At 67.2% G+C, this 55,885-nt stretch carries 54 protein-coding genes and 4 tRNA genes (2 of these 58 only partly in view); 56 read left to right on the plus strand and 2 right to left on the minus strand.

Translation table 11 applies throughout. The annotated features are described in order from the left end of the window. The 10 genes from ACSQ9I_RS03865 to ACSQ9I_RS03910 form a co-directional block, all read left to right on the plus strand. Positions 1–597 carry the 3' portion of a LuxR C-terminal-related transcriptional regulator gene (locus tag ACSQ9I_RS03865; RefSeq protein ID WP_436312337.1) on the plus strand. It extends 78 nt beyond the left edge of the window, so only the last 597 of its 675 coding nucleotides appear in the window; its start codon lies beyond the left edge, outside the window; it ends in the stop codon at positions 595–597. A 150-nt stretch (positions 598–747) separates the two neighbouring features. Further along, entirely contained in the window at positions 748–1,059 is a 312-nt protein-coding gene (locus ACSQ9I_RS03870) for a hypothetical protein (RefSeq protein WP_436312338.1), read from the plus strand. Positions 1,060–1,068: 9 nt separating this feature from the next. Next, positions 1,069–1,446, plus strand: coding sequence for a hypothetical protein (locus ACSQ9I_RS03875; protein WP_436312339.1), 378 nt, complete (start codon positions 1,069–1,071; stop codon positions 1,444–1,446). Then, complete coding sequence (locus tag ACSQ9I_RS03880) at positions 1,350–1,949, plus strand: hypothetical protein (protein WP_436312340.1); 600 nt, start codon at positions 1,350–1,352, stop codon at positions 1,947–1,949. The genes ACSQ9I_RS03875 and ACSQ9I_RS03880 overlap by 97 nt, the downstream gene beginning before the upstream one ends. A gap of 72 nt (positions 1,950–2,021) precedes the next feature. Further along, positions 2,022–2,219 (plus strand): hypothetical protein, encoded by a 198-nt coding sequence (locus ACSQ9I_RS03885; RefSeq protein ID WP_436312341.1) that lies wholly within the window; start codon positions 2,022–2,024, stop codon positions 2,217–2,219. 91 nt (positions 2,220–2,310) lie between these two features. Beyond that, positions 2,311–2,988: a phosphoglycolate phosphatase gene (locus ACSQ9I_RS03890; RefSeq protein WP_436312342.1), complete on the plus strand. Its 678-nt coding sequence runs from the start codon at positions 2,311–2,313 to the stop codon at positions 2,986–2,988. Positions 2,989–3,072: 84 nt separating this feature from the next. Next, positions 3,073–4,146, plus strand: a complete 1,074-nt coding sequence (locus ACSQ9I_RS03895) for an NAD/NADP octopine/nopaline dehydrogenase family protein (protein WP_436315708.1) — start codon at positions 3,073–3,075, stop codon at positions 4,144–4,146. Further along, complete coding sequence (locus ACSQ9I_RS03900) at positions 4,136–5,140, plus strand: 3-hydroxybutyryl-CoA dehydrogenase (RefSeq protein ID WP_436315709.1); 1,005 nt, start codon at positions 4,136–4,138, stop codon at positions 5,138–5,140. The genes ACSQ9I_RS03895 and ACSQ9I_RS03900 overlap by 11 nt, the downstream gene beginning before the upstream one ends. Next, positions 5,140–5,940 carry an alpha/beta fold hydrolase gene (locus ACSQ9I_RS03905; protein ID WP_436315710.1) on the plus strand — a complete coding sequence of 267 codons (801 nt, stop codon included), beginning with the start codon at positions 5,140–5,142 and terminating at the stop codon, positions 5,938–5,940. Before ACSQ9I_RS03900 ends, ACSQ9I_RS03905 begins: the two co-directional genes overlap by 1 nt. Then, positions 5,937–6,803, plus strand: coding sequence for a quinone oxidoreductase family protein (locus ACSQ9I_RS03910; RefSeq protein ID WP_436312343.1), 867 nt, complete (start codon positions 5,937–5,939; stop codon positions 6,801–6,803). Before ACSQ9I_RS03905 ends, ACSQ9I_RS03910 begins: the two co-directional genes overlap by 4 nt. 6 nt (positions 6,804–6,809) lie before the next feature. Here ACSQ9I_RS03910 and ACSQ9I_RS03915 read toward each other — a convergent pair whose 3' ends face one another. Further along, positions 6,810–7,295 carry a MarR family winged helix-turn-helix transcriptional regulator gene (locus ACSQ9I_RS03915; RefSeq protein WP_436312344.1) on the minus strand — a complete coding sequence of 162 codons (486 nt, stop codon included), beginning with the start codon at positions 7,293–7,295 and terminating at the stop codon, positions 6,810–6,812. A 137-nt stretch (positions 7,296–7,432) separates the two neighbouring features. On the opposite strand from ACSQ9I_RS03915, the gene ACSQ9I_RS03920 reads away from it, so the two are divergent. From ACSQ9I_RS03920 to ACSQ9I_RS04025, 22 genes are all read left to right on the plus strand, one after another. Then, complete coding sequence (locus ACSQ9I_RS03920) at positions 7,433–9,616, plus strand: thiamine pyrophosphate-dependent enzyme (RefSeq protein WP_436312345.1); 2,184 nt, start codon at positions 7,433–7,435, stop codon at positions 9,614–9,616. Positions 9,617–9,626: 10 nt separating this feature from the next. Continuing rightward, a complete protein-coding gene (locus tag ACSQ9I_RS03925; protein ID WP_436312346.1) occupies positions 9,627–11,126 on the plus strand; it encodes an indolepyruvate oxidoreductase subunit beta family protein in 1,500 nt (499 codons plus the stop codon). An 18-nt stretch (positions 11,127–11,144) separates the two neighbouring features. Beyond that, positions 11,145–12,128, plus strand: coding sequence for a PDR/VanB family oxidoreductase (locus tag ACSQ9I_RS03930; protein ID WP_436312347.1), 984 nt, complete (start codon positions 11,145–11,147; stop codon positions 12,126–12,128). A gap of 15 nt (positions 12,129–12,143) precedes the next feature. Then, on the plus strand, positions 12,144–13,457 hold the full coding sequence (locus tag ACSQ9I_RS03935) for an aromatic ring-hydroxylating dioxygenase subunit alpha (RefSeq protein WP_436302762.1): 1,314 nt from the start codon (positions 12,144–12,146) through the stop codon (positions 13,455–13,457). Then, positions 13,457–13,936 (plus strand): aromatic-ring-hydroxylating dioxygenase subunit beta, encoded by a 480-nt coding sequence (locus ACSQ9I_RS03940; RefSeq protein ID WP_436295331.1) that lies wholly within the window; start codon positions 13,457–13,459, stop codon positions 13,934–13,936. Before ACSQ9I_RS03935 ends, ACSQ9I_RS03940 begins: the two co-directional genes overlap by 1 nt. Before the next feature lie 7 nt (positions 13,937–13,943). Further along, the gene (locus tag ACSQ9I_RS03945; protein WP_436312348.1) at positions 13,944–15,566 is read left to right on the plus strand and encodes an AMP-binding protein; all 1,623 of its coding nucleotides are present in this window, start codon (positions 13,944–13,946) and stop codon (positions 15,564–15,566) included. Then, the gene (locus ACSQ9I_RS03950) at positions 15,563–16,732 is read left to right on the plus strand and encodes a thiolase family protein (RefSeq protein ID WP_436312349.1); all 1,170 of its coding nucleotides are present in this window, start codon (positions 15,563–15,565) and stop codon (positions 16,730–16,732) included. The genes ACSQ9I_RS03945 and ACSQ9I_RS03950 overlap by 4 nt, the downstream gene beginning before the upstream one ends. Continuing rightward, positions 16,729–17,979, plus strand: coding sequence for an SDR family NAD(P)-dependent oxidoreductase (locus ACSQ9I_RS03955; protein WP_436295333.1), 1,251 nt, complete (start codon positions 16,729–16,731; stop codon positions 17,977–17,979). Before ACSQ9I_RS03950 ends, ACSQ9I_RS03955 begins: the two co-directional genes overlap by 4 nt. Position 17,980: 1 nt before the next feature. Beyond that, entirely contained in the window at positions 17,981–18,793 is an 813-nt protein-coding gene (locus ACSQ9I_RS03960; protein ID WP_093110835.1) for a cyclase family protein, read from the plus strand. Beyond that, on the plus strand, positions 18,790–19,521 hold the full coding sequence (locus ACSQ9I_RS03965; protein WP_436302766.1) for an SDR family NAD(P)-dependent oxidoreductase: 732 nt from the start codon (positions 18,790–18,792) through the stop codon (positions 19,519–19,521). Before ACSQ9I_RS03960 ends, ACSQ9I_RS03965 begins: the two co-directional genes overlap by 4 nt. Before the next feature lie 133 nt (positions 19,522–19,654). Then, entirely contained in the window at positions 19,655–20,812 is a 1,158-nt protein-coding gene (locus ACSQ9I_RS03970; RefSeq protein ID WP_436312350.1) for an ABC transporter substrate-binding protein, read from the plus strand. Between the two features lies 1 nt (position 20,813). After that, positions 20,814–21,956, plus strand: coding sequence for an ABC transporter substrate-binding protein (locus ACSQ9I_RS03975; protein ID WP_436312351.1), 1,143 nt, complete (start codon positions 20,814–20,816; stop codon positions 21,954–21,956). Positions 21,957–21,963: 7 nt separating this feature from the next. Next, positions 21,964–23,280: an aromatic ring-hydroxylating dioxygenase subunit alpha gene (locus tag ACSQ9I_RS03980; RefSeq protein WP_436312352.1), complete on the plus strand. Its 1,317-nt coding sequence runs from the start codon at positions 21,964–21,966 to the stop codon at positions 23,278–23,280. Continuing rightward, positions 23,277–23,747 (plus strand): aromatic-ring-hydroxylating dioxygenase subunit beta, encoded by a 471-nt coding sequence (locus tag ACSQ9I_RS03985; RefSeq protein ID WP_436312353.1) that lies wholly within the window; start codon positions 23,277–23,279, stop codon positions 23,745–23,747. The genes ACSQ9I_RS03980 and ACSQ9I_RS03985 overlap by 4 nt, the downstream gene beginning before the upstream one ends. A 38-nt stretch (positions 23,748–23,785) precedes the next feature. Beyond that, positions 23,786–24,943, plus strand: a complete 1,158-nt coding sequence (locus ACSQ9I_RS03990; RefSeq protein WP_436295337.1) for an ABC transporter substrate-binding protein — start codon at positions 23,786–23,788, stop codon at positions 24,941–24,943. A 41-nt stretch (positions 24,944–24,984) separates the two neighbouring features. Beyond that, entirely contained in the window at positions 24,985–26,040 is a 1,056-nt protein-coding gene (locus ACSQ9I_RS03995) for a branched-chain amino acid ABC transporter permease (RefSeq protein ID WP_436312354.1), read from the plus strand. Positions 26,041–26,123: 83 nt separating this feature from the next. Continuing rightward, positions 26,124–27,908: a branched-chain amino acid ABC transporter ATP-binding protein/permease gene (locus tag ACSQ9I_RS04000; RefSeq protein WP_093110890.1), complete on the plus strand. Its 1,785-nt coding sequence runs from the start codon at positions 26,124–26,126 to the stop codon at positions 27,906–27,908. Continuing rightward, a complete protein-coding gene (locus ACSQ9I_RS04005) occupies positions 27,905–28,636 on the plus strand; it encodes an ABC transporter ATP-binding protein (protein ID WP_093110848.1) in 732 nt (243 codons plus the stop codon). Before ACSQ9I_RS04000 ends, ACSQ9I_RS04005 begins: the two co-directional genes overlap by 4 nt. Then, positions 28,623–30,230 (plus strand): ATP-dependent acyl-CoA ligase, encoded by a 1,608-nt coding sequence (locus tag ACSQ9I_RS04010; RefSeq protein WP_436302772.1) that lies wholly within the window; start codon positions 28,623–28,625, stop codon positions 30,228–30,230. Before ACSQ9I_RS04005 ends, ACSQ9I_RS04010 begins: the two co-directional genes overlap by 14 nt. Before the next feature lie 5 nt (positions 30,231–30,235). Continuing rightward, entirely contained in the window at positions 30,236–31,006 is a 771-nt protein-coding gene (locus ACSQ9I_RS04015; RefSeq protein ID WP_436312355.1) for an SDR family NAD(P)-dependent oxidoreductase, read from the plus strand. A gap of 50 nt (positions 31,007–31,056) precedes the next feature. Then, positions 31,057–31,833, plus strand: a complete 777-nt coding sequence (locus tag ACSQ9I_RS04020) for an SDR family NAD(P)-dependent oxidoreductase (protein ID WP_436312356.1) — start codon at positions 31,057–31,059, stop codon at positions 31,831–31,833. Continuing rightward, entirely contained in the window at positions 31,830–32,336 is a 507-nt protein-coding gene (locus ACSQ9I_RS04025; protein ID WP_093110856.1) for a MarR family winged helix-turn-helix transcriptional regulator, read from the plus strand. The genes ACSQ9I_RS04020 and ACSQ9I_RS04025 overlap by 4 nt, the downstream gene beginning before the upstream one ends. A 98-nt stretch (positions 32,337–32,434) precedes the next feature. Here the strand turns inward: ACSQ9I_RS04025 and ACSQ9I_RS04030 are convergent, their stop codons facing one another. Beyond that, the gene (locus ACSQ9I_RS04030; protein ID WP_436312357.1) at positions 32,435–33,025 is read right to left on the minus strand and encodes a chalcone isomerase family protein; all 591 of its coding nucleotides are present in this window, start codon (positions 33,023–33,025) and stop codon (positions 32,435–32,437) included. Positions 33,026–33,308: 283 nt separating this feature from the next. Here ACSQ9I_RS04030 and trpE point away from each other — a divergent pair, with 283 nt between their 5' ends. The 24 genes from trpE to rsmB all read left to right on the plus strand — a co-directional run. After that, positions 33,309–34,811, plus strand: coding sequence for an anthranilate synthase component I (trpE, locus tag ACSQ9I_RS04035; RefSeq protein WP_093110860.1), 1,503 nt, complete (start codon positions 33,309–33,311; stop codon positions 34,809–34,811). After that, the gene (locus ACSQ9I_RS04040; protein ID WP_093110862.1) at positions 34,811–35,200 is read left to right on the plus strand and encodes a GxxExxY protein; all 390 of its coding nucleotides are present in this window, start codon (positions 34,811–34,813) and stop codon (positions 35,198–35,200) included. Before trpE ends, ACSQ9I_RS04040 begins: the two co-directional genes overlap by 1 nt. Then, the gene (locus ACSQ9I_RS04045; protein WP_093110864.1) at positions 35,197–35,781 is read left to right on the plus strand and encodes an aminodeoxychorismate/anthranilate synthase component II; all 585 of its coding nucleotides are present in this window, start codon (positions 35,197–35,199) and stop codon (positions 35,779–35,781) included. The genes ACSQ9I_RS04040 and ACSQ9I_RS04045 overlap by 4 nt, the downstream gene beginning before the upstream one ends. A 5-nt stretch (positions 35,782–35,786) precedes the next feature. After that, entirely contained in the window at positions 35,787–36,839 is a 1,053-nt protein-coding gene (gene ltaE, locus ACSQ9I_RS04050; protein WP_436312358.1) for a low-specificity L-threonine aldolase, read from the plus strand. Beyond that, positions 36,832–37,503 (plus strand): LysE family translocator, encoded by a 672-nt coding sequence (locus tag ACSQ9I_RS04055; protein ID WP_436312359.1) that lies wholly within the window; start codon positions 36,832–36,834, stop codon positions 37,501–37,503. The genes ltaE and ACSQ9I_RS04055 overlap by 8 nt, the downstream gene beginning before the upstream one ends. A 22-nt stretch (positions 37,504–37,525) precedes the next feature. Continuing rightward, positions 37,526–38,551, plus strand: coding sequence for an anthranilate phosphoribosyltransferase (gene trpD, locus ACSQ9I_RS04060; RefSeq protein ID WP_436312360.1), 1,026 nt, complete (start codon positions 37,526–37,528; stop codon positions 38,549–38,551). 14 nt (positions 38,552–38,565) lie between these two features. Further along, entirely contained in the window at positions 38,566–39,366 is an 801-nt protein-coding gene (trpC, locus tag ACSQ9I_RS04065) for an indole-3-glycerol phosphate synthase TrpC (protein WP_436312361.1), read from the plus strand. Continuing rightward, positions 39,363–40,067 (plus strand): uracil-DNA glycosylase, encoded by a 705-nt coding sequence (locus ACSQ9I_RS04070; protein WP_436312362.1) that lies wholly within the window; start codon positions 39,363–39,365, stop codon positions 40,065–40,067. The genes trpC and ACSQ9I_RS04070 overlap by 4 nt, the downstream gene beginning before the upstream one ends. 102 nt (positions 40,068–40,169) lie before the next feature. After that, positions 40,170–40,255: transfer RNA gene (locus ACSQ9I_RS04075), tRNA-Tyr, on the plus strand. Positions 40,256–40,309: 54 nt separating this feature from the next. Then, positions 40,310–40,383, plus strand: a tRNA-Gly gene (locus tag ACSQ9I_RS04080). A 40-nt stretch (positions 40,384–40,423) separates the two neighbouring features. Then, a tRNA-Thr gene (locus tag ACSQ9I_RS04085) sits at positions 40,424–40,498 on the plus strand. Between the two features lie 76 nt (positions 40,499–40,574). Continuing rightward, complete coding sequence (gene tuf, locus ACSQ9I_RS04090) at positions 40,575–41,768, plus strand: elongation factor Tu (protein WP_436312363.1); 1,194 nt, start codon at positions 40,575–40,577, stop codon at positions 41,766–41,768. Positions 41,769–41,778: 10 nt separating this feature from the next. Then, positions 41,779–41,854: transfer RNA gene (locus ACSQ9I_RS04095), tRNA-Trp, on the plus strand. Positions 41,855–41,998: 144 nt separating this feature from the next. Further along, positions 41,999–42,382 (plus strand): preprotein translocase subunit SecE, encoded by a 384-nt coding sequence (gene secE / locus ACSQ9I_RS04100; RefSeq protein WP_436295417.1) that lies wholly within the window; start codon positions 41,999–42,001, stop codon positions 42,380–42,382. After that, positions 42,382–42,978 carry a transcription termination/antitermination protein NusG gene (nusG, locus tag ACSQ9I_RS04105; RefSeq protein ID WP_093111291.1) on the plus strand — a complete coding sequence of 199 codons (597 nt, stop codon included), beginning with the start codon at positions 42,382–42,384 and terminating at the stop codon, positions 42,976–42,978. The genes secE and nusG overlap by 1 nt, the downstream gene beginning before the upstream one ends. A 116-nt stretch (positions 42,979–43,094) precedes the next feature. Beyond that, entirely contained in the window at positions 43,095–43,526 is a 432-nt protein-coding gene (gene rplK / locus ACSQ9I_RS04110) for a 50S ribosomal protein L11 (protein ID WP_028252759.1), read from the plus strand. Beyond that, entirely contained in the window at positions 43,526–44,227 is a 702-nt protein-coding gene (rplA, locus tag ACSQ9I_RS04115; RefSeq protein WP_093111293.1) for a 50S ribosomal protein L1, read from the plus strand. The genes rplK and rplA overlap by 1 nt, the downstream gene beginning before the upstream one ends. Positions 44,228–44,234: 7 nt before the next feature. Continuing rightward, a complete protein-coding gene (locus ACSQ9I_RS04120; protein ID WP_139191792.1) occupies positions 44,235–44,468 on the plus strand; it encodes a hypothetical protein in 234 nt (77 codons plus the stop codon). 3 nt (positions 44,469–44,471) lie between these two features. After that, a complete protein-coding gene (rplJ, locus tag ACSQ9I_RS04125) occupies positions 44,472–45,005 on the plus strand; it encodes a 50S ribosomal protein L10 (RefSeq protein ID WP_093111295.1) in 534 nt (177 codons plus the stop codon). A gap of 38 nt (positions 45,006–45,043) precedes the next feature. After that, positions 45,044–45,421 (plus strand): 50S ribosomal protein L7/L12, encoded by a 378-nt coding sequence (rplL, locus tag ACSQ9I_RS04130; protein ID WP_093111297.1) that lies wholly within the window; start codon positions 45,044–45,046, stop codon positions 45,419–45,421. A 293-nt stretch (positions 45,422–45,714) separates the two neighbouring features. Continuing rightward, on the plus strand, positions 45,715–49,839 hold the full coding sequence (gene rpoB, locus ACSQ9I_RS04135; RefSeq protein ID WP_093111391.1) for a DNA-directed RNA polymerase subunit beta: 4,125 nt from the start codon (positions 45,715–45,717) through the stop codon (positions 49,837–49,839). A gap of 19 nt (positions 49,840–49,858) precedes the next feature. Then, positions 49,859–54,091, plus strand: a complete 4,233-nt coding sequence (gene rpoC, locus ACSQ9I_RS04140; protein WP_436312364.1) for a DNA-directed RNA polymerase subunit beta' — start codon at positions 49,859–49,861, stop codon at positions 54,089–54,091. Between the two features lie 72 nt (positions 54,092–54,163). Then, a complete protein-coding gene (locus ACSQ9I_RS04145; protein ID WP_436312365.1) occupies positions 54,164–54,766 on the plus strand; it encodes a lema family protein in 603 nt (200 codons plus the stop codon). Positions 54,767–54,795: 29 nt separating this feature from the next. Next, on the plus strand, positions 54,796–55,885 hold the 5' portion of the coding sequence (rsmB, locus tag ACSQ9I_RS04150) for a 16S rRNA (cytosine(967)-C(5))-methyltransferase RsmB (protein ID WP_244504094.1). 269 nt of this gene lie beyond the right edge of the window; the window shows 1,090 of its 1,359 coding nt (coding positions 1–1,090); its start codon is at positions 54,796–54,798; the stop codon falls past the right edge of the window.

The raw sequence follows: 55,885 nt of genomic DNA on the forward strand, positions 1-55,885 counted from the left end.
ATCGAGTTCGTTCTGGCGATGAGCGTCGACGAGTTGCTCGCGGGCGCCTCCGACGACATAGACTTGGCCGTGATCGACCTGAACATGCCCGGCGCCGACGGCCAGGCCCACGTGGACGAGATCCGGCGCCGCCACCCGGCCGTGCCCGTCATCGTGCTCTCGGGCTACGAAGACCCCAACATCATGCGCACTGCGCTCGAGCGCGGCGTGCTGGGTTTCATCCCGAAGGCCTACTCGCCCGAGATCATGCTGTCGGCCGTGCGGCTGGTGCTGGCCGGCGGCGTCTACGTGCCGCCGATGATGCTGTCGGCCGTGCCGCCCGGCATCGTGGCCGGCGTGCCGACCGCGGACGCCATGCAACGCGGATCGGCCGCCGCGGCGGCGCAGACCCTCGAACACCTGCGCAGCGTGCTGACCGAGCGCCAGGTCGAGGTGCTGCAGCTGCTGTCGCAGGGCAAGCCCAACAAGCTGATCGGGCGCGCGCTCGGCATCAGCGAGGGCACGGTCAAGATCCACCTGGCGGCGATCTTCCGCGCGCTCAACGTGCGCAACCGCACCGAGGCGGTGGTGGCGGCCCAGTCGCTCACCGAAGCCTGAGCCTTCGTCCGGCGGTCGCGCCGGAGTCATTCGCTGGTCATTTCCTGGTCGCTGTTTGGTCAGCGCGGCAAGGGCGCGCGTCACGCAGACTGTTTCCAGAGCGCGTTCGCGCGGCAGCTGCCCTCACGGCAAACCAACCATCGAGAGACCATGCCTTCCATCATTCCCTACGATCCGTCGCTGACGCTGGGCGCTATCGTCGACCCCGCCGCCTTCGCTACGCTGAGCGAGATCGCCGAACTCGACGCCGAGATCGACGCTGCGCAGGACATCCTGAACTCGTTCATCTCGATGAAGCGCAGCATCGACATGACGGTTCACGAGCTGATCGCCATGGAAGTCGATCCGCACGACGTCAAGGCAATGAGCGAGCAGATCAAGAAGGAAATCTCCAAGGCGGCGGCGGACTACGCCGCCATCCGGCTGGAGAACGAGGCCAAGATCCGGCCGTTGAAGGCGTAGGTGCACAGCGTGCATCAAGGCCTCGAAAGCCCCATCGACTTCGAGAAAACGACGCTCAAGATGATGGAAATTTCAACGGATTTTCTCAAGATGGAGTCGCAGTACTTCTCGTTCGAGCAGAACGACGAAGGAATGGCAGCAAGCTTGTCCGCTATCAAGGGTCTCATCGCCGGTTCGTCCAGCCATCTCGGCGTCGACGCTGCGACGGAGATGGCGACCGCCGGTGTCAGCCAGGTCGCCAAGCAGCGCAAGGAGCACAACATTGCCGGGACGCTGGTGATTACGGCTGCTTGCACGCACAAGAAGGCCAACGTTCTGGCGCCGATGGTCATCGAGCCGACAAGGCGGCCAGGATCTGGAATCAGGCATTTCCATCAGACAAGCTGAAGCTCGCCGAACCGGCCAGCATGGTGGCGGCGGCAATCTCCGAGCAAGATGGGAAGAGCAAGGTACTCAACCTGCTCACGGGCGCGACCTATGGGTCCAGCTTCGTCGGCATGGTGCATATTCTGCGGAAGGACGCGACAGATATCGGGGAGGCTGCAGGTTCGGACCTGAGCTTGACGGCAATTGCCGAGAGCATGCAGGAGAAGCTCAAGGTCGCGGCCTGGCTCGAGGGAGAGAGCCAGGCCTCGGCGTCGATCCTGGGAACAGGTTTTCCCGCGGAGAGAGCTGCCTATGCGGCCTGGCGCAGCGGTCACGTCGTCGACTCCGCCGCGTATGCGGCCTTGCAGGAGGTCTGCAGATTCCTGGCGCAGGATGCGCGCGTGGTCGAGGCCAAGCAGATCCAGGATGTTCACCTGAATCCGGTGGCCTGGAAGATCCAGCAGGCGTCCTACCTGGTGCGCCTGGGTTTTTCGGCCGGATATGTATCCAGACTGAACGCGTAAGCTGCGCTCAAGCGGCTGCAGGAGATAGCCCGCGCGCGCTACACGTCCTGGGAGGACTTCTCGCTGTCGGGGTTGATCGCCCTGGGCGTGCGCAGCCCGATCGATAGCTTCGATCTGGTTGACTGGCGCAAGATGGCGCGCAGCCACGAGGTGTTGCTTCGAGTGCAGTGCAGCACGCTCGCGCATGCCGCGCGCTGGAAGGTTTTCACCCCGGTCTCTGTGCCTTCGAACCGCTGGCTCGAACCGAGCCCGCAGCTGGCCGAGGCCTGAGGCCTGCCGTCGCCGCCGCGAGCCCTGATTGCGACGCGGCAGAATCAAGGCGATTCCGGGCTTCCCACCGCGCGCTTTGACCACCACTCGTTTGCACCTTTCAAACTTCGACGCCGCGATCATCGACCTCGACGGCACCATGGTCGACACCCTCGGCGACTTCGTCGTTGCCTTGAACTGCATGCTCGACGGGCTCGAATTGCGCCAAGTCGCGGCCGAAGCCGTCGCGACCATGGTCGGCAAGGGCTCGGAGCACCTGATCCATTCGGTGCTGCGCCACGTGCGCGACGGCCGCGCCGCCGACAACGCGCTCTTCGACGAGGCTTGGCGCCGCTACCAGCATCACTATCTCGCCATCAACGGCCGGCATTCGGATGTCTATCCCGGCGTCGTCGAGGGGTTGACGGTGCTGCGTGCTCATGGCCTGCGCCTGGCCTGCCTGACCAACAAGCCCACTGCCTTCGCACGCCCGCTGCTCGCCGCCAAGGGACTTGACGGCTACTTCGACGTGGTGTTCGGTGGCGACGCCTTCGAGCGCAAGAAGCCCGATCCGCTGCCGCTCGTCAAGACCTGCGAGGCGCTCGCCAGCGCACCGGAGCGCACTCTGATGGTGGGCGATTCGAGCAACGACGCGCGCGCGGCCCGGGCGGCGGGCTGCCCGGTGGTGCTGGTGAGCTATGGCTACAACCACGGCGAGCCGGTGCGCGGCGTGGATGCCGACGGCTTCGTCGATTCGCTGGCAGAGCTGGGTCGGGTTCTTGATAGTTGACAATTGAATGGTTGAAAAGTAATGTATCTGCGAGCCCGTTGATTTGCGGATCGGCGGCCCGTGGCCTACAACTTCTTCTCGACCATGAAAATCGCCATCCTGGGCGGCGGCCACGGCTGTTACGCCGCCGCTGCCGACCTGTCCGAAGCCGGCCACGAAGTGCGGCTCTGGCGCCGCGACGCCGATGCGCTCGCCGCCGTGCGGCTGGCCGGTTCGATCACGCTGAAGGACGCGCGCGGCGCGCGCGAAGTACCGATCGCGCTGGCGACCGCCGACATCGGCGAGGCTTTGCGTGGAGCGATTCTGATCGTGATCCCGACGCCGGCCGTGGCGCAGGAAGACATCGCCCGCGCCATGGCGCCGCATCTGGTCGATGGCCAGGTGGTGTTCCTGCCGCCCGGCACCTTCGGCAGCTTCGTGATGGCGCGCATCGCCAAGGAAGCCGGCAGCCGCGCCGATGTCGCCTGGGCCGAGACCGGCACGCTGCCTTACCTGGCGCGCAAGCACGGCGAGCGCGAGGTCAACGTCACGATTCGCGCCATTCGCCTGCCGACCGGCGTGTACCCGGCGCGCAACGCGCAGCAGGCGCTGGAAGTGATCCGCCAGGCCTATCCGAGCGTGCATGGCTGCGGCGATGCGCTGTCGGGCGCGCTGATGAACGCAGGGCCGGTCATTCATCCGCCGCTGATGGTGATGAACGCCGCGCCGCTGCAGCACTTCGAGCGTTGGGACATCCACAACGAGGGCACGCAGCGCGCGGTGCGCGACGTGACCGATCGGCTCGACCAGGAGCGCATCGCCGTGCGCGAGGCCTTCGGGCAGCCCGCGCCGCACTATCCGCTGGCCGACCACTACAACAACGACCAGTGGATGTACGGCGACGCCCACAAGCAACTGGTCAAGTCGGGCGACTGGCGCGAGAACATCGACCTCTACGCTCACCGCTACATCACCGAAGACACCGAGCTGGGCCTGGCCTTCCTCGCCTCGGCGGCGCGCTATGCAGGCGTCGATGCGCCGATCGCGCACGGCTTGCTGGCCATCGTCGGCGGCTTCCTCGGCCGCGATCTGCGCCGGGGCCCGCGCACCTTCGAGCGACTAGGCCTTGCCGTCCTCGACAAGGCCGAGCTGAAGAAGAGGCTGCATGATGGCGAATGAGACGCCGGCGCCGCGCTTTGCCGCCGTCGGCGCGGGCCGCATGGGCCGCGGCATCGCGATCGCCTTCGCCTATGCGGGCCATCGCATCGCATTGGTCGACCTGCGCCCGCGCGGCGACGAGGCCTGGCAGAAGCTGTGCGCCGAGGCGCGGGCCGAGATCGAAGCCAGCCTCTCGGGGCTCGCACAACTTGGCGTCGTCGAGGCTGCGCAGGTGAGTGCGATTGCCGACCGCGTCGAGCTCGTGAAGGCCGCCGACGCGCCGCGCGCGTTGGGCCAGGCCGAGCTGGTCTTCGAAGGCGTGCCCGAGACGCTGGAGGCCAAGCGCGAGGCCTTCGAGCAGCTCAACCGGCATTGCCGCGGCGACGCGATCCTGACCTCCACCACCAGCAGCATCCTGGTCACGCAGCTCGCGGCGCTGGTGAAGAGGCCGGAGCGCTTCCTGAACATGCACTGGCTCAATCCGGCCTACGTGATCCCTGTGGTGGAGCTGAGCTGTCACCCGGGCACCGATGCCGCGGTGCTGGCGCGCACCAAGCAACTGATGGAGCAGATCGGCAAGCTGCCGGTGGTCTGCGGCGCTTCGCCCGGCTACATCGTGCCGCGGCTGCAGGCGCTGGTGATGAACGAGGCGGCGCGGATGATCGAGGAGGGCGCGGCCACCGCCGAGGAGATCGACAAGGCCACGCGCTACGGCCTGGGCCTGCGCTTCGCGGCGCTCGGCGTGGTGGAGTTCATCGACTTCGGCGGCTGCGACATCCTGCACCATGCGAGCCGCGAGATGTCGGCATCGATCGACAAGGGGCGCTACGCCGCGCCGGCCATCGTCGATCGCATGGTGGCCGAAGGCCGGCTGGGCCTGAAGACCGGCAGCGGCTTTTACGATTACGACGGCCGCGATGTCGCGGCCTACCGGCGCGACGTGCTTGCGCGCACGCTGGGCATGCTCCGGCATGCGGGGCTTTGGCAGCCGCCGGCCGACAAGACACAGCCATGATGAAGGTCCGCCGCGCGTTCGCAGATCTGTCGGTCGGGCAGGTGCACTACGCGAGCTGCGGCGATCCGCGCGCCGAGACGGTGCTGCTGCTGCACCAGTCCCCGCGCAGCTGGGCCGAGTACCGGCACGTGCTGCCCTTGATCGGAGAGCGCTTCCGGGCAGTGGCGATGGACACCGCGGGCTTCGGCGACTCCGACGTCGGACCGGCGCCCGCGAGCATCGAGCAGTGGGCGCGCGTCGCAGTCGAGCTGCTCGATGCCCTGGGCATTGCACGCGCGCACGTGGTGGGCCACCACACGGGCGGCGTCATCGCAGTCGAGCTGGCTGCCTCCTTCGCGGACCGGGTGCATGGGCTGGTGTTGTCTTCCACGCCCTACACCGATGCGGCCTTCCGCCGCGCCCGCGCTGAGCGGCCGCCGATCGACGAGGTGGCGCCGAGCACCGACGGCAGCCATCTCGCGGCGCTGTGGCAGAAGCGGCAGTCCTTCTACCCGCCGAACCGGCCCGAGCTGCTGGAAGCCTTCGTGCGCGATGCGCTCAGGGTCGGCGAGCGGCTGGAGGAGGGGCACCGGGCCGTCGCGTCCTATCGGATGGAGGATCGCATCGCGAAGATCGCGCAGCCGACGCTGATCCTGCGCGCCACCGAGGATCCTTTCGCTGCGCCGCACGCAGCCGAACTGCAGGCGCATCTGCCGCATGCGCGCATCGTCGACATCGCCGGCGGCATGGTGCCCCTGCCCGACCAGATGCCCGAAGCCTTCGCCGCGGCGGTGCTCGATTTCCTGGAGACGCTGCCATGAAGGCCGTGCGCATCCACGGCTTCGGTGCGGCGCCGGTGCTCGAAGAGATGGAAGACCCGCAGCCCCGCGCCGGCCGCACGATCGTCCGCATGGCCGCGGCCACTGTGGGGCATATCGATCGCACGGTCTGGAGCGGCGGCTTTCTCCGGCATCCGCCGCTGCCTTACGTCCCGGGCGTCGAGGCCGCGGGGACTGTGGTGGCGAGCGAACGCTACACGGCGGGCCAGCGCGTCTGGCTGCGCGGCGCAGGCCTCGGCATCACCGCCGACGGCACCTGGTGCGAGCTGATCGATGCGCCCGATGAGGCGCTGGGCCTTCTTCCCGACGAGGTCGACATGGCCCTCGGCTCGGCCTTCTTCTCGCCCTGCACCTCGGCCTGGGTCGCGCTGCATGAGATCGCGAAGCTCCAGGCCGGCGAGCGGGTGCTGGTGACCGGTGCCTCCGGCGCGGTCGGGTCGATGGCGGTGCAGCTGGCGCGGGACGCGGGTGCCACGGTGTTGACCGCTGCCGGCGATGTGCAGGACCCGGTGGACCTGCTGCTCGATACCGTCGGTGGGCCGGTGCTCGAAGCGGCCTTGCCCCGCGTCACGCCCGGCGGCCGCGCGGTGCTGGTCGGCTACACCGCCGGCAACACGCTGGCGCTGGACATCGCGCATTTCCTCCAGCGCGACGTCGCACTGCTGCCGCTCAACATGTTCAGGTGCGAGGCCGCGGGTCGCGCCGCCGCGCCCGAACTGCTGGCGCGCCTGGGCGATGGGCGATTGAAGCTGGAGATCAAGACCTTCCGCCTCGACGAGGCCGCCACCGCGCTCGACTGGATCACCCAACGCGGACACCGAGGCCGCGCGGTCCTGGTCCCCTGAGCGCCCTTACTCCTCGGTCTCGTCCGTTTCCGTATCCAGCGGCACGCGCGCATGCAGCTCGATCATCTGCCGCAAGGTGATCTTCAGCTCCTCGGCGCGCAGCAGGCCGAAGGGCTCCAGCACCCGCAGCTCATGCTCCCTGGCGAGCTCCATCAGGTGCTCCACCGTCTTGGCGCCCTTGCGTGTGATGCGCACCAGCGTAATGCGCCGATCACTGTCATGGGGCAGGCGCTCGACCTGGCCCTTGGATTCCATGCGGTCCAGAAGGCGCGTCACCGTCGGCTGCTTGGTCACCGTGACCTGGGCCAGCTGCCCGATGCTGATCGGCTCGCCGCCCGCCAGCGAGGCCATCACCCGCCACTCGGAGACCGAGAAACCGTGCTGGCGCGCGACCACGTGGAACTCCGTAGAGATCAGCTGGCTGGCCTGCGCCAGCAGCGCCGGCAGGTAGTCGTCGACGAAGCGCAGCGGCTTAGCGGGCTTCGTCGCCATGAAGGGTCCCCGGGTCTGCGGCAGGCACGCAGCTTGCATGTCTAGGGTAATTCATGATTGTGGATACATTCAGTTGTCAACATTATATGGACTGCACGATGAGGCGGCCAATGCCGTCATGAGGAACAAGGCACATCATGGCTGAACGATCGTTCGTCGAGGAGGTCAAGAAACTCCGACTTTCGGAGGGGGAGCTGTTCCGGGGCGAAGGCATTCTGGCCGTCACCAAGGCGCTGCTCGAATCGGGTGTTTCCTATGTCGCGGGCTACCAGGGTGCACCTATTTCGCACCTGATGGACGTGCTGGCCGACGCCCAGGACATCCTGGCCGAGCAGGGCATCCGCTTCGAGAACAGCGCGAGCGAGGCCACGGCCGCCGCCACGCTGGCCGCCTCGGTCAACTACCCGCTGCGCGGCGCCGTGACCTTCAAGGCGACGGTGGGCACCAATGTGGCCTCCGACGCGCTGGCCAACCTGGCTTCGGGCGGCGTGACCGGCGGCGCGCTGGTCATCGTGGGCGAGGACTACGGCGAGGGCTCCTCGATCATGCAGGAGCGCAGCCACGCCTTCGCGATGAAGTCGCAGATCTGGCTGCTCGATCCGCGGCCCAACCTGCCCTGCATCGTCGATGCCGTGAAGAAGGGCTTCGAGCTTTCGGAGGCCAGCCACACGCCGGTGATGCTGCAGCTGCGCATCCGCGCCTGCCATGTGCACGGGCAGTTCGTGGCCGGCGCCAACCGGCGGCCCGCCTTCACGATCAAGGATGCGCTCGAGAACCCGCAGCGCGACGTCAGCCGCATCGTGCTGCCGCCGGCCAGCTTCGTGCACGAGCAAGAGAAGGTGAAGGACCGCTGGCCCGCCGCGGTGCGCTTCATCGAAGACAACGGGCTCAACGAGTTCTTCTCGGAAGACGCCGACGACATCGGCATCATCGTGCAGGGCGGCAGCTACAACACCCTCGTGCGCGCACTCGAACGCCTGGGCCTGGCCGACGTCTACGGCAACAGCCGGGTGCCGCTCTACGTGATGAACGTGGCCTACCCGGTCATCGAGAGCGAGGTGCTGCGCTTCTGCGAAGGCAAGCGCGCGGTCTTGATCGTCGAAGAGGGCCAACCCAACTTCGTCGAGCAGAACCTCGCGACCATTCTGCGCCAGGCCGGCTCGACCACGGCGCTGCACGGCAAGGACATGCTGCCGGTGGCCGGCGAATACACCGCGGCCGAACTGCTCAAGGGCGCGCGCAGCTTCGGCGAGCGCTACGGTCGGTTGCAGCCGCTGCCGGTGCCCGCGCCGGTGCGCAGGGTGATCCCGCTCATCGAGGTCGCCGACGTCGGTGTCGATGGCGCGCCCGAACCGGCCCTGCCGCTGGACGAGAACGTGCATGCACGCCCGCCGGGCTTCTGCACGGGGTGCCCTGAGCGCCCGATCTTCAGCGCAATGAAGCTGGTGGAGCGCGAGCTCGGGCCCCACCACGTCAGCGCCGACATCGGCTGCCACCTGTTCTCGATCCTGCCGCCCTTCAACATCGGCAACACCACCATGGGCTACGGCCTGGGCGGCGCCGGCGCCGCCGCGCTCAACGCGCCGGCGGGCAAGCGCGCGATCTCGATGATGGGCGACGGCGGCTTCTGGCACAACGGGCTGACCAGCGGCGTCGCCAACGCGGTCTTCAACAAGAGCGACAACCTGACCATCGTGGTCGACAACAACTACACCTCGGCCACCGGCGGCCAGGACATCCTGTCGTCCACCGCGCACAACGCGACGCGCAGCACCGGCCACGAGATCGAGCGCGCGGTGCGCGGCGTGGGCGTGAAGTGGGTGCGGACGATCCGCCGCACCTACGACGTCGCAGGCATGCGCGACGCGCTCAAGGAGGCGCTGACCACCAAGGAGAAGGGCCCCAAGGTGCTGATCGCGCAGTCCGAATGCATGCTCAACAAGCAGCGCCGCGAGAAGCCGCTGGTGCGCAAGGCGATCGCCGAGGGCAAGCGCGTGGTGCGCGACAAGTTCGGCGTCGATTCCGACACCTGCACCGGCGACCACTCGTGCATCCGGCTTTCGGGCTGCCCCTCGCTGTCGATCAAGGCCAATCCCGATCCGCTGCGCACCGATCCGGTCGCGACCGTGCTCGACAGCTGCGTCGGTTGCGGCAACTGCGGCGATGTCTCGCATGCCGCGGTGCTGTGCCCATCGTTCTACAAGGCGCAGATCGTCAGCAACCCGAACGGCTGGGACCGCTTGCGCGAACGCGTGCGCGGCGCGGTGATCGGCTGGCTCCAACGTGGCGAGGCGAAACGCCGCGCCGAGTACGCCTTCTGATGGCCACGCGATGACGCAACAACAACCTATCAAGATAGCGATCCTCGCCATGGGCGGCGAGGGCGGCGGCGTGCTGGCCGACTGGATCGTCGACATGGGCGAGGGCAACGGCTACGTCGCGCAGACCACCTCGGTGCCGGGCGTGGCCCAGCGCACCGGCGCGACCATCTACTACGTCGAGCTCTACCCCGAGGCGCAGGCCCAGGCCGACGGCGGCCGGCCGGTGCTGGCGCTGATGCCGCTGCCCGGCGACGTCGACGTGGTGCTGGCCTCGGAGTTGATGGAAGCCGGCCGCGCGGTGCAGCGCGGGCTGGTCACGCGCGAGCGCACCACGCTGGTCGCGTCGACGCACCGCGTCTATTCGATCGCCGAGAAGAGCGCGATGGGCGACGGGCGCGTCGACAGCGCGCAGCTGCTCGCGCATGCGGACAAGGCCGCCAAGCGCTTCATCCGTTTCGACATGGCGCAGGCCGCCGAAGACGCGGGCAGCGTGATCAGTGCGGTGCTGTTCGGCGCGCTGGCCGGCGCCGGCGTGCTGCCCTTCAGCCGCGCGAATTTCGAGGCCACCATCGAGCGCGGCGGCGTCGGCGTCAAGCCGAGCCTCAAGGCCTTCGGCGCTGCCTTCGTGCGTGCGCAAGGTGCAGCGGTGGAAGAGGCGCCGATGGACCTGCCCGCCGCCGCGCCGCAGCCGAAACATCCCGCCGTGCGCGCACTGGTCGAGCGCGTGCAGCGCGACTTTCCCGCCTCTGTGCACCCGGTGCTGCTGGAAGGCGTGCGCCGGCTCATCGACTACCAGGACCTGGCCTACGCAGCCCTCTACCTCGACCGCGCGGCCGCGATCGCCGCGCTGCCGAGCAACGACGATCACCGCCTGCTGCGCGAGACCGCGCGCCACCTTGCGCTGTGGATGTCCTACGAGGACACGGCCCGCGTCGCCGCGCTCAAGACCCGCTCCTCGCGCTTCGAGCGCGTGCGCGGCGAAGCCGGCGTGAAGGACGGGCAGGTGCTCGCGATCAACGAGTACATGCATCCTCGCCTGCAGGAAATCTGCGAGACGCTGCCAGCCGGCATCGGACGCTGGCTGATGAATTCGAGCCTGCCCCGCCGGCTGGTGGAAGGGCTCACGCAGAAGGGCCGTGTGATCCAGACCAGCTCGCTGCACGGCTATCTGATGCTGCGCACCGTCGCCGCGATGAAGCGCTGGCGCCGGTCCACGCTGCGCTATGCCGAGGAGAACCGCCGCATCGAGGAATGGCTGCAGCGCATCGCCGCGACCGCAGTGCGGCATCCCGAACTCGCGGTCGAAGTCGCGCAGTGCCAGCGCCTGGTCAAGGGCTACAGCGACACCCACGAACGCGGCCTGCGCAACTACGACACGGTGATGGCCGCCTTCCAGCGCGCCGGCGCAGGGCTCGCGCCGGCCACCTTGCGCGAACTGCGCGACGCCGCGCTCGCCGATGAACACGGGCACAAACTGCAAGCCGCGCTGGCGCAGCATGCGCTGGCCTGAAAAAGGGATGCGAACACCATGACCGCCACCCTCCAACTGCGCGTCGTCGAGGCGCGCGAACTGAATCCGCTGATCCGGATGCTGCGCCTGAAGGCCGACGATGGCAGCGCCTTGCCGGGCTATGCCGCCGGCGCCCACATCCGTGTCCAGGTGGCATTGCCCGACGGCACGCAGGACTGGCGCCACTACTCGCTCATCAACTTCGCGACCGCGCGCAACGCCACCAACGCGCCCGCCGAGTACCGGATCGCTGTGCGCAAGGAGGCCGATGGCCGCGGCGGCTCGCGCTTCATGCACGAGCGATTGAAAGAGGGCGATCTCCTCACCATCGAAGCGCCGAAGAACGACTTCCCGCTGCACACCGGCCCTGGCGGCACGGTGCTGGTCGCGGGTGGCATCGGCGTCACGCCGCTTGCGAGCATGGCCGCACGCCGCCGGGCCGAAGGCGCGCCAGTGCGCATGCACTACGCGGGCCGAAGCCAGGAGCTGATGGCCTTCCTGCCGGAGCTGCGGGCGTTGCTGGGCGAAGATCTTCGCGTCCACGCCGACGCCGAAGCCGGCGGACCGCTCGACATCGACGCCTTGCTCGACGACTGCCCGGCAGGCGACCGCCTCTATGTCTGCGGCCCCAAGGTGATGCTCGATGCCGTGCTGGCCCGCACCCAGGCCCGCGGCTGGGAACACGATCGCGTGCACTTCGAACTCTTCACCACCTCGGTGGCCGAGGAGGGCGACCAGGCTTTCGAGGTGGAACTGGCGCAATCGGGCCAGCGCTTTACGGTTCCGGCCGATCAGAGCATCCTCGACTGCCTGATCGAGCACGGCTGCGATCCCATGTTCGATTGCAAGCGCGGCGAATGCGGCGTGTGCACGACGGCCGTGCTCGAGGGCGAGATCGACCATCGTGACTACGTGCTGAGCGCGCGCGAAAAGGCGGAAGGCAACGTCATGCAGATCTGCATCTCGCGCGCCAAGGGGCCGCGGCTGGTGCTGGACATCTGAAGGAGCAGCAGGAACATGACTTCGTACCGAGGCAACCCCGATGCCGTGCGCGCGCTGGTCCAGGCCGACCGCGTGCACCGCGACCTGTACACCAGCCAGGAGCTGTTCGAGCTGGAGCAGGAGCACTTTTTCGCCAACACCTGGAACTACGCCGGGCACGAAAGCCAGCTTCCCAAGCCGGGCGACTGGATCAGCAACGAGATCGCCGGCCGGCCGCTGATCATCGTGCGCCACACCGACGGCTCGGTGCGCGCCATGATGAACCGCTGCGCGCACAAGGGCTCGCGGCTGGTGACGGCACCCTGCGGCAACACCGGCAAGTTCTTTCGCTGCCCCTACCACGCCTGGACCTTCAAGACCGACGGCTCGCTGCTCGCAATCCCGCTCAAGAACGGCTATGAAGGCACGCAGCTGCACGAGTGCGAATCGGCCAAGGGCCTGACCACGATCCGCAATGTGCGCAGCTACCGCGGCTTCATCTTCGTCAAGATCAACGACGTGGGGCCGGATTTCGAGGACTACTTCGGCGACTCGCTGAGCTCCATCGACAACATGGCCGACCGTTCGCCCGAGGGCGAGCTCGAGATCGCCGGCGGCTGCCTGCGTTTCATGCACCAGTGCAACTGGAAGATGTTCGTCGAGAACCTCAACGACACCATGCACCCGATGGTGGCGCACGAGTCCTCGGCCGGCACCGCCAAGCGCATGTGGGCCGACAAGCCGGCCGACGAGCCGAAGCCGATGGCCGTCGAGCAGTTCGTGCCCTTCATGTCGGACTACAAGTTCTTCGAGGACATGGGCATCCGCATCTACGACAACGGTCACAGTTTCACGGGCGTGCACTTCAGCATTCACAGCAAGTACAAGGCGATTCCCGCCTACGACGATGCGATGAAGGCGAAGTACGGCGAGGAGCGCACCGCGCAGATCCTCGGCATGGCGCGGCACAACACCGTGTACTACCCGAACCTCACGATCAAGGGCGCGATCCAGGCGATCCGCGTGGTGAAGCCGATCGCGGTCGACAAGACGCTGATCGAGAGCTGGACCTTCCGCCTGAAGGGCGCGCCGCCCGAGCTGCTCGCGCGCACCACCATGTACAACCGGCTCATCAACTCGCCCTTCTCGGTCGTCGGCCACGACGACCTGCAGGCCTACCGCGGCATCCAGGCCGGGCTGCATGCGAGCGGCAACGAGTGGGTCAGCTTGCACCGCAACTACGACCCTGCCGAGCTGGCCGGTGGCGAGATCACGACAGGCGGAACCAACGAACTGCCGATGCGCAACCAGTACAGAAGCTGGGCGCGCTACATGACGGAGACCATGTGATGGCCGTCACCCACCAGGACCTGATCGACTTCGTCGTCCACGAGTCGCGCATGCTCGACGCCAAGCGCTTCGACGAGTGGAATGCGCTCTTCACCGACGATGCCTACTACTGGGTGCCGCTGGTGCCAGACCAGGAAGACGGCATCAACCACACATCGCATCTCTACGAAGACAAGCTTCTACGCGACCTGCGCGTCGAGCGTCTCAAGAGCCCGCGTGCGTTCTCTCAGCAGCCGCCGAGCCGCTGCCATCACCTGCTGCAGACGCCCACGGTCGAGGAGTTCGACGAGGCCGGCAATCGCTATGTGCTGCGCACCGAGTTCCACTACACCGAATCGCAGGGCGACGAACTGCAGTTCTACGTCGGCACCTTCTTCCATCACCTCAGCGTGGTAGACGGCGCCTTGCGCATGACGCAGAAGCGCGTCAACCTGCTCAACTGCGACGCGGCCCTGCCGGCCGTGCAGCTCTTCATCTAGGGACGCGATGCACGTCACCGTCCACAACGTCTTCTCTGCCACCGCGGCGCGCACGCCGGAGGCCGAGTTCCTGTTCACCGAATCGGTGACCGCCAAGGCCTACGGCATCGCCGCCGGTGCCATCCGCTGGGGCGAGGCCGCGGCAGCGGTCGAACGCCTGCGCGTGGCCTATGCAGAGGCGGGCTATGGCCATGGCCACCGCGTCGGCCTGCTGCTGGAGAACCGGCCGGCCTTCCTGTTCCACTGGTTCGCGCTCAACGCACTGGGTGTGAGCGTGGTGCCGATCAACGCCGAGATGCGCTCCGCCGAGCTGGTCTACCTGATCGGCCACAGCGAGATCGGCCTGGCCGTGACCCTGCCTGAACGTGCGGCCGATCTGCGCGCCGCGGCGGCGCAGACCGGCGTCGCTTTCGCAACCATGGGGCCCGATGACGAAGTGCCGCCCGCGCGGACGGCTGCGCCGCGTGTCGACGAAGCGATCGGCCCCGAGACCGAATGCGGCCTGCTCTACACCTCGGGCACCACCGGCCGGCCCAAGGGCTGCATCCTGAGCAACGCCTACTTCCTGCGCGCCGGCGAGTGGTATGCCGCGCTCGACGGCGTGTGCGGCATCCGGCGCGATGCGGAGCGCGTCATCACGCCGCTGCCGCTCAATCACATGAACGCGATGGCCTTCTCGACCATGGTGGTGCTGGTCGCCGGTGGCTGCCTGGTGCAGCTCGATCGCTTCCATCCGAAGACCTGGCTGGCGAGCGTGCGCGAAAGCGGCGCCACCATCGCGCACTACTTGGGCGTGATGCCGGCCATGCTGCTGTCGGCACCCGCGTCGGCAGCCGACAAGGACCACGCGATTCGCTGGGGCTTCGGCGCCGGCGTCGACCGCAAGAACCACGCGCCCTTCGAGGCCCGCTTCGGTTTCCCGCTGGTCGAGGCCTGGGCCATGACCGAAACCGGCGCCGCCGCCTGCGTGATGGCGAATCGCGAGCCGCGGCTGGTGGGCACGAGCTGCTTCGGCCGGCAGGAGGAGTTCGTCGAGATTCGCCTCGTGGACGACGCAGGCCGGGATGCGATCGGCGACGCACCGGGCGAACTGCTGGTGCGCTCCGCCGGCGAAGACCCGCGGCGCTACTTCTTCTCCGGCTACCTGAAGGACGAGGAAGCCACGCGCGAGGCCTGGGCCGGCGGCTGGTTCCATACCGGCGATCTCGTGCGGCGCGATGCGGACGGCAACTTCTTCTTCGTCGATCGCAAGAAGAACGTGATCCGCCGCAGCGGCGAGAACATCTCGGCGGTCGAGGTCGAGAGCGTGCTGAACCAGCATCCGGCCGTGAAGACCTCGGCCGTCGCCGCGACGCCCGATGCGGTGCGCGGCGACGAGGTGCTGGCCTGCATCGTGGTGCGCGAGGAGGTCGACGCATCGGAGCGCGCGCAGATCGCGGCCAGCATCGTCGAGCACGCGCTGGCGCAGCTGGCCTACTACAAGGCACCGGGCTACGTGGCTTTCGTCGACGCGCTGCCGCTCACGGCTTCGCAGAAGATCCAGCGCGGGCAGTTGCGTGAACTGGCGCAGGTGCTGCCGGGGCAGGGCCATTGCATCGACACCCGCGCCATGAAAAAGAGGCAGGCATGACGCGCCGGCAGTCCTACGAAGGCGTCGCGGTGGCCGTGCCCATCACCGTGCCCTATGTGCGCTACTCGACGCGCACCGCGCACTGGTTCATCGGGCAGGCGCTCGAGGCGCTGGTGCAAGCCAGCGGCGTGCCGAAGGAGCAGATCGACGGCTTGTGCCTCAGCAGTTTCTCGCTTGCGCCGGACACGGCGGTGGGCGTGACGCAGCACCTGGGCCTCTCGCCGCGCTGGCTCGACCACATGCCGACCGGCGGCGCATCCGGTGTGATGTGCTTGCGCCGCGCGGCGCGCGCCGTGCAGGCCGGCGACGCCGACATCGTGGCCTGCGTCGGCGCCGACACCAACCACGTCGACTCTTTCCGCCAGACGCTGGGCAGCTTCAGCAACTTCGCGCGCGACGCGAGCTACCCCTACGGCTCGGGCGGGCCGAATTCCATCTTCGCGATGATCACCGCCAACTACATGCGCACCTTCGGCGCGAAGCGCGAGGACTTCGGCCGCATCGCGGTGGACCAGCGCACCAACGCACTGGGCAACCCGGATGCGATGTTCAAGAAGCCGCTCACGCTCGACGAGTACATGGCGGCGCGGCCGATTTCCGACCCGATCCACCTCTTCGACTGCGTGATGCCCTGTGCGGGCGCGGAAGCCTTTCTGGTGATGAGCGAGGAGCGTGCGCGCGACCTGGGCCTGCCGCATGCAGTGATCCGCGGCGCGATCGAGCGGCACAATGCCTTTGCCGACGATCCGGTGATGGTGCAGGGCGGCTGGCGCATGGACCGCGACGATCTCTATGCGCAGGCCGGCGTGCAACCCGCTGCGCTCGACTTCGTCCAGACCTACGACGACTATCCCGTCATCGTGATGATGCAGTTCGAGGACCTGGGTTTTTGCGAGAAGGGCGAGGGCCCCGCCTTCGTGCGCGCAAACACGATGACCTTCGACGGCAGCTTTCCCAACAACACCAGCGGCGGGCAGCTGTCGGCCGGCCAGGCAGGCGCGGCGGGAGGCTTCCTCGGCATGGTGGAAGCGATCCGCCAGCTGACCGACACGGCCGGGCCGCGCACGGTGCCCGATGCGCAGCTCGGCTTGGTCGCGGGCTTCGGCATGGTGACCTACGACCGCTGCCTTTGCACCGGCGCCGTGATCCTGGGGAGATCGGAATGACCATGCCCCTGATGCGCCCCAAGCGCAAGAACCCGGTCCTGCGCACGCGGCAGATGAACCTGCCGCCCTGGGCGCGCGGCCGCGTCGCGCTGGGCATCACGGCCGCCGCGGCCGAGGGCCGCTTCGAGCTGCAGACCTGCGAGGACTGCGGCACGGTGCAGTACCCGCCGCGCGAGGCCTGCCACAAATGCCTGTCGCCGCGCCTGCACTGGCGCGAGCAAAGCGGAGAGGGCGAACTCATCAGCAGCACCACGCTGCATCACAGCAACGACCTGTTCTTCCGCGAACGCCTGCCCTGGCGGCTGGGCCTGGTGCATCTCGATGCCGGACCGACGCTGATGGTCCACCTGCACGGCGAGGTCGGCGAGGCGCCGGCGCGCGTGCGTGTCGGCGCCCGGCTCGACCGCGCGGGGCAGGCCGTTCTCATTGGTTTTCCGAACGAAGGGAGTGCCCATATGGCCGACGACAAGATGCTGCGCGAGATGACCAGCGACCCGAAGTTCCGCAAGGCGCTGGTCACCGACGGCAAGACCGAAGTGGGGCAGGCCATCGTGCGTGCGCTGGTCAAGGCCGGTGCCGACATCGTGTGGGTCGGCCATGCCGAACCGTGGAAGAAGATGGGCGGCCTGGAAGACATCACGGCGCTGCCGCAGGTCACGCTGGTGCCGCTGGACCTGACCAACGGCCGCTCGGTGAGCGAGCTGGCCGGCGAGATCGGCGGCAAGGTCGACATCGTGATCAACAACGCCGAGGTGCATCGCAACTTCGGCATCGGCGCGCGCCGTGGTACCGACGTCGCCAAGGCCGAGATGGACATCAACTACTTCGGCCTGCTGCGGCTGGCGCAGGAGTTCGGCCCGGCGCTCAAGGGGCGCTCGGCGGACGGCGTGAGCAGTGCGACGGCCTGGGTCAACCTGCTGTCGATCTATGCGCTGTCCAACTTCCCGCCGCACGGCACCTTCAGCGCATCCAAGGCCGCGGCCTATTCGCTCGCCCAATGCCTGCGCGCCGAGATGCGGCCGGCCGGCATCCGCGTGATCAACCTGTTCCCCGGGCCGATCGACGACGAGTGGAACCAGCACATGCCGCCGCCGAAGCTGGCGCCGAGTGCGCTGGCCAATGCGATCGTCAAGGCGCTGCGCGACGGCGTCGAGGACGTCTACCCGGGCGACGTGGCGCAGGAGTGGCTGGAGCGCTGGCGCGACAACCCGAAGGTGCTCGAACGCGAACTCGCAGCTGGAGGATGAGATGACGACCACCACCGAACTGATGTCCACCGCCGAGATCCTCGGCGGCCTCGTGAGCGCGATGGCCACAGGCCGCATCCGCGTGATCGACCTCACGCAGACGCTTTCGCCCGAGTTCCCGCAGATCGCGCTGCCGCCCGAGATGGGCCAGTGCTGGCCCTTCCGCATCGAGGAGGTGTCGAAGTACGACGAGCGCGGACCCGGCTGGTACTGGAACAACTTCTCCTGCGGCGAGCACACGGGCACGCACTTCGATGCGCCGATCCACTGGATCTCGGGCCGCGACCTGCCGAACAACTCGGTCGACACGATTCCGGTGCAGCACTTCGTGGCGCCGGCCTGCGTGATCGACTGTTCCGCTCAATCGGCTACCGATCCCGATTACCTGCTGACGGTGGAAGACATCGAGCGCTACGAGGCCAAGCACGGCCGCATCCCGAAAGGCGCCTGGGCGCTGATGCGCACCGACTGGTCGAAGCGCCAGGACCCCGAGGCGTACCAGAACTTCGACGAGACCGGGCAGCACACGCCGGGTCCGAGCACCGAGGCCGTGCGCTTCCTGGTCGAGCAGCGCGACGTGCTGGGCTTCGGCTCCGAAGCCATCGGCACCGATGCCGGCCAGGGCTACCACCTGCGCCCGCCCTATCCCTGCCACTACTACATGCACGGCGCCGGGCGCTACGGGCTGCAGTGCCTCAGCAATCTCGACCTGCTGCCGCCGGCCGGCGCGGTGCTGATCTGCCCGCCGCTCAAGATCGAGAAGGGCAGCGGCAGCCCCTTGCGCGTGCTGGCGCTGGTGGGGGCGGCACCATGAATCTCACGCATCCCGTCGCCGCCGTGACCGGCGGCAGTGCCGGCATCGGCAAGGCCATCTGCGCGGACCTGCTCGCGCAGGGCTACGAGGTGGTGTCGCTGGCGCGGCGCCGCTGCGAGATCGACCATCCCAAGCTGCACAGCATCGAGGTCGACCTGATGGACCGTGCCGCCACCGCCGAAGCCGCGCGCGAGATGGCGCGTCGCTTCGAGGTGACGACCGTGGTCCACAACGCCGGCGTGATCCGGCCCGCGCTGCTCGCGGACGTGAAGCTCGATGACCTGGACGCGCTGGCCGAGTTGCATCTGGGCTGCGCGATCCAGCTGGTGCAGGCAGCCTTGCCCGCGATGCGCGCGGAACGCTTCGGCCGCGTGGTGCTGCTGTCCTCGCGCGCGGCGGTCGGCCTGGCCACGCGAACGAACTATTCGGCCACCAAGGCCGGCATGCTGGGCATGGCGCGCACCTGGGCGCTGGAGCTTGCGGCCGACGGCATCACGGTGAACGTGGTGGCGCCGGGGCCGATCCGCACCGACATGTTCTACGACGTGGTGGAGGCTGGCAGCGAGAAGGAACGCGCGCTCGCGGCCTCGGTGCCGGTGCAGCGCCTCGGCGAATCCTCCGACGTGGCACGGGCCGTGCGTTTCTTCGTCGACCCGGCCAACAGCTTCGTCACCGGCCAGGTTCTTTATGTGTGCGGCGGCACCAGTGTGGGCAGTCTCGCGCTGTAGCGGTGCATCGCGCGCCAAACGCAAAACCTCTCGTTGTCTCCCTTGTCATTGCACCATCGTCTCGCTAGTATTGTTTAGGTCTAAACATTTCATAAATCATGTTAAGGCTCAGCTCAACCCCTGGAGGATCGTCATGAAAGTTCCAAGCCCCATCCGCGCCCTGGCGGGCATCGTCCTCGGCATCGGTGCATTGAGCGCCGCGAGTGCCTGGGCTGCCGACTACAAGGTCGGCTTCATCACCTCGCTCTCGGGGCCGGTGTCTTCGCTGGGCATTCCCTACGAGAAGGGAATGAAGGCCGCGCTGGCCTACAAGTCCGAAGTGGGCGGTCGCAAGATCCAGCTGGTGCAGCTCGACGATGCGTCGGACCCGTCCACCGCGGCGCGCAATGCGCGCAAGATGATCGACGAGGACAAGGTCGACGTCATCATCGGCACGGCCGGTTCGCCCGGCGCGCTGGCCATCGCGGCCGTGGCGCGCGAAACCAAGACGCCGCTGATCTCGATCGCCAACGCCAACCTGCCCGGCGAAGAGGGCGCCTGGATGGTCACGCTGCCGCAGCCCGCGCCGTTGATGGTGAGCGCGGTGGTCGAGCGCATGAAGAAGTCGGGCGTGAAGACGGTCGGCTACATCGGCTTCTCCGACGCGTGGGGCGACCTGGTCTACGACGCGCTGACGAAGAGCGCGGAGCCGGCCGGCATCAAGGTCGTGTCGAACGAGCGCTATGCGCGCGCAGACGCCTCGGTCACCGGCCAGGTGCTGAAGATCGTCGCGCTGCGTCCCGATGCGGTGATCACCGGCACCTCGGGCACGCCGGGCGCGCTGCCCTACCTCGCGCTCTCGGAGCGCGGCTACAAGGGCCAGATCTACGGCATGCATGCGTTGATCAACCCCGACTTCGTGCGCGTGGGCGGCACCTCGGTCGAAGGGCTCCTGGCGCCCACCGGCCCGGTGATCGTGGCCGAGCAGCTGCCCGACTCCAACCCGATCCGCAAGGTCTCGATGGACTTCCGTGCGGCCTACCAGAAGGCCAACGGCGCGGCGCCGACCGATGCCTTCTCGGCCTACACCTTCGACGCCTGGCTGCTCTTCCTCGATGCGGCGCAGCGCGCCAAGGGCGAGCCCGGCACTACAGCCTATCGCGTGGCGCTGCGCGATGCCATCGTCAGCACCAAGGAGCTGGTGGGCACGCACAGCGTCTACAACTTCAAGCCCGACAACCGCTACGGCTCGGACGAGCGCTCGCGCGTGGTCGTCAAGCTCGAAAAGGGTCAATGGAAGCTGGTCCCCTGAGATGAAGAACATCGCACGTCTTGCCGGCCTCACGGCCATCGCCCTGGCTGCCGCGCATGCCGCGGCCGCCGATCTCAAGATCGGCTTCATCAGCTCGCTCTCGGGCCCGGTCTCGGCGCTCGGCATCCCCTACGAGAAGGGCATCCGCGCCGCCATCGCCGAGCATCCGATCCTGGCCGGCCGCAAGGTCGAGCTGATCGTGCTCGACGATGCGTCGGACCCCACCACCGCCGGGCGCAATGCGCGCAAGCTGGTGGTGGAGGACAAGGTCGACGTGCTGATCGGCACCTCGGGCGTGCCCAGCGCGATGGCCATCGCGGCCGTGGCGCGCGAACTCAACACGCCGCTGATCTCGCCCACGCCGGTCACCATTCCCGGTGCCGAAGGCGCGTGGACCGTGACCGTGTCGCAGCCCTTTCCGCTGATGGTGGCGGGCGTGGTCGAGCGCATGAAGAAGTCGGGCGTGAAGACGGTGGCCTTCATAGGCTTCTCCGACGCGCTGGGCGACCTGGCCTACGACTCGCTCGTGAAGAGCGCAGACGCCGCCGGCATCAAGGTGGTGGCCAACGAACGCTACGCACGCAGCGATTCGTCGGTGGCGGGCCAGGTGCTGAAGATCGTCTCGGGCCGCCCCGATGCGGTGTTCGCCGGCAACTCCGGCACGCCGGGCGCGCTGCCCTACCTCGCACTCGCCGAGCGTGGCTACAAGGGCCAGATCTACGGCACGCACGGCCTGATCAATGCCGACTTCGTGCGCGTCGGCGGCGCATCGATCGAAGGCCTGCAGGTGCCCAGCGGCCCGGTGCTGGTGGCCGACCAGCTCGCTGCGGACAACCCGATCAAGAAGGTGTCGATGAACTTCCGCAGCGCCTACCAGAAGGCGCACGGCGTGATGCCCACCGATGCCTTCTCCTCCTACACCTACGACGCCTACCTGCTGCTGGCCGACGCCGCCTCGCGCACCAAGGGCGAGCCCGGCACTACAGCCTACCGCACGGCGCTGCGCGATGCGATCGTCGGTACCAAGGAGCTGGTGGGCACGCACGGCGTCTACAACTTCAAGCCCGACAACCGCTATGGCTCCGACCAGCGCGCAGTGGTCGTGGTGCGGATGGAAAAGGGCCAGTGGAAGCTGGTTCCCTAGGACGACGATGACCAGCTACCGCGACCGGCCCGAAGCGATCCGCGCGCTCGTCCAGGACGACCGCGTGCACCGCGATCTCTACCTGAGCGAGGAGCTGTTCGCGCTCGAGCAGGAGCGCTTCTTCGCCAACACCTGGCTCTACGTCGGCCACGCGAGCCAGGTGCCGAACACCGGCGACTTCTGGTCGCTCGAACTTGCCGGCCGCCCGGTGATGATGGTGCGCCAGCCCGACGGCGCGGTGCGTGTGTTCTACAACCGCTGCGCGCACAAGGGCACTCGACTCGTGACCGACGAGAGCGGCAACACCGGCAAGTTCTTCCGCTGCCCCTACCACGCCTGGACCTACAAGCTCGACGGCGCGCCGCTCGCGATCCCGCTCAAGACCGGCTACGAAGGCACGCGATTGAAGGAATGCGAATCAGGGCAGGGCCTGACCGAGCTGAAGCACACGGTCGTCTACCGCGACTTCGTCTTCACGCGCATCGCCGATCGCGGACCGGACTTCGAGGCCTACTTCGGCGAGGTGCTGCAGGCCATCGACAACATGGTCGATCGCTCGCCCGAGGGCAAGCTCACGGCGGGCGGCGGCGTGATGCGCAACATCGTCCACTGCAACTGGAAGATGTACCTCGAGAACATCAACGACACGGTGCATCCGATGTCGACCCACGAGTCGGCCACGCAGGCGGCCGGTGCGCTGTGGCAGGGCCGTGCGCCCGACGAGCCCAAGCCGATGGCGATGGAGCAGATCCTGCCCTTCGGCTCGGGCTACGACTTCTTCGACAAGATGGGCGGGCGCGTGTTCGCCAACGGCCACAGCGTGCTGGGCGTGAACTTCAGCATCCACTCGAATTACGCGCAGCTGCCCGACTACGAGGCGGCGATGCGCGAGGCGCACGGCGCCGAGCGGGCGATGGAGATCCTGCAGCGCTCGCCGCAGAACTCGGTGTTGTTCCCCAGCCTGTCGGTCAAGGGCTCGCCGCAGGCGATCCGCGTGATCCGCCCGCTGGCCGCGAACCGCACGCTGATCGAGGCCTGGAGCTTCCGCGCCGCCGGTGCGCCGGACCTGCTGTTCGAGCGCGCGATGACCTACAACCGGCTGGTCTTCTCGCCCATGTCGGTGGTGGCGCACGACGACGTGCACCTGTTCGAAAGCATTCAGCAGGGCCTGAAGGCCGAGGGCAACGAATGGGTGAGCCTGCATCGCAACTTCGATTCCGCAGAGCTCGGGCAGGACACGATCACCACCAACGGCACCAACGAGCTGCTGATGCGCAACCAGTTCCGCGCGTGGGCGAAGTACATGGCGGAGCCCGCATCATGACCGACCCCGCAGACTTCATCGCCGCCGAGGCCGCGCTGCTCGACGCCGGCCGCTTCGACGACTGGCTCGCGCTGTTCGCCGAGGACGGCCATTACTGGGTGCCGCTGCAGGGGGCCGCGCAGGCCGATCCGCATCTGCACAACTCGCTGGCCTACGAAGACCGGCTGCTGCTGCAGCTGCGCGTGGACCGCCTGAAGAACCCGCGCGCCCACTCGCAGCATCCGAAGAGCCATTGCCAGCACGTGCTGCAGCGCTCGATCGTGGAGCGCGAGGACGAGGCCACCGGCGAAGTCGCGCTCGTCACGCCCTTCATCTACGTCGAGTCGCGCGGCGAGGAGCAATTGATGCTCGCCGGCACCTGCCGCCACCTGCTCGCGCGCGCGCCCGAGGGCTTCGCGATCCGGCAGAAGCGCATCGACCTTCTCAACGCCGGCCGCGCGCTGCCGGCCATCCAGTTGTTCATTTGAGCGAGTTGCTCACCCTTCCACCCACCAGGAGCCACGACATGAAGAGCTTGATGAAGACCTTGGCGCACAGCGCGCTGGCCACGGCCCTTGCCGCCGGATTCGCGATGACCGCGCTCGCGGCCGACCTCAAGGTCGGCCTGAGCGTGTCGCTCTCGGGCCCCAACTCCTCGCTCGGCGTGCCCTACGCCAAGGGCATGCAGGCCGCGCTGGCCTACAAGCCGGAGGTCAACGGCCGCAAGATCCAGCTGATCGTGCTCGACGACGGCTCCGACCCGACCACCGCGGGCCGCAATGCGCGCAAGCTGGTCGAGGAGGAGAAGGTCGACGTGCTGATGGGCACCTCCGGCGTGCCCGCCGCGATCGCGATGGCGCAGGTGGGGCGCGATGCCAAGGTGCCGATGATCGGGCTCACACCGATCCAGCTCGACCCGGCCGAGAACGGCTGGGTCTTCACGGTCGCGCAGCCCACGCAGCTGATGATCGACGCCGTGGTCGAGCGCATGAAGAAGGACGGCATCAAGACCGTGGGCTACATCGGCTTCTCCGATGCCTGGGGCGACCTGGTCTACAACGCCCTGATGAAGGCCGCGCCCGCGGCCGGCATCAAGGTGCTGGGCAACGAGCGCTATGCGCGCGCCGACGCCTCGGTCACCGGCCAGGTGCTGAAGCTGGTCGCGATGCGTCCGGATGCCGTGATGACGGGCGGCGCCGGCACGCCGGGCGCGCTGCCTTTCCTGGCGCTGGCCGAGCGAGGCTTCAAGGGGCCGGTGTACGGCCAGCACGGGCTCATCAACCCCGACTTCGTACGCGTCGTCGGCGCCTCGGGGCAGGGTGCGCTGATGCCGACCGGCCCGGTGATCGTGGCCGAGCAGCTGCCGGCCAACTACCCGACCAAGAAGATCGCCATGGACTTCCGTGCCGCCTTCCAGAAGGTCAACAACGCGCCGACCAGCGACGCCTACTCGGCCTATTCCTTCGACGGCTGGCTGGTGTTCGCCGATGCCGCGGCGCGCGCCAAGGGCGAGCCGGGCACGCCCGAGTTCAGGCTGTCCCTGCGCGACGCGATCGCCAGCACCAAGGAAGTGGTGGGCACGCACGGCGTCTACAACTTCAAGCCCGGCAACCTCTACGGCGTGGACGAGCGCGCGCGCGTGATCGTCAAGCTCGAGAACGGCCAGTGGAAGCTCGCCAACTGAGCCGGCACTAGCAAGAGCGAGACAAAGCGGAGGACTGTTCAATGACACCGGACGTGGCACTGATCCTGGGCATCGATGGCCTGGCGAATGGCGCTGTTTATCTTCTGGCCGGGCTGGGGCTGGTGCTGATCTTCTCGGTCACCCGCGTGGTCTTCGTGCCCTTCGGCGACGTCGCGGCCTTTGCCGCGCTGTCGCTGGCCGCATTCGAAACCGGGCGCGTGCCGCCCACCATCGGCATGGTGGTGGTGCTCACCGCGCTCGCGCTGGCGACCGAGGTCGGCAGCCTGGTGCGCCGCGGCGAAACGGCGCGCATCCCCAAGGCCCTGCTGGGCTGGGGCGTGCTGCCGCTCATTCCCTGCCTGCTGGCCTGGCTGGCAAGCCGGCCCGGCGTGCCGGCGCCGGTGCACATCGCGGTCGCGGTGCTGCTGGTGGTGCCGATCGCGCCGCTGCTCTCGCGCGTGGTGTTCCAGCCGATCGCCGATGCGTCGGTGCTGGTGCTCCTGATCGTGTCGCTCGCGCTGCACTTCCTGCTCTCGGGCCTGGGCCTGTTGTTCTTCGGCCCCGAAGGCTCGCGCACCCAGCCGCTGGCCGGCGGCTCTCTGCCCCTGGGCGACGGCTTCGCGGTGAGCGGACAGGTGATCCTGATGGTCGGCGCGGCGATCGTGCTCAGTGGCATGTTCTTCCTGGTGTTCGAGCGCACGGTGGCCGGCAAGGCGCTGCGCGCCACCGCCGTCAACCGCGTGGGCGCACGGCTGGTCGGCATCCGGCCGGCGCGCACGGCGCTGCTGGCCTATGGCTGCGCCTCGCTGCTGGCCGGGCTGATCGGCGTGCTGATCGCGCCGGTCACCACCATGTACTACGACTCGGGCTTCATCATCGGCTTGAAGGCCTTCGTGGCGGCGATCATCGGCGGGCTGGTGAGCTATCCGATGACCGCCATCGGCGCGCTGGCGGTAGGGGTGGTCGAGAGCTTCGCCTCCTTCTGGAGCGGCGCGCTGAAGGACGTGATCGTCTTCAGCCTGCTGATCCCGGTGCTGATGCTGCGGTCTTTCCTGAGCGTGCATGCGGAAGAGGAAGAAGAGGAGGTGGACCAATGAGCGCCGCGCCCACACCCGAAGTCGTGCGTCCCGTGTTCGATGAAGCCGCGGGTGCCGCGCGCAAGCCCGCAGAGAGAAGGTCGATGAACCCTGCTTCCAAGCGCCTGCTCTGGATCGGCCTCGTCGTCGTCGCGCTGGCCGTGGTGCCGCTGCTCGCCGGCAACTTCACGGTTTCGCTGTTGAACGACATCGGCATCGGCGCGCTGGTCGCGCTGGGCCTGGTGCTGCTCACCGGCATCGGCGGCGCGACCTCCTTCGGGCAGGCGGCCTTCGTCGGCATCGCCGCCTATGCCACGGCCTGGCTCAGCACCACGCAGGGGATGTCGCCCTGGCTGGGGCTGGCGTTCTCGCTGCTGCTGACCGGTCTCTCGGCGCTGGCCATCGGCCTGCTCACCTTGCGGCTGGGCGGGCACTTCCTGCCGCTGTCCACTATCGCGTGGGGCTTGTCGATCGCGATGCTCTTCGGCAACGTCGATGCGCTGGGGCGCCACACCGGTCTGTCGAACATTCCGGCGCTGACCATCGGCACCTGGTCGCTGGCCGATCCGCGCGCGATCTACTACCTGATCTGGGGGCTGGTCGGGTTGGCCTTCCTGTTCAGTCGCAACCTGCTGCAGTCGCGGCCGGGCCGCGCGATCCGCAGCCTGCGCGGCGGTGCGATCCTGCTGGCCAGCGTCGGCGCGGATGCCTATCGCGTGCGGCTCACGCTCTTCGTGACGGCTGCCCTCTTCGCCGGCCTCGCGGGCTGGCTCTATGCGCACATGAACCGCTTCGTCAGCCCCTCGCCCTTCGACGTGCGCGCCAGCATCGAGTACCTGCTGATGGCCGTGGCCGGCGGGCTTGGGCAACTGACGGGCGCGCTGGTCGGCGCGGCGCTGGTGCTCATCCTCAAGAACGGGCTGCAAGACGTGCTGCCCCTGCTGACCCAGCGCGCCGGGCAGCTCGAGGCGGTGGCCTTCGCGACGCTCTTCATCCTGCTGCTGCACTTCGCGCGCGGCGGGCTGATGGGCTTCGTGCGGCGCTGGACGCACCGGTTTTCGGGATCGCAGGCGCCTCGCGAGCCCATGCCGCTCGTTTCGCCGCTGACGCATCGCACGCTGCCCGATCGCGGCGCGCCGATCCTGTCGGTCACCGGCGCGGTCAAGCGCTTCGGCGGGCTAGTGGCCGTCAACGATGTCAGCTTCGACGTGAAGGCCGGCGAGATCATGGGCCTGATCGGCCCCAATGGCGCCGGCAAGTCGACCATGTTCAACCTGCTGACCTGCACGCTGCCGATGACGGCCGGGCAGGTGCGCTTTCTGGGCCAGGACATCGCGGGCATGCCGCAGCGCAAGGTCGCGCGACTCGGCTTGGCGCGCACCTTCCAGCACGTGAAGCTCAGGCCGCACATGAGCCTGCTGGACAACGTCGCGCTCGGCGCCCATTCGCGTACGCGTTCGGGCGTGCTGAAGGCGGGGCTGCGGCTCGACCGCACCGAGGAACGCCAGATCCTGCAGGAGGCGCAGCGGCAGCTCGACCGCATCGGCCTGGGCGACCGCGCGCACGAACTCGCGGGCAGCCTGCCGCTGGGCACGCAGCGCATCCTGGAGATCGCGCGCGCGCTCGCGGCCGACCCGGTGCTGCTGGTGCTCGACGAGCCGGCCGCCGGCTTGCGCCGCAAGGAGAAGATGGCGCTCGGCGACCTGCTGCGCAAGCTGCGCGAGGAGGGCGTGACCATCCTCATCGTCGAGCACGACATGGACTTCGTCATGAAACTGGTGGATCGCCTGGTGGTGATGAACTTCGGCTCCAAGCTGGTCGAGGGCGTGCCCTCGGCGGTGCGCGCGGACGAGCGCGTGCAGGCAGCGTATCTCGGGAGCGTCGTATGACTGCGATGCTCGAGATCGGGGACCTTCACGTTTCGTACGGCCAGGTCGATGCCGTGCGCGGCGTGTCGCTCAACCTGGAGCACGGCCAGATCATCTCGGTGATCGGCCCCAACGGCGCCGGCAAGACCACGCTGCTGGCTGCTGCGATGGGCTTGCTGCCCTGCAAGGGCTTGCTGCGCTTCGAGGGCGAAGACCTGCACGGGCTCGACGTCGAGGCGCGCGTGGAGCGCGGCCTGTGCCTGGTGCCCGAGAAGCGCGAGCTCTTCGGCGAGCTGACCGTGCTCGACAACCTGCAGCTCGGCGCCTTCGGCAGCCGGCTCCGCAGCGATGCCCTGAAGCGCCGGCTGCAGTCGGTGTACGACCGCTTCCCGCGCCTGGCCGAGCGCCGCGCGCAGCGCGCCGACACGCTCTCGGGCGGCGAGCGGCAGATGCTGGCCGTGGGCCGCGCGCTGATGTCGGCGCCGCGCCTCTTGATGCTGGACGAGCCCAGCCTCGGGCTGGCGCCGCTGATCGTGCGCGACATCCTGGCCATCGTGCGCAAGCTGCGCGAAGACGGCGTGTCGATCCTGCTGGTGGAGCAGAACGCGCGCGCCGCGCTGGAGAGTTCGGACCACGGATACGTGCTGGAGACCGGCGAGATCGCGCTCTCGGGCGCCTCGCAGGAGCTTGCCAGCGATCCGCGCGTGCAGGCCACCTACCTTGGCGGAGGTACCAATGGCGACGGATGAGCGAGCGGCGAGTCCGCTGCCTCCGGGTCAGCGTACGCTGCCCGCGATGCTGCAGCGGCAGGCGGTGCTGTTCGGCGAACGTCCATTGCTGCGCATCGCGGGGCGGTCGTGGTCGCACCGCGATGCGGCGCAGGCCGCGGGCCTTCGCGCTGCGGCATTGGCCGAGGCGGGCGTGCAGCGCGGCGACCGGGTGGCCGTGATGAGCGGCAACCGCATCGAGTTTCTCGAAGTGTTCCTCGGCTGCGGCTGGCTCGGCGCCTCGACGGTGCCGATCAACACCGCGTCGATGGGGCCGCAGATCGAGTACTTCCTTTCCAACAGTGAGGCGAAGCTGCTGGTGATCGAAGAGGCTTTCGTAGAGCGCTTGCAGGCGGCCGACCTCGCGCGCACTTCGCTGCGCGAGATCTGGGTGCTGGGCGAGGACGCCGATCGCGCTGCGTGGCCGGGCATTCGCGTGCTGCCGTATCCCGCCGCAACCGCCTCGCTCGCGCCGGCGAAGGTGCAACCCGGCGATCCGCTCGCCATCCTCTACACCTCCGGCACCACCGGCCCGGCCAAGGGCGTGGTCTGCCCGCATGCGCAGTACCACTGGTGGGGCGTCAACAGTGCCGACGTGCTGGGCGTCGAGGCGGAGGACGTGCTGTGCACCACGCTGCCGCTCTTTCACATCAACGCACTCAACACCTTCGCGCAGGCCGCGATCACGGGTTGCGAGGTGGTGTTCGAGGCGCGCTTCTCGGCCTCGGGCTTCTGGCCCACGATGCGCGCCTCGGGTGCGACGGTGGTCTACCTGCTCGGCGCGATGGTGCCGATACTGCTGGCGCAGCCCGAGGGGTCCGGCGAGCGTGAGCACCGCGTGCGCACCGGGCTCGGCCCCGGCGTGCCGGCCGCGGCGGGCCAGGCCTTCTTCGAGCGCACCGGCGTCCGGCTGCTGGAAGGCTACGGCTCCACCGAAACAAATTTCGCAATCGCCACCGCGCCCGATTCGCCGCGCGGCGGCGTGATGGGGTGGCTGCGACCCGGCTTCCAGGCGCGCGTGGCGGACGAGGACGATGTCGAACTCCCGAACGGCGAGGCAGGCGAGCTGCTGTTGCGCGCTCATGAACCCTACGCCTTCGCGAGCGGCTACCTCAACATGCCCGAGAAAACCGTCGAGGCCTGGCGCAACCTCTGGTTCCATACCGGCGACCGCGTGGTGCGCGATGCCGACGGCGCCTTCCGCTTCGTCGACCGCATCAAGGACGCGATCCGCCGGCGCGGCGAGAACATCTCCTCCTTCGAGGTCGAGCAGGTGCTGCTGAGCCACCCGGCCGTGGCGGGCTGCGCGGTCTACCCCGTGCGTTCCGAACTGGCCGAGGACGAGGTGATGGCCGCACTGGTGGCGCGTGACGGGCAGCGCATCGATCCGGTCGAGCTGCTGGCGTACTGCGAATCGCGCCTGCCTTACTTCGCGCTGCCGCGCTATGTCGACCTGCTGCCCGACCTGCCGCGCACCGAGAACGGCAAGGTGCAGAAGTACAAGCTGCGCGAGCGCGGCGTGAGCGCGATCACCTGGGACCGCGGACCCGCGGCTCGCCCGCCGGCCAAGGGCTGAATCGCATGGCTGCGCACCCGGACGCACCGCTGTTCTCGCTGGCCGGGCAGGGCGTCTTCGTGACCGGTGCAGCGCAAGGCCTGGGTGCCGCGATCGCGCGCGGCCTGGCCGAGGCGGGGGCGCGCGTCGTGCTCGCCGATGTCGACGGCGCGGTCGACGCGGCCGCGGCGGCGCTGCGCGCAGACGGCCATGACTGCATCGCCATGCAGCTCGATGTGCGCGACGAGGCTGCCTTCTGGCTGTGCTTCGATGCGGGCGTGCAGCACTTCGGCGGCATCGATGTGATGGTGAACAACGCCGCCCGCACGCTGTACTCCTCGATCTGGGACATCACAACCGAGGAGTGGGACGAGGTGCTGGCCGTGAACCTGCGCGGCAGCTTCTTCGGCTGCCGCATCGCCGGGCGCCACATGCGCGAGCGGGGCGCGGGCCGGATCATCAACCTGTCGTCGATCGCCGGGCAGCAGGCCAGCGCGGCGACCGGCGTTCACTACGCCGCGTCCAAGGCGGGCATCGTGGCGCTGACCCGTTCTTTCGCGCAGGAACTGGCGCCGCACGGCGTCACGGTGAACGCACTGGCACCGGCGGCGGTGCGCAGTCCGGTGCTCGATGCGATGAGCCGGATGCAGCAGCGCACGGTGTCGGCCGGCATTCCGCTCGGCCGCTTCGGCGAGCCGGAGGAGGTGGCCGCGGCCGTGGTCTACCTCGCATCGCCGGCCGCGGCCTTCATGACGGGCGCGACGCTGGACCTCAACGGCGGGCGGCTCATGCGCTGAGGCATGACACGGCGCGCCACTAGAATGATTCAGGACTAAACCATTCAGGCATGCAAACAAATTCACTGACCGGGCGCCATGCCCTCGTGACCGGCGCCGCGCGCGGCATCGGCGCGGAGATCGCGCGCACGCTGGCCGCCGAGGGCGCGGTGCTGACTTTGCTCGGACGCGACCGTGACGCGCTCCAGCGCGTCGTCGATTCGCTCGCGGGCAGCGGCCACGGCGTGGTCGCGGCCGACGTGGCCGATGTACAGGCCGTGCAAGGCGCGTTCGCCCAGGCGCGCGCGGCGCGGGGCCCGATCGCCATCCTCGTCAACAACGCCGGTGCGGCGGAGAGCGTGCCGTTCCTGAAAACTTCGGTCGAGCTCTGGCAGCGCATGCTGTCCGTCAACCTGACCGGAAGCTTCCTCTGCGCCCAGGCCGCGCTGCCCGACATGCTCGAGGCCGGCTGGGGCCGCATCGTCAACATCGCGAGCACGGCCGGGCAGAAGGGCTATGCCTACGTCTCGGCCTACACGGCCGCCAAGCACGGCGTGATCGGCTTGACGCGTTCGCTGGCGCTGGAGATGGCGAGGAAGGGCGTCACCGTCAATGCGGTATGCCCCGGCTACACCGACACCGACATCCTGCGCGACAGCGTGGCCAACGTGGTCCAGAAGACCGGCCGCAGCGCCGACGATGCGCTGGCCGAGTTCGCGGTCGTCAATCCGCAGCGGCGCATCGTGCAGCCTGCGGAAGTGGCCGATGCGGTGCGCTGGCTCTGCGGCGAGGGCGCGGCTTCGGTCAACGGCCAGTCCATCTCGGTGTCTGGAGGCGAAGTCACATGAAGCAGAACGACGCCTCGCACGCGCTGCTCAGCGACGCGCAGGAGCTGGGCCACGAAGCGCGGGCCGGCACCGGCGACCATGCGGTGCTCAAGCTCTGGCTGCGAATGCTGGCCAGCACCACCCAGATCGAGGCCGAGATCCGCAAGCGGCTGCGCGAGCGCTTCGACATCTCGCTGGCCCGCTTCGACTACATGGCGCAGCTCTACCGCTACCGCGACGGTCTCAAGATGCGCGTGCTCTCGCGCTACCTGATGGTGACCGGCGGCAACGTCACCGGCCTGACCGACGAGCTGGAGCGCGAAGGCGTGGTGCAGCGCTCGGCCAGCCCGGAAGACCGCAGGGCCTGGATCGTGAGCCTGACGCCGAAGGGCCGCCGCAGCTTCGAGGCCATGGCCAAGGAGCACGAGGAATGGCTGCTCGAGATGTTCTCGGGCCTGGACGCGAAAGCGGTGCAGCAGCTGTACGCGCAGCTGGGGGCGCTGCGCGTGCACCTTGTGCGCTAGCCGGCGAGGCGAGCCTTTCGACAAGCTCAGGGCGAATGGGAGGTAACGAGGACCACGGACCCCCACCCCGTTCGGGCTGAGCCTGTCGAAGCCGCCCCCTAGCCCTTGCCGAGCAGCGCGTCCTTCAGCTTCCAATCGGCCGGGTTCGGGCCGAGCCAGATGCGCATCAGCGCATTGAAGAAAGCCTGCTCCTTGATCGGCTCGCCCTGGGCCACGCCCTTGACCGAGATCACGGTACCGGTGCCCGGCACCCAGTCGACGGTGAAGGCGTCCCCGGCCTTCAACTGCTTCTGGTCGGCGAACATCTGGCCCATGCGCACCAGGCCGGGAATCAGCTGCAGCATCTCGGTCTTGGGCGAGTTGTCTTCCACGCCGCGCGTGAACAGCTTGCCCAGTTCGTTGGCATCGATGTCGCGCAGCATGGTGATCGCCATGCGCTTGGCGCCGGGCACGGCCAGCACTTCCTCGGTGGTCGAGGCCTTCTTGCCCAGGTAGAGGCCGGCGGTGTAGACCTTGAACACGGCCTTGTAGCGCACGCCGGCCCCGTTGAGCTGCAGCTTGCTGCCCTTGAGATCGAGCGCATCGTCGAGCTTGACGCCGGCCACCTCGACCGGGGCGGCCGAGGCAGCGAGCGAGGCGAGGGCGAGGGTGGTCAGTGCGAGCGCGCGCCGCAGGGCAGGCTGGGTCATCGGGTTTGTCTCCGTCAGCGAAAAATTTAAAGTGCCTCAATGTATCTTTTTGTACAGGCCTTGTCGCTGGGCTAAACTCACGCTTCCATGTTCATTCATCACGTCATTCAGACAGGTCAAGGCAGCCGGGGAGCCTGGCCTTGGCGCACGCCATCGTCGTTGCCTGTTTGATTGCATGGCGCACGCCGTGCGCCCGCGGCCCGCGGTCATCCCGACCCGGCCACTCACCTGAATGACCCCGCCAGCGACCTCGAAGCGTCACTGGCCGACGGAGACCCCACCCGTGATCACCGAACTCGAATTCAAGAGCCTCAGCGCGCAGGGCTACAACCGCATCCCGCTGATGGTCGAGGCCTTTGCCGACCTCGAAACCCCGCTTTCCCTCTACCTGAAGCTCGCCCATACCAAGGAGGGCGGCAAGCACAGCTTCCTGCTCGAATCGGTGGTGGGCGGCGAGCGCTTCGGCCGCTACAGCTTCATCGGGCTGCCGGCGCGCACCCTGCTGCGCGCGAGCGGCTTCGGCGACGACGCGCTGACCGAGGTCGTGACCGGCGGCAAGGTCGTCGAGACGGCCAAGGGGAATCCGCTCGATTTCGTCGCGGCCTACCAGAAGCGCTTCAAGGTGGCGCTCAGGCCCGGGTTGCCGCGCTTCTGCGGCGGCCTGGCCGGCTACTTCGGCTACGACACGGTGCGCCATATCGAGAAGAAGCTCGAGCAGAGCTGCCCGCCGGACACGCTGGGCTGCCCCGACATCCTCCTCTTGCAATGCGAGGAACTGGCGGTCATCGACAACCTCTCCGGCAAGCTCTACCTGATCGTCTATGCCGACCCTGCCCAGCCCGAGGCGTACGCCAATGCCAAGCGGCGGCTGCGCGAACTGCGCGAGCAGCTCAAGTACTCGGTGAGCGCGCCGCAGGTGAGGCCGACGCAGGCACACCCGCCCGAACGCAGCTTCGCCAAGGCCGACTACCTGGCGGCGGTCGAGCGCGCCAAGGAGCTGATCGCGGCCGGCGACTTCATGCAGGTGCAGGTGGGCCAGCGCATCAGCAAGCGCTATACCGAGTCGCCGCTGTCGCTGTACCGCGCGCTGCGCTCGCTCAACCCGTCGCCCTATATGTACTACTACCACCTGGGCGATTTCCACGTGGTCGGCGCCTCGCCCGAGATCCTGGTGCGGCAGGAGCACACCGGCGAGGGCGAGCAGAAGATCACCATTCGCCCGCTGGCCGGCACGCGCCCGCGCGGCGCCTCGCCCGAGCTCGACCGCGCGGCCGAGGCCGAGCTGATCAACGACCCCAAGGAGCGCGCCGAGCACGTGATGCTGATCGACCTGGCGCGCAACGACATCGGCCGCATCGCCAAGACCGGCAGCGTCAAGGTGACGGAGGCCTTCGCCGTCGAGCGCTACAGCCATGTGATGCATATCGTGAGCAACGTCGAAGGCACGCTGAAAGACGGCATGACCGCGATCGACGTGCTCAAGGCCACCTTTCCGGCCGGCACGCTGACCGGTGCGCCCAAGGTGCACGCGATGGAGCTCATCGATCAGCTGGAGCCGACCAAGCGCGGCCTCTACGGCGGCGCCTGCGGCTACATCAGCTATGCGGGCGACATGGACGTCGCGATCGCGATCCGCACCGGGATCGTGAAGGACCAGATGCTGCATGTGCAGGCAGCGGCCGGCGTGGTGGCCGACTCGGTGCCCGAATTGGAGTGGAAGGAAACCGAGGCCAAGGCGCGGGCGCTGCTGCGCGCCGCCGAACTGGTCGAGGAAGGGCTCGAGTGATGGCCGACGAATTTCAGAACAACGACTTCTCGCACGAGATCATCGGCGCCGCGGTCGAGGTGCAGCGCGTGCTCGGCGTCGGCCTGCCCGCGGAGGCGTACGCCGCCGCGCTGGAGATCGAACTCGCCGAACGCGAGATCGGCTTCGTGCGGGACGTGCCGGTGTCGGCCAGCTACAAGGGCCGCTCGCTCGGTGAGGTCTGCCGTGCGGGCTTCGTGGTCGAGCAATCGCTCATCGTCGAGGTGAAAGCGGTCGATGCACTGACCGACCTGCATCGCGCGCAGGCGCAGGCGGCGGTGCGGCTGTCGGGGCTGCCGCTGGGCCTGCTCATCAATTTCAACGTGTTCCCGGTGGTCAAGGGCGTGCATCGGATCGGAGCCAAGCCATGAAACTCCTGATGATCGACAACTACGACAGCTTCACCTACAACCTGGTGCAGTATTTCGGCGAACTCGGCGCCGAGGTCGAGGTGTTTCGCAACGACGAGATCACGATCGAAGGTCTGCGCGAGCGCGTTGCCGCCGGCGTCGCGCGGTTGGTGGTTTCGCCGGGGCCGTGCTCGCCGGCCGAAGCGGGGGTGTCGGTGGCGGCCATCAAGGAGTTCGCAGGCCAGCTGCCGATCCTCGGCGTCTGCCTCGGGCACCAGGCGATCGGCGCGGCCTTCGGCGGCAGGATCGTTCGCGCGCAGCAACTGATGCACGGCAAGACCAGCGAGATCACGACCACGCGCGAGGGCGTGTTCGCCGGGCTGCCCGAGAAATTCAGCGTCAATCGCTACCACTCGCTGTCCATCGAGCGCGACTCCTGCCCGCGCGAGCTCAAGATCACCGCCTGGACCGACGATGGCGAGATCATGGGCGTGCGCCACACGGGCTTTGCACCCGCGGTGCGCATCGAGGGCGTTCAGTTCCACCCCGAATCGATCCTGACCGAGCACGGCCATGCCATGCTCAAGAACTTTCTGGAGTGACCCGCATGAGCACGACGACCCTGGTGGACCTGCGCAGCGACACCGTCACCCGGCCGACGGCCGCGATGCGCCAGGCCATGCTCGAAGCGCCGCTGGGCGACGACGTGTTCGGCGACGACCCGAGCGTCAACGCGCTGCAGTCGCAGATCGCCGAGATGCTGGGCTTCGAAGCGGCGCTGTTCGTGCCGACCGGCACCCAGAGCAACTTCTGCGCGATCCTGGCCCATTGCCAGCGCGGCGACGAATACATCGTCGGCCAGCTGGCGCATTGCTACCGCTGGGAAGGCGGCGGCGCCGCAGTGTTCGGCAGCGTGCAGCCGCAGCCGCTCGAGCACCAGCCGGACGGCTCGCTGGCGCTGAAAGACATCGAGGCTGCCATCAAGCCCGACGACGCGCATTTCGCGCGCACCCGGTTGCTGGCGCTGGAAAACACGATCGGCGGCAAGCTGCTGCCCTTCAGCTATGTCGAAGAGGCGACGCAACTGGCGCAGCGCAAGGGCCTGGGCCGCCATCTGGACGGCGCACGGCTCTTCAATGCCGCCGTTGCACAGGCCGCCCAGCGCGGCACCGAGGCGCGCGCCGAAGCGCGCCGCATCGCACAGTGCTTCGACAGCGTCTCGGTCTGCTTCAGCAAGGGCCTCGGCGCCCCGGTGGGTTCGGCACTGTGCGGCTCGCGCGAGCTGATCGCGCGCGCCCACCGCATCCGCAAAATGGCCGGCGGCGGCATGCGGCAGGCCGGCATGCTGGCGGCCGCTGCTTCTCATGCGCTGCAACACCACATCGACCGCCTCGAGCAGGACCACGCGCTCGCGCGCCGGCTGGCCGACGGCCTGGCCGGGATTCCCGGGCTGCAGGTCGAGACGCCGCAGACCAACCTGCTGTTCGTCGACCTGAGGGGCGAGGCGCAGGCGCGCTCGGCCGAGCTGCTGGCGCACCTGAAGCAAAACGGCGTGCTTGCCACCGGCTTGTATCGGCTGCGCTTCGCGACCCATCTCGATGTCGACGCAGCCGGCATCGACCGCGCCATCGGCGCGATCCGGAGCTTCTTCCATGCCTGAACTCCATTCCCTGCTGCTGTTCATCGCCGCCGGCCTGCTGCTGAATCTCACGCCGGGCCCCGATGTGCTCTACATCGTGAGCCGCGCGCTGCGCTCGGGCACGCGCGCCGGCATCGTGGCGGGCATCGGCATCACGGCCGGCTGCTTCGTGCACATCACCGCCGCCGCGGTGGGCGTGAGCGCGCTGATGGCGGCATCGACCACCCTGTTCACCGCCCTCAAGTGGCTGGGCGCGGCCTACCTGCTGTGGGTCGGCGTGCGCATGCTGCTGTCGCGGCCGGGCAAAGACCCGTCGGCGCGGGTGCGCGCCGATGCAGATGCGGCGGGCCCCGCCAGCATGAAGAGTGTGTTCCTCGGCGGCTTCTGGACCAATGTGCTCAACCCCAAGGTGGCGCTGTTCTTCCTGGCCTTCGTGCCGCAGTTCATTGCGCCCGATGCGGCGAACAAGCCGCTGGTGTTCTTCCTGCTGGGCGCACTGTTCAACTTCAACGCGATCTTCGTGAACGTCGCCTGGGCGTTGCTGGCCGGCTGGACGGCGCGCCGCGTCGGCGCGGTGCAGCGCGGCATGCACTGGCTGGAGCGCGGCGCGGGCGCCCTGTTTGTCGGCTTTGGCATCAAGCTCGCGCTGTCCGAGAATCCGCTCGCGGCAGCTCACGCTCACTGAAACAACCGAGGGAGACTTCATCATGCCCATCACCCCCCAGGAAGCCCTGCAGCGCACCATCGAACACCGCGAGGTGTTCCACGACGAGATGCTGCACATCGTGCGCCTCATCATGAGCGGCGAATGCTCGCCGGTGATGATGGCGGCGCTCATCACCGGCCTGCGCGTCAAGAAGGAAACCATCGGCGAGATCACCGCCGCCGCGCAGGTGATGCGCGAGGTGTCGACCAAGGTGCAGGTGGCCGACACCACGAATTTGGTGGACATCGTCGGCACCGGCGGCGACGGCTCGCACACCTTCAACATCTCGACCTGCTCGATGTTCGTCGCCGCCGCTGCGGGTGCCAAGGTCAGCAAGCACGGCGGGCGCAGCGTGAGCAGCAAGTCGGGCAGCGCCGACGTGCTGGAGTCGTTGGGCATCAACATCAACCTTAAGCCCGAGCAGATCGCGCAATGCATCGCCGATGTCGGCATCGGCTTCATGTTCGCGCCGAACCATCATCCGGCCATGAAGAACGTGGCGCCGGTGCGCAAGGAACTCGGCATCAAGACCATCTTCAACATCCTGGGGCCGCTCACCAATCCGGCCGGCGCGCCCAACATCCTGATGGGCGTGTTCCATCCCGACCTGGTCGGCATCCAGGTGCGCGCGCTGCAGCGGCTGGGCGCGGAGCATGCGCTGGTGGTCTATGGGCGCGACGGCATGGACGAGATCTCGCTCGGGGCCGCCACCATGGTCGGTGAGTTGAAGAACGGCGAGATCCTCGAGTACGAGCTGCATCCCGAGGACTTCGGCTTCCAGATGTCGAGCAACCGCGCGCTGCGCGTCGAGACGCCGGAGCAGTCGAAAGCGATGCTGCTCGGCGTGCTCGACAACCAGCCCGGCGCGGCGCGCGACATCGTCGTGCTCAATGCCGGCGCGGCGCTCTATGCGGCCAATCTGGTGGATTCGATCGGCGCGGGCGTGGCGCGCGCGCGCGCCGCCATCGACTCCGGCGCAGCCAAGGCCAAGCTGGCCGAGCTGGTCAAGGCGACGTCCGTCAGTTGAGAGAGCAGGGAACCATGTCCGACATCCTCGAGAAGATCGTTGCCGTCAAGCGCGAAGAGGTCGCAGCAGCGCAGAAGAGAAGCTCGCTCGAAGCCGTGCGCTTCGATGCCGAAAGCCGCGTGCTCACGCGCGACTTCGTCGGCGCCCTGCGGGCCAAGATCGCGGCCGGCCAGGCGGCGGTGATCGCCGAGATCAAGAAAGCCAGCCCGAGCAAGGGCGTGCTGCGCGAAGAGTTCATCCCGGCCGATATCGCGCAGAGCTATGCCGAAGGCGACGGCAAGATCAGCGCGGCCTGCCTCTCGGTGCTGACCGACCGCCAGTTCTTCCAGGGCGGCGTCGACTACCTCAAGCAGGCGCGCGCCTCCTGCGATCTGCCGGTGCTGCGCAAGGATTTCATCGTCGATGCCTACCAGGTCTACGAATCGCGCGCGATGGGTGCCGACGCGATCCTGCTGATCGCGGCCTGCCTCGACGATACGCAGATGCGCGACTTTGAAGCGATCGCCGTGGGGCTCGGCATGGCGGTACTGGTCGAGGTGCACGATGGCGCCGAGCTCGATCGCGCGCTGAAGCTCAAAACGCCGTTGATCGGTGTCAACAACCGCAACCTGCGCACTTTCGAGGTGTCGGTGCAAACCACCATCGACCTGCTGCCCAAGGTGCCGGCCGGGCGCCTGCTGGTCACCGAATCGGGCATTTCGACGCGCGACGAGGTCGCGAAGCTGCGCGCGGCGGGGGTGCATGCCTTCCTGGTCGGCGAGGCTTTCATGCGCGCCGACGAACCGGGCGAGGCGCTCGCCGAACTCTTCCAATGAGCGCGTTGGCCAATCAGCTGGCGAGCTGCGATCCGGCCGATTGGCCCGTCGCACCAGGCTGGCAGCCGCTGGTCGACGGCTTTTTCGGTGGGCCGGTCGGGCAGAAGCTGCTCGGCTTCCTGCGCGAGAGGCTGGACGCCGGTGCGGTGATCTTCCCGCCGCAGCCGCTGCGCGCGCTGGAGCTCACGCCGCCCGAGACGGTGCGCGTGGTGATCCTGGGCCAGGACCCGTACCACGGCCGCGGCCAAGCCGAGGGGCTGGCCTTCTCGGTGGCGCCGGGCGTTGCGCTGCCGCCTTCGCTGCGCAACATCTTCAAGGAGCTCGAACGCGATCTGGGCACCTCGCCGCCCAGGTTCCCGGATCCGGGCGGCAGCTTGGTCAAGTGGGCGACGCACAGCGTGCTGCTACTCAACACCTGCCTCACCGTGGAGGAGGCCCAGCCGGCCAGCCATGCGGGCCGCGGCTGGGAAGTGCTGACCGACGCGGTGATCCGCCACGTGGCAGAGGGCGAGCGCTCGGTCGTGTTCATGCTCTGGGGCTCGCACGCGCAGAGCAAGCGGGCGCTGATCGACACCCGTCGGCACAAGGTGCTGACCGCGAACCATCCCTCGCCGCTCTCGGCGCTGCGCCCGCCCGTGCCCTTCATCGGTTGCGGCCACTTCGGCCAGGCACGCGCCTGGCGTGAATCGCAGGGCCTTTGATTAGCCCGGGTAAAATGCGCGACGCAACCTGCGGCGCAGCAACTTTTGGCGGGGGCTGTCATCGACCTGCCCTCCCAACCGTGCTATATTCCGAGGTTCGCCGGAGAGGTGGCCGAGTGGTTAATGGCAGCAGACTGTAAATCTGCCCTCTTACGAGTACGCTGGTTCGAATCCAGCCCTCTCCACCAGCGAAGAAAAGGACAAAGCAGAGCGAAAACTCGAAGCGTTGGCGCGCCGCGAATGCGGGAGTAGTTCAATGGTAGAACCCTAGCCTTCCAAGCTAATGACGCGGGTTCGATTCCCGTCTCCCGCTCCAGAAGTCCAGTTCGACGCAAGGCACAGTTTTTTTGAATTTCGCCCATTTGGCTCAGTGGTAGAGCACTCCCTTGGTAAGGGAGAGGTCGCGGGTCCGATTCCCGCAATGGGCACCAGGTTTTTGGGGTTGCAGTCTTCGGGTTGCAACCCCATATCAGTGTGTTGATCTAGTTATTTTTCGGAGTCGAGAAAATGGCAAAAGGAAAATTCACCCGCACGAAGCCGCACGTGAACGTGGGCACGATCGGTCACGTGGACCATGGCAAGACCACGCTGACGGCGGCGATTGCGACGGTGCTGTCGACGAAGTTCGGCGGCGAAGCCAAGGCCTACGACCAGATCGACGCGGCGCCTGAAGAAAAGGCGCGCGGCATCACCATCAACACCGCCCACGTCGAATACGAAACGGCCAACCGCCACTACGCGCACGTCGACTGCCCCGGCCACGCCGACTACGTCAAGAACATGATCACCGGTGCCGCCCAGATGGACGGCGCCATCCTCGTGTGCTCGGCCGCCGACGGCCCCATGCCCCAGACCCGCGAGCACATCCTGCTGGCGCGTCAGGTCGGTGTGGGCTACATCATCGTCTTCCTGAACAAGTGCGACATGGTGGACGACGCCGAGCTGCTGGAGCTGGTCGAGATGGAAGTGCGCGAGCTGCTGGACAAGTACGAATTCCCCGGCGACGACACCCCCATCATCCATGGCTCGGCCAAGCTCGCCCTGGAAGGCGACAAGGGCAAGCTCGGCGAGGAAGCCATCATGAAGCTGGCTGACGCGCTGGACAACTACATCCCCACGCCCGAGCGCGCGGTCGACGGCACCTTCCTGATGCCCGTGGAAGACGTGTTCTCCATCTCCGGCCGCGGCACGGTGGTGACCGGCGCTGTGGAGCGCGGCGTCATCAAGGTGGGCGAGGAAATCGAGATCGTGGGCATCCGCCCGACGGTGAAGACCACCTGCACCGGCGTGGAAATGTTCCGCAAGCTGCTGGACCAGGGCCAGGCCGGCGACAACGTCGGCGTGCTGCTGCGCGGCACCAAGCGCGAAGAAGTCGAGCGCGGCCAGGTGCTGTGCAAGCCCGGCTCGATCAAGCCGCACACGCACTTCACCGCCGAGGTGTATGTGCTGAGCAAGGACGAGGGCGGGCGTCACACGCCGTTCTTCAACAACTATCGCCCGCAGTTCTACTTCCGCACGACGGACGTGACCGGCGCGATCGAGCTGCCCAAGGACAAGGAGATGGTCATGCCCGGCGACAACGTCAGCATCACCGTGAAGCTGATCAACCCGATCGCCATGGAAGAAGGCCTGCGCTTCGCGATCCGCGAAGGCGGCCGCACCGTGGGCTCGGGCGTGGTGGCGAAGATCCTCGACGTATAAGGGATTGCACAGGGGTATAGCTCAATTGGCAGAGCGTCGGTCTCCAAAACCGAAGGTTGTAGGTTCGATTCCTACTGCCCCTGCCACCTGAGGGTGGTGCTCTCGAACAAATAAGCCCGTCATAGCCTGACGGAAAGGCAGAAAAAGCCCGTCATAGCCTGACGGGCTTCGGCGTCTCAAGAAGACGTATTGAATTGAAGGCCGAAAGGCCGCAGGAATAAAGCCGCAAGATGGCCACTTCTCAAATCGAAACCGTGAGTACGGGCGCAGACAAGGCCAAGCTGGCCGTGGCTGTCGTGCTCGCGGTGGGCGCCATCGTGGCGTTCTATCTGCTCTCGCGCCAAGGTGCGATCGTGCAGTGGGCCGCCCTGCTGGTGGGCCTTGCCGCCGCTGTCGGCGCGTTCGCGAGCTCGGAGAGCGGTCGTCAGCTGTGGGCTTTCGGCCGCGATTCGTGGCGCGAGGTCAAGAAGGTCGTGTGGCCTTCGCGCAAGGAAACGATCCAGATGACGGCCTACGTGTTTGGCTTCGTCGCGATCATGTCCGTCTTCCTTTGGCTCACCGACAAGACGCTCGAATGGGTGTTCTTCGACCTCATTCTGGGCTGGAGAAAATAATGACTGACGACGCTGTCGAAACCACGCCGGAAAGCACTTCCCTGCTGGCACCTCCCGCCAACCCCGATCTGCGCTGGTACGTGGTGCACGCGTACTCGGGCATGGAAAAGGCCGTGGAGCGCAACATCCTCGAGCGCATCAACCGCGCCGGCATGCAGAGCAAGTTCGGCCGCATCCTGGTGCCGACCGAAGAAGTGGTCGAGATCAAGAACGGCCAGAAGCGCACCACCGAGCGCCGCTTCTTCCCGGGCTACGTGCTGGTCGAGATGATCATGGACGACGAAAGCTGGCACCTGGTGAAGCACACCAACAAGGTGACGGGCTTCGTCGGCGGCGCGAAGAACCGGCCGGCCCCGATCTCGCAGAAAGAGGTCGAGGACATCGTCAGCCAGATGCAACAGGGCACCGAGAAGCCGCGCCACAAGGTCGAGTTCGTCGTGGGCGAATTCGTGCGCGTCAAGGAAGGCCCGTTCACCGACTTCAACGGCACGGTCGAGGAAGTCAACTACGAGAAGAGCAAGGTGCGCGTGTCGGTCATGATTTTCGGCCGCGCGACGCCTGTCGAACTCGAGTTCAGCCAGGTGGAAAAGACCTGAAGACAGTTTCGGCCTGGCGCTTCCCGACTCGGCGCTGGGTTTTATTCGAAGAGTCGTCAACCCCGGGGAGCTGCGGCTGAACAAGCCAAGGCGTCATCACCCGCAAGGAGAAAAGCATGGCGAAAAAAATCGTCGGCTTCATCAAGCTGCAAGTGCCAGCTGGTAAAGCCAATCCGTCGCCGCCGATCGGTCCCGCACTGGGCCAGCGCGGTTTGAACATCATGGAATTCTGCAAGGCGTTCAACGCGCAGACCCAAGGCGTCGAGCCGGGCCTGCCGCTGCCGGTGGTCATCACCGCGTTCGCCGACAAGAGCTTCACCTTCATCATCAAGACGCCGCCGGCGATCACCTTGATCAAGAAGGCCATCAAGCTCGAGAAGGGTTCCGCCCGTCCGCATACCGACAAGGTCGGCAAGATCACGCGCGCCCAGCTCGAAGAGATCGCCAAGACCAAGATGAAGGACCTGACGGCAGCCGATCTGGACGCCGCGGTTCGCACCATCGCCGGCTCCGCCCGTTCGATGGGCGTGAATGTGGAGGGCGTGTAATGGCCAAGATCACCAAGAAGCAAAAAGCGCTCGTGGGCAAGGTCGACAGCAACAAGCTGTACCCGCTCGTCGACGCGATCGGCATCATCAAGGAAGCCGCCACCGCGAAGTTCGATGAGTCGATCGACGTGGCCGTGCAGCTCGGCATCGATGCCAAGAAGTCTGACCAGGTCGTGCGCGGCGCCGTCGTGCTGCCCAACGGCACCGGCAAGACCAAGCGCGTGGCGGTGTTCGCCCAGGGCGCAAAGGCTGAGGAAGCCAAGGCCGCCGGCGCCGACATCGTCGGCATGGACGACCTGGCTGCGATGGTGAAGGCTGGCGACATGCCCTTCGACGTCGTGATCGCTGCGCCGGACGCGATGCGCGTGGTCGGTACGCTGGGTCAGATCCTCGGCCCGCGCGGCCTGATGCCGAACCCGAAGGTCGGCACCGTGACGCCCGACGTCGCGACCGCCGTCAAGAACGCCAAGGCCGGCCAGGTGCAGTTCCGCGTCGACAAGGCCGGCATCGTGCACGGCACCATCGGCCGTCGTTCGTTCGACACCGACAAGCTGCAGGGCAACCTGGCGGCGCTGATCGAGGCGCTTGTCAAGGCGAAGCCGGCCACCAGCAAGGGTGTGTACCTGCGCAAGGTGGCCGTGTCGTCGACGATGGGTGTGGGTGTCCGCGTGGACACGCAAACCATCGCCGCGCAAGGTTGAGTTTGTTGTGAAGGATTTGCCTCATCGCCGGTCAAACGGCGGCGAGGCGATGTGGTGGGTCGGGGCGGCGTTCAAGCGCTTCCCCGGGCCATCCAAGACCGCTGGTGTGCAGGGCAACCCGCACTTAATCGCCAGCGCAGATGGCGATCCCGCTGCAGAGGAACCTGGTTCCGAAAACAGTTGGTCGCTGCATGAAGCGCGTCTCGAGGCTCTGGCCGAGGGGCGCATTGAAAAGGAGTAGACCTTGAGTCTGAATCGCAGTGAGAAAGAAGCGGTCATCAGTGATGTGACCAGCCTCGCCGCAAAAGCTCAAACGCTCGTGATGGCGGAGTACCGTGGCATCACGGTCGCCGACATGACCAAACTGCGCAACGATGCGCGCAGCAAGGCTGTGACCCTGAGTGTTCTCAAGAACACACTGGCACGCCGCGCTGTCGCAGGTAGCTCGTTTGAGATCGTGTCCGACCAGATGACCGGTCCGCTGATCTATGGCTTCTCCGAAGACGCCGTGGCTGCCGCGAAAGTGGTGGCCGATTTCGCGAAGACCAACGACAAGCTGGTGATTCGCGGCGGTGCTTTCGGTGGCAAGGCCCTGGACGTCGAGGGCGTGAAGCAACTGGCCAACATCCCTTCGAAGGAAGTGCTGTTGTCGCAGCTGCTGGGCTTGATGCAATCCCCGATCTCGCGCACGGCCCGTGTTCTGGCCGCGCTCGCCGAGAAGCGTGGTGGTGGCGAAGCACAGGCGGAAGCTCCCGCCGCAGAAGGAGTCGCTGCCTAAGCGCGCGACTTTTCACCCAACTTATTTAGGAATCAAAAATGGCATTCGATAAAGACGCATTTCTGACCGCGCTCGACAGCATGACGGTCCTGGAACTCAACGACCTGGTGAAAGCCATCGAAGAGAAGTTCGGCGTGAGCGCCGCAGCAATGGCCGCTCCCGCCGGCGCCGGCGGTGGCGCTGCTGCAGCCGTCGTCGAAGAGAAGACCGAGTTCAACGTCGTTCTGCTCGACGCAGGCGCGAACAAGGTGTCGGCGATCAAGGCCGTGCGCGAAATCACCGGCCTGGGCCTCAAGGAAGCCAAGGACCTGGTGGAAGCCGCTCCCAAGGCCGTCAAGGAAGGCCTGCCGAAGGCAGACGCCGAAGCCGCCAAGAAGAAGCTGGAAGACGCCGGCGCCAAGGTGGAACTGAAGTAATTCGGTTCTCCCGGAGGGCTGGAGTGTGCCGAAAGGCCCTCCAGCCTTTGCCGCTTTCAGAGCGCACCCAAAAGCCGGCTTGGCGCCGGCTTTCCCGGAGACCTTCAGGTCGACGGAAAAGCCAAACCGAGACGATTTTTGAGTGTCTTCTGACCCCGACTGCAGAAGACCCCTTGGTTCGGGTGATGTGCAACGCATCACCGTCCGCCAGGGCTGGTAGTGGCCAGCCACCAAGGAGAGTGGTGCTCAAGCACCCGACCAAGTCGCTGAAGATCTCAAGCTCCGGAGCTCTCATGGCCCAAACGTCCACGTACAGTTACACCGAACGCAAGCGCATCCGAAAGAATTTCGGCAATCGCGACAGCGTCGTCGAAATCCCCTACCTGCTGCAGATGCAGAAAGACGCGTACACCGCGTTCCTGCAGGCCGGCATTGCACCCCAGAAGCGCACCGTGGAAGGCCTGCAGGCTGCATTCGACGCTGCCTTCCCGATCGTCTCGCACAACGGTTTCGTCGAGATGAAGTTCCTCGAGTACAACCTCGCGAAGCCTGCCTTCGACGTGCGCGAGTGCCAGACCCGCGGGCTGACTTTCGCCTCGGCCGTGCGCGCCAAGGTGCAACTGATCATCTATGACCGCGAATCGTCGACCTCGCAGTCGAAGGTGGTCAAGGAAGTGAAGGAGCAAGAGGTCTACATGGGCGAAGTGCCGCTCATGACCGACAAGGGCTCCTTCATCATCAACGGCACCGAGCGCGTCATCGTGTCGCAGCTGCACCGTTCGCCCGGCGTGTTCTTCGAGCACGACAAGGGCAAGACGCACAGCTCCGGCAAGCTCCTGTTCTCGGCCCGCGTGATTCCCTATCGCGGTTCGTGGCTGGACTTCGAGTTCGACCCGAAGGACATGCTGTACTTCCGCGTCGACCGCCGCCGCAAGATGCCGGTCACGATCCTGCTGAAGGCCATCGGCCTGAACCCGGAATCGATCCTCGCGAACTTCTTCGTGAACGACAACTTCCGTCTGATGGACAGCGGCGCGCAGATGGAGTTCGTCTCCGAGCGCCTGCGTGGTGAAGTCGCGCGTTTCGACATCACCGACAAGTCCGGCAAGGTCGTGGTCGCCAAGGACAAGCGCGTCACCGCGCGCCACACGCGCGAACTCGAGCAGACGGGCACCACGCACATCAGTGTGCCGGAAGACTTCCTGGTCGGCCGCGTGATCGCGCGCAACATCGTCGACGCCGACTCCGGCGAGATCCTGGCCAAAGCCAACGACGAGCTGACCGAAGCTCTCCTGAAGAAGCTGCGCGCCGCCGGCGTGCAGGACGTGCAGGCCATCTACACCAACGAACTCGACCAGGGCGCGTACATCTCGCAGACCCTGCGCATCGACGAGACGGTGGACGAGTTCGCCGCCCGCGTGGCGATCTACCGCATGATGCGCCCCGGCGAGCCGCCGACGGAAGACGCGGTGCAGGCCCTGTTCCAGCGTCTGTTCTACAACCCCGACACCTACGACCTGTCGCGCGTCGGCCGCATGAAGTTCAACGCCAAGGTCGGCCGCGACGAGTCGACCGGCCCGATGGTGCTGACCAACGAGGACATCCTCGCCGTGGTCAAGATCCTGGTGGACCTGCGCAACGGCCGCGGCGAAGTGGACGACATCGACCACCTCGGCAACCGCCGCGTGCGCTGCGTCGGCGAACTGGCCGAGAACCAGTACCGCACCGGCCTCGCCCGCATCGAGAAGGCCGTGAAGGAACGTCTGGGCCAGGCCGAGCAAGAGCCGCTCATGCCGCACGACCTGATCAACAGCAAGCCGATCTCCGCCGCGCTGAAGGAATTCTTCGGCGCCTCGCAGCTGTCGCAGTTCATGGACCAGACCAACCCGCTGTCCGAGATCACGCACAAGCGCCGCGTCTCGGCCCTCGGCCCGGGCGGCCTGACGCGCGAACGCGCCGGCTTCGAAGTGCGTGACGTGCACGTCACGCATTACGGCCGCGTGTGCCCGATCGAAACGCCTGAAGGTCCGAACATCGGCCTGATCAATTCGCTGGCGCTCTACGCGCGCTTGAACGAATACGGCTTCATCGAGACGCCGTACCGCCGCGTGATCGACGGCAAGGTCACGAACGAGATCGACTACCTGTCGGCCATCGAAGAAGGCAAGTATGTGATCGCGCAGGCCAACGCCGCGCTCGACAAGGACGGCCGCCTCACGGGCGACCTGGTGTCGGCGCGCGAAACCGGCGAATCGATCCTGGTCAGCGCCGAGCGCGTGCAGTACATGGACGTGTCGCCGGCGCAGATCGTGTCGGTGGCCGCGTCGCTGGTGCCCTTCCTCGAGCACGACGATGCGAACCGCGCGCTCATGGGCGCCAACATGCAGCGCCAGGCCGTGCCGGTGCTGCGTCCCGAAAAGGCCTTCGTCGGTACCGGCATCGAGCGCGTCTCCGCGGTCGACTCGGGCACCGTGGTCACGGCCACCCGCGGCGGCATCGTCGACTATGTCGACGCCACCCGCATCGTGGTGCGCGTGAACGATGCCGAAGCGGCGGCCGGTGAAGTCGGTGTCGACATCTACAACCTGATCAAGTATCAGCGTTCGAACCAGAACACCAACATCCACCAGCGTCCGATCGTCAAGCGCGGCGACAAGATCGCCAAGGGCGACGTGGTGGCCGACGGCGCATCCACCGACCTCGGCGAGCTGGCCCTGGGCCAGAACATGCTGGTCGCGTTCATGCCCTGGAACGGCTACAACTTCGAAGACTCGATCCTGATCAGCGAACGCGTCGTGGCCGAAGACCGCTACACCTCGATCCACATCGAGGAACTGGTGGTGATGGCCCGCGACACCAAGCTCGGTGCCGAGGAAATCACGCGCGACATCCCGAACCTGGCCGAGCAGCAGCTCAACCGCCTGGACGAGTCGGGGATCATCTACGTCGGCGCCGAAGTGCAGCCGGGCGACACGCTGGTCGGCAAGGTCACGCCCAAGGGCGAAACCACGCTGACGCCTGAAGAGAAGCTGCTGCGCGCGATCTTCGGCGAGAAGGCTTCCGACGTGAAGGACACTTCGCTGCGCGTCGACCAGGGCTCGCAAGGCACCGTGATCGACGTCCAGGTGTTCACCCGCGAAGGCATCACGCGCGACAAGCGCGCCCAGCAGATCATCGACGACGAGCTCAAGCGTTTCCGCCTCGACCTGAACGACCAGCTTCGCATCGTCGAAGCCGACGCCTTCGACCGGATCGAGAAGCTGCTGGTCGGCAAGGCCGCCAACGGCGGCCCGAACAAGCTGGCCAAGGGCACCAAGCTGGACAAGGCCTACCTCTCGTCGATCGAGAAGTTCCACTGGTTCGACATCCGCCCGGCGGACGACGACGTGGCGTCGCAGCTCGAGTCGATCAAGAACTCGCTCGAGCAGACGCGCCACAGCTTCGACCTCGCCTTCGAAGAAAAGCGCAAGAAGCTCACGCAGGGCGACGAGCTGCCCGCGGGCGTGCTCAAGATGGTCAAGGTCTACCTGGCCGTCAAGCGCCGCCTGCAGCCCGGCGACAAGATGGCCGGCCGCCACGGCAACAAGGGTGTGGTGTCGAAGATCGTTCCGGTCGAAGACATGCCTCACATGGCCGACGGCACGCCGTGCGACATCTGCCTGAACCCGCTGGGCGTGCCTTCGCGGATGAACGTGGGCCAGGTGCTCGAAGTGCATCTGGGCTGGGCCGGCAAGGGCATCGGCCAGCGCATCGGCGACATGCTGCAGGCCGAGGCCAAGGTGGCCGAGCTGCGCAAGTTCATGGACCAGCTCTACAACGGCTCGGGCCGCAAGGAAGACCTCAGCAAGCTGAGCGATGCCGACGTGCTCGAGATGGCCGGAAACCTGTCGACCGGCGTGCCCTTCGCGACCCCCGTGTTCGACGGCGCTTCGGAAGAAGAGATCCGCGGCATGCTCAAGCTGGCTTACCCGGAAGAGATCGCCAAGGCCAAGGGCCTGACCGACACCCGCACGCAGGCCTACCTGTTCGACGGCCGCACCGGCGACCAGTTCGAGCGTCCGGTCACGGTCGGCTACATGCACGTGCTCAAGCTGCACCACCTGGTGGACGACAAGATGCACGCCCGCTCGACCGGCCCGTACAGCCTGGTCACCCAGCAGCCGCTGGGCGGCAAGGCACAGTTCGGCGGCCAGCGTTTCGGCGAAATGGAAGTGTGGGCGCTCGAAGCCTACGGCGCCGCCTACGTGCTGCAGGAAATGCTGACGGTGAAGTCCGACGACGTGCAGGGTCGTACCAAGGTCTACGAGAGCATCGTCAAGGGCGAACACTCGATCGAAGCCGGCATGCCGGAATCGTTCAATGTGCTGGTCAAGGAAATTCGTTCCTTGGGCCTCGACATTGAACTGGAACGTTCTTAATTGAGAGGGAAAGAGTCAAATGAAATCGCTACTCGACCTGTTCAAGCAATTCACGCCCGATGAGCATTTCGATGCCATCCGCATCGGCATGGCTTCGCCCGAGAAGATCCGTTCGTGGTCCTTCGGCGAGGTGAAGAAGCCAGAGACCATCAACTACCGGACCTTCAAGCCCGAGCGCGACGGCCTGTTCTGCGCCAAGATCTTCGGGCCAATCAAGGACTACGAGTGCCTGTGCGGCAAGTACAAGCGCCTGAAGCACCGCGGCGTGATCTGCGAGAAGTGCGGCGTTGAAGTCACTCAGACCAAGGTGCGCCGCGAGCGCATGGGTCACATCGACCTGGCCGCGCCCTGCGCCCACATCTGGTTCCTGAAGTCGCTGCCCTCGCGCCTGGGCCTCGTGCTCGACATGACGCTGCGCGACATCGAGCGCGTGCTGTACTTCGAAGCCTACGTGATCACCGACCCCGGCATGACCCCGCTGAAGAAGTTCGGCATCATGTCCGAGGACGACTACGACGCGAAGCGCAAGGAATACGGCGACGAGTTCATCGCCAAGATGGGCGCCGAAGGCATCAAGGACCTGCTGATGGGCATCGAGCTCGACAGCGAGATCGAGAAGCTGCGCGGCGACCTGACCGGCTCCGAAGTCAAGGTCAAGAAGAACTCCAAGCGCCTCAAGGTGCTGGAAGCCTTCCGCAAGTCGGGCATCAAGCCCGAGTGGATGGTGCTCGACGTGCTGCCCGTGCTGCCGCCGGACCTGCGTCCGCTGGTGCCGCTGGACGGCGGTCGCTTCGCGACCTCCGACCTGAACGACCTCTATCGTCGCGTCATCAACCGCAATTCCCGCCTGCGCCGCCTGCTCGAGCTGAAGGCGCCGGAGATCATCGCGCGCAACGAAAAGCGGATGCTGCAGGAAGCCGTCGACAGCCTGCTGGACAACGGCCGCCGCGGCAAGGCCATGACGGGCGCCAACAAGCGCGCGCTCAAGTCGCTGGCCGACATGATCAAGGGCAAGAGCGGTCGCTTCCGCCAGAACCTGCTGGGCAAGCGCGTCGACTACTCGGGCCGTTCGGTCATCGTGGTCGGCCCGACGCTCAAGCTGCACCAGTGCGGCCTGCCGAAGCTGATGGCGCTCGAGCTCTTCAAGCCCTTCATCTTCTCGCGCCTCGAAGCCATGGGCATCGCCACCACCATCAAGGCGGCGAAGAAGGAAGTCGAATCCGGCACGCCGGTGGTGTGGGACATCCTGGAAGAGGTGATCAAGGAGCACCCGGTGATGCTCAACCGCGCACCGACCCTGCACCGCCTCGGCATCCAGGCCTTCGAGCCGATCCTGATCGAAGGCAAGGCGATCCAGCTGCACCCGCTGGTTTGCGCGGCCTTCAACGCCGACTTCGACGGCGACCAGATGGCCGTCCACGTGCCGCTGTCGGTGGAAGCGCAGATGGAAGCCCGCACGCTGATGCTGGCCTCCAACAACGTGCTGTTCCCGGCCAGCGGCGAGCCCTCGATCGTGCCGTCGCAGGACGTGGTGCTGGGCCTCTACTACACGACCCGCGAGCGCATCAACGGCAAGGGCGAGGGCCTGATCTTCTCCGACATCGGTGAAGTGCAGCGCGCGCTCGACGCCAACGTGGTCGAGCTCACCGCCAAGGTCAGCGTGCGCATCACCGAGTACACGAAGGACAAGGAATCGGGCGAGTTCACGCCCAAGACCGAACTCGTCGATACGACCGTGGGCCGCGCGCTGCTGTCCGAGATCCTGCCCAAGGGCCTGCCGTTCTCGAACATCAACAAGGCGCTGAAGAAGAAGGAAATCTCCAAGCTCATCAACGTCTCGTTCCGCAAGTGCGGCCTGAAGGAGACCGTGGTCTTCGCCGACAAGCTGCTGCAGAACGGCTTCCGCCTGGCGACCAAGGCCGGCATCTCGATCGCCATCGACGACATGCTGGTGCCGGCCGAGAAGCACGGCATCATCGAGCGCTCGGCCAAGGAAGTGAAGGAGATCGAGCAGCAGTACGTCTCGGGCCTGGTGACTTCCGGCGAACGCTACAACAAGGTGGTGGACATCTGGGGCAAGGCCGGCGACGAGGTGTCGAAGGTCATGATGGCCAAGCTCTCGAAAGAGAAGGTCACCGACCGCCACGGCAAGGAAGTGGAGCAGGAGTCCTTCAACTCCATCTACATGATGGCCGACTCGGGCGCCCGCGGTTCCGCCGCGCAGATCCGCCAGGTCGCCGGCATGCGGGGCCTGATGGCCAAGCCCGACGGCTCCATCATCGAGACGCCGATCACCGCGAACTTCCGCGAAGGCCTGAACGTGCTGGAGTACTTCATCTCCACCCACGGTGCCCGAAAGGGTCTGGCCGACACCGCGCTGAAGACCGCGAACTCCGGCTACCTGACGCGCCGACTGGTCGACGTGACCCAGGACCTGGTCGTGATCGAGCAGGATTGCGGCACGCACGAAGGCGCAGCGATGCGCGCGATCGTCGAAGGCGGTGAAGTCATCGAGTCGCTGCGCGAGCGCATCCTCGGCCGTACTGCGGCCGAAGACGTGCTGCATCCCGAAACGCGTGCCGTGCTGGCCAAGGCCGGCGACATGCTCGACGAAGACGTGATCGAAGTGCTCGAAGCCGAAGGCGTCGACGAAGTCAAGGTGCGCACGGCACTCACCTGCGCGACCCGCTTCGGCATCTGCGCCAAGTGCTACGGCCGCGACCTCGGCCGCGGCGGCCTGGTCAACAACGGCGAGGCGGTCGGCGTGATCGCGGCCCAGTCGATCGGCGAACCCGGCACGCAGCTCACGATGCGCACCTTCCACATCGGTGGTGCGGCTTCGCGCGCGGCGGTGGCTTCGAGCGTCGAGGCCAAGTCCAACGGCGTGATCGGCTTCAACGCCACGATGCGCTACGTGACCAACAGCAAGAACGAGCTGGTCGTGATCGCGCGTTCGGGCGAGATCGTCATCCATGACGAGCACGGCCGCGAGCGCGAACGCCACAAGGTGCCTTACGGCGCCACGCTGGCGGTCAAGGCCGACCAGCAGGTCAAGGCCGGCCAGGTGCTGGCCAACTGGGATCCGCTGACGCGCCCGATCATCACGGAGTTCGCCGGCAAGACCAAGTTCGAGAACGTCGAGGAAGGCCTCACGGTCGCGAAGCAGGTCGACGAGGTCACGGGCCTGTCGACGCTGGTGGTGATCGATCCGAAGCGCCGCGGCGCAGCCAAGGTCGTGCGTCCGCAGGTGAAGCTGGTCGACGCCACGGGCAACGAGGTCAAGATCCCCGGCACCGACCACTCGGTGACCATCGGCTTCCCGATCGGTTCGCTGGTGCAGATCCGCGACGGCCAGGACGTGGGCCCCGGCGAGGTGCTGGCGCGCATTCCGGTCGAAGGCCAGAAGACCCGCGACATCACCGGCGGTCTGCCGCGCGTGGCCGAGCTGTTCGAGGCGCGTTCGCCGAAGGACAAGGGCATGCTGGCCGAGATGACCGGTACCGTGTCGTTCGGCAAGGAGACCAAGGGCAAGATCCGCCTGCAGATCACCGACCCCGAAGGCAAGGTCTGGGAAGACCTGGTGCCGAAGGAGAAGAACATCCTGGTGCACGAAGGCCAGGTGGTGAACAAGGGCGAAAGCGTGGTCGACGGCCCGGCGGATCCGCAGGACATCCTTCGCCTGCTGGGTTCCGAAGAACTCGCGCGCTACATCGTGGACGAAGTGCAGGACGTGTACCGCTTGCAGGGCGTGAAGATCAACGACAAGCACATTGAGGTGATCGTTCGCCAGATGCTGCGCCGCGTCGTGGTCGAGAACCCGGGCGACACCAACTACATCGCCGGCGAACAGGTCGAACGCAGCGAAATGCTCAACACCAACGACGCCCTGCGCGCCGCTGACAAGCTGCCCGCCACGTTCACCAACCTGCTGCTCGGTATCACGAAGGCATCGCTCTCGACCGACAGCTTCATCAGCGCCGCATCGTTCCAGGAAACGACGCGCGTGCTGACCGAAGCCGCGATCATGGGCAAGCGCGACGAGCTGCGCGGCTTGAAGGAAAACGTCATCGTCGGCCGCCTGATTCCCGCGGGCACCGGCATGGCGTATCACCAGGCACGCAAGGTCAAGGACGCGATGGACGAGGCCGAGCGCCGCGCGATCGCCGAGGCGGAAGCCGCCGACCTGGCTGCCAGCCCTTCGACCGACGATGTGACCACGGCCGACGCCAGCGAAGGCGCCGCGACCGAATAAATAACTGGTTAGCATCACCGGCATGACCGGTACCCATCGCCCCCCTTCCGCCCGCGGATGGGGGGCTTTTTCATGAGCGACATGCCCGATTCGCTGCCGTATTGGATCGTCGGCGCGGTGGCGCTGTTCTGGTTCGTCGGCGCCTACAACCGCATCGTGCGCCTGCGTTCGGCGGCGCTGCAGGCCTATGCGGCGCTCGACGCGGCGCTGGTGCGGCAGCTCGATTTCGTGCAGGCGCGCGTGGCCGAAGCGGCGCCTGCGCCTGCGCCGGCAGTGCCCAAGGGCGCGACGGCCGACGCCTCGCTGCAGGCGGCCGCCAGCCAGCTGGTGACCCTGCTTGCCGCCACGCGCCTCAAGCCGCTCGATCCGGCCGGCATCGGCGCGCTGGCCACCGCCTTGCATGTCATGCTCGGCGCCTGGCAGCGGCTGCATCCCGATGCGGTGGTCAGTTTCGAGGCCGACGGTACCCTGTCGCGACCCGCGCCGCTCGCGGCCAGGGAAGACGCGGCCGCCGGCTCGGCGCCGATCGCCTGGCCCGAGCCCTCGGCTGCGGCCGAGATCGCCCGCAACCAGTTCAACCTGGCCGTGACGCAGTACAACGCGGCCATCGCCCAGTTCCCGGCGCTGCTGGTGGCGTGGATCATGCAGCTGCGACCGGCAGCGCCCTTGCGCTGATCCTGCGTTCTTTTCTCATCGACACCAAGTTGGCAGACCTTCCAGACCCCATCCGCGCTCCGTCGCCCGTTTCGCCGCCGTTGTGGCGCCAGTTGCAGCTCACCGCCGTCGCGCTCGCCTCGATCCGCAGCGGCGTCTCGGGCTCGGTGGCCTTCGAGGCCGTCGATCCGGCCTTGCGGCCGGGCGTCCAGGCGCTGGGCTTCCAGGTGCTGCGCTGGCTCGGCCGGGCCGAGGCCCTGCGACGCCAGCTGGCCAAGCGCACGCCGCCGCCGGCGGCCGATGCCTTGCTCTGCACCGCGCTCGCGCTGGCCTGGGATGCCGCGCTGTCGCCCTACGAGCCGTTCACGCTGGTCGATCAGGCGGTCGAGGCCGCCAAGCGCAACCCCGGCACGCGGGCCCAGGCCAGCTTCATCAATGCCTGCCTGCGCCGCTTTCTGCGCGAACGCGATGAGCTGGTTGCGGCCACCGAGCGCGAGCCGGTCGCGCAATGGAACCATCCGCGCTGGTGGATCGAGCGCCTGCGGCGCGACCATCCGCGCGACTGGCAACGCGTGCTGGCGGCCGACAACACCCAGGGGCCGATGACGCTGCGCGTCAACACGCGCAAGACCGATGTGGCCGCCTACCGGCGCGCCCTGGAAGCCGTGAACCTGCAGGCCGTTCCCGTGGCGGCCAGCGGCCTGCAGTTGCTGGGCGCGCGGCCGGTCCAGGCGCTGCCGGGCTTTGCCGAGGGCGAATGCTCGGTGCAGGATGCGGCGGCCCAGCTGGCCGCGCCCCTTCTGCTCGAAGGACTGCAAGGCGCCGCGCCGCTGCGGGTGCTCGACGCCTGTGCGGCGCCGGGCGGCAAGACCGCCCACCTGCTCGAAGTGGCGGGACCGGATGCGATCGAGCTCACGGCACTCGAAATCGATGCCGGGCGCAGCCGGCGCATCGACGAGACGCTGGCCAGGCTCGGCCTGGCTGCCAAGGTCCTCGTCGCCGATGCCGCGCGGCCGAAGCAGTGGTGGGACGGCCAAGCCTTCGACGCCATCCTGCTCGACGCGCCTTGTACCGCCTCGGGCATCGTGCGGCGCCATCCCGACGTGCGCTGGCTGCGGCGCGAGAGCGATACCGAGCAGC

The organism is Variovorax sp. LjRoot84 (assembly GCF_964254305.1).
Classification (GTDB): Bacteria; Pseudomonadota; Gammaproteobacteria; order Burkholderiales; family Burkholderiaceae_C; genus Variovorax.

Bases quoted from the DNA above. Each gene is read 5' to 3' on its own strand.
- ACSQ9I_RS03930 (WP_436312347.1), top strand. From the start codon at position 11,145: ATGACCGCCACCCTCCAACTGCGCGTCGTCGAGGCGCGCGAACTGAAT.
- rplK (WP_028252759.1), top strand. From the start codon at position 43,095: ATGGCGAAAAAAATCGTCGGCTTCATCAAGCTGCAAGTGCCAGCTGGT.
- ACSQ9I_RS04145 (WP_436312365.1), top strand. From the start codon at position 54,164: ATGAGCGACATGCCCGATTCGCTGCCGTATTGGATCGTCGGCGCGGTG.
- ACSQ9I_RS03960 (WP_093110835.1), top strand. From the start codon at position 17,981: ATGACGACCACCACCGAACTGATGTCCACCGCCGAGATCCTCGGCGGC.
- ACSQ9I_RS04070 (WP_436312362.1), top strand. From the start codon at position 39,363: ATGAGCGCGTTGGCCAATCAGCTGGCGAGCTGCGATCCGGCCGATTGG.
- ACSQ9I_RS03905 (WP_436315710.1), top strand. From the start codon at position 5,140: ATGAAGGTCCGCCGCGCGTTCGCAGATCTGTCGGTCGGGCAGGTGCAC.
- ACSQ9I_RS03915 (WP_436312344.1), bottom strand. From the start codon at position 7,295: ATGGCGACGAAGCCCGCTAAGCCGCTGCGCTTCGTCGACGACTACCTG.
- ACSQ9I_RS03950 (WP_436312349.1), top strand. From the start codon at position 15,563: ATGACGCGCCGGCAGTCCTACGAAGGCGTCGCGGTGGCCGTGCCCATC.
- ACSQ9I_RS04045 (WP_093110864.1), top strand. From the start codon at position 35,197: ATGAAACTCCTGATGATCGACAACTACGACAGCTTCACCTACAACCTG.
- trpD (WP_436312360.1), top strand. From the start codon at position 37,526: ATGCCCATCACCCCCCAGGAAGCCCTGCAGCGCACCATCGAACACCGC.
- rplL (WP_093111297.1), top strand. From the start codon at position 45,044: ATGGCATTCGATAAAGACGCATTTCTGACCGCGCTCGACAGCATGACG.
- ACSQ9I_RS03910 (WP_436312343.1), top strand. From the start codon at position 5,937: ATGAAGGCCGTGCGCATCCACGGCTTCGGTGCGGCGCCGGTGCTCGAA.
- ACSQ9I_RS03900 (WP_436315709.1), top strand. From the start codon at position 4,136: ATGGCGAATGAGACGCCGGCGCCGCGCTTTGCCGCCGTCGGCGCGGGC.
- ACSQ9I_RS03925 (WP_436312346.1), top strand. From the start codon at position 9,627: ATGACGCAACAACAACCTATCAAGATAGCGATCCTCGCCATGGGCGGC.
- ACSQ9I_RS03975 (WP_436312351.1), top strand. From the start codon at position 20,814: ATGAAGAACATCGCACGTCTTGCCGGCCTCACGGCCATCGCCCTGGCT.
- rplA (WP_093111293.1), top strand. From the start codon at position 43,526: ATGGCCAAGATCACCAAGAAGCAAAAAGCGCTCGTGGGCAAGGTCGAC.
- ltaE (WP_436312358.1), top strand. From the start codon at position 35,787: ATGAGCACGACGACCCTGGTGGACCTGCGCAGCGACACCGTCACCCGG.
- ACSQ9I_RS04040 (WP_093110862.1), top strand. From the start codon at position 34,811: ATGGCCGACGAATTTCAGAACAACGACTTCTCGCACGAGATCATCGGC.
- ACSQ9I_RS04015 (WP_436312355.1), top strand. From the start codon at position 30,236: ATGGCTGCGCACCCGGACGCACCGCTGTTCTCGCTGGCCGGGCAGGGC.
- ACSQ9I_RS03985 (WP_436312353.1), top strand. From the start codon at position 23,277: ATGACCGACCCCGCAGACTTCATCGCCGCCGAGGCCGCGCTGCTCGAC.
- ACSQ9I_RS03980 (WP_436312352.1), top strand. From the start codon at position 21,964: ATGACCAGCTACCGCGACCGGCCCGAAGCGATCCGCGCGCTCGTCCAG.
- ACSQ9I_RS03870 (WP_436312338.1), top strand. From the start codon at position 748: ATGCCTTCCATCATTCCCTACGATCCGTCGCTGACGCTGGGCGCTATC.
- rpoC (WP_436312364.1), top strand. From the start codon at position 49,859: ATGAAATCGCTACTCGACCTGTTCAAGCAATTCACGCCCGATGAGCAT.
- ACSQ9I_RS04000 (WP_093110890.1), top strand. From the start codon at position 26,124: ATGAACCCTGCTTCCAAGCGCCTGCTCTGGATCGGCCTCGTCGTCGTC.
- secE (WP_436295417.1), top strand. From the start codon at position 41,999: ATGGCCACTTCTCAAATCGAAACCGTGAGTACGGGCGCAGACAAGGCC.
- ACSQ9I_RS03895 (WP_436315708.1), top strand. From the start codon at position 3,073: ATGAAAATCGCCATCCTGGGCGGCGGCCACGGCTGTTACGCCGCCGCT.
- ACSQ9I_RS04020 (WP_436312356.1), top strand. From the start codon at position 31,057: ATGCAAACAAATTCACTGACCGGGCGCCATGCCCTCGTGACCGGCGCC.
- ACSQ9I_RS03965 (WP_436302766.1), top strand. From the start codon at position 18,790: ATGAATCTCACGCATCCCGTCGCCGCCGTGACCGGCGGCAGTGCCGGC.
- ACSQ9I_RS03945 (WP_436312348.1), top strand. From the start codon at position 13,944: ATGCACGTCACCGTCCACAACGTCTTCTCTGCCACCGCGGCGCGCACG.
- ACSQ9I_RS04025 (WP_093110856.1), top strand. From the start codon at position 31,830: ATGAAGCAGAACGACGCCTCGCACGCGCTGCTCAGCGACGCGCAGGAG.
- ACSQ9I_RS03940 (WP_436295331.1), top strand. From the start codon at position 13,457: ATGGCCGTCACCCACCAGGACCTGATCGACTTCGTCGTCCACGAGTCG.
- ACSQ9I_RS03955 (WP_436295333.1), top strand. From the start codon at position 16,729: ATGACCATGCCCCTGATGCGCCCCAAGCGCAAGAACCCGGTCCTGCGC.
- ACSQ9I_RS03995 (WP_436312354.1), top strand. From the start codon at position 24,985: ATGACACCGGACGTGGCACTGATCCTGGGCATCGATGGCCTGGCGAAT.
- ACSQ9I_RS04005 (WP_093110848.1), top strand. From the start codon at position 27,905: ATGACTGCGATGCTCGAGATCGGGGACCTTCACGTTTCGTACGGCCAG.
- trpC (WP_436312361.1), top strand. From the start codon at position 38,566: ATGTCCGACATCCTCGAGAAGATCGTTGCCGTCAAGCGCGAAGAGGTC.
- ACSQ9I_RS04055 (WP_436312359.1), top strand. From the start codon at position 36,832: ATGCCTGAACTCCATTCCCTGCTGCTGTTCATCGCCGCCGGCCTGCTG.
- ACSQ9I_RS03935 (WP_436302762.1), top strand. From the start codon at position 12,144: ATGACTTCGTACCGAGGCAACCCCGATGCCGTGCGCGCGCTGGTCCAG.
- ACSQ9I_RS03920 (WP_436312345.1), top strand. From the start codon at position 7,433: ATGGCTGAACGATCGTTCGTCGAGGAGGTCAAGAAACTCCGACTTTCG.
- ACSQ9I_RS04030 (WP_436312357.1), bottom strand. From the start codon at position 33,025: ATGACCCAGCCTGCCCTGCGGCGCGCGCTCGCACTGACCACCCTCGCC.
- rpoB (WP_093111391.1), top strand. From the start codon at position 45,715: ATGGCCCAAACGTCCACGTACAGTTACACCGAACGCAAGCGCATCCGA.
- ACSQ9I_RS04010 (WP_436302772.1), top strand. From the start codon at position 28,623: ATGGCGACGGATGAGCGAGCGGCGAGTCCGCTGCCTCCGGGTCAGCGT.
- tuf (WP_436312363.1), top strand. From the start codon at position 40,575: ATGGCAAAAGGAAAATTCACCCGCACGAAGCCGCACGTGAACGTGGGC.
- ACSQ9I_RS03970 (WP_436312350.1), top strand. From the start codon at position 19,655: ATGAAAGTTCCAAGCCCCATCCGCGCCCTGGCGGGCATCGTCCTCGGC.
- nusG (WP_093111291.1), top strand. From the start codon at position 42,382: ATGACTGACGACGCTGTCGAAACCACGCCGGAAAGCACTTCCCTGCTG.
- ACSQ9I_RS03990 (WP_436295337.1), top strand. From the start codon at position 23,786: ATGAAGAGCTTGATGAAGACCTTGGCGCACAGCGCGCTGGCCACGGCC.